Annotated in this window: 49 protein-coding genes (1 of these 49 running past the window's edge); 33 read left to right on the top strand and 16 right to left on the bottom strand. The window is 70.9% G+C overall.

Annotated elements, in window-relative coordinates:
• Together AC08OO_RS03435 and AC08OO_RS03430 are read left to right on the top strand one after the other, a co-directional pair.
• Nucleotides 1-168: the end of a M50 family metallopeptidase gene (locus tag AC08OO_RS03435; protein ID WP_476608951.1), read on the top strand. The gene continues 525 nt to the left of window position 1, outside the view; the window shows 168 of its 693 coding nt (coding positions 526-693); its start codon lies beyond the left edge, outside the window; it ends in the stop codon at nucleotides 166-168.
• A 66-nt stretch (nucleotides 169-234) separates the two neighbouring features.
• Nucleotides 235-1,239: an SOS response-associated peptidase gene (locus AC08OO_RS03430; RefSeq protein ID WP_476608952.1), complete on the top strand. Its 1,005-nt coding sequence runs from the start codon at nucleotides 235-237 to the stop codon at nucleotides 1,237-1,239.
• Between the two features lie 69 nt (nucleotides 1,240-1,308).
• Here AC08OO_RS03430 and AC08OO_RS03425 read toward each other — a convergent pair whose 3' ends face one another.
• From AC08OO_RS03425 to AC08OO_RS03415, 3 genes are all read right to left on the bottom strand, one after another.
• Nucleotides 1,309-1,872: an HdeD family acid-resistance protein gene (locus tag AC08OO_RS03425; protein WP_011435699.1), complete on the bottom strand. Its 564-nt coding sequence runs from the start codon at nucleotides 1,870-1,872 to the stop codon at nucleotides 1,309-1,311.
• A gap of 125 nt (nucleotides 1,873-1,997) precedes the next feature.
• Nucleotides 1,998-2,192, bottom strand: coding sequence for a ferredoxin (locus AC08OO_RS03420; protein WP_011435700.1), 195 nt, complete (start codon nucleotides 2,190-2,192; stop codon nucleotides 1,998-2,000).
• Nucleotides 2,193-2,548: 356 nt separating this feature from the next.
• Entirely contained in the window at nucleotides 2,549-2,911 is a 363-nt protein-coding gene (locus tag AC08OO_RS03415; protein ID WP_476608953.1) for a hypothetical protein, read from the bottom strand.
• A 6-nt stretch (nucleotides 2,912-2,917) separates the two neighbouring features.
• On the opposite strand from AC08OO_RS03415, the gene AC08OO_RS03410 reads away from it, so the two are divergent.
• Genes AC08OO_RS03410 through AC08OO_RS03395 form a run of 4 tightly spaced genes read left to right on the top strand, consistent with a single transcriptional unit; the run spans nucleotide 2,918 to nucleotide 7,622 of the window.
• A complete protein-coding gene (locus AC08OO_RS03410) occupies nucleotides 2,918-3,628 on the top strand; it encodes a ComEA family DNA-binding protein (protein ID WP_476618224.1) in 711 nt (236 codons plus the stop codon).
• Nucleotides 3,629-3,650: 22 nt separating this feature from the next.
• Nucleotides 3,651-6,266, top strand: a complete 2,616-nt coding sequence (locus tag AC08OO_RS03405; protein ID WP_476618227.1) for a ComEC/Rec2 family competence protein — start codon at nucleotides 3,651-3,653, stop codon at nucleotides 6,264-6,266.
• 1 nt (nucleotide 6,267) lies between these two features.
• Nucleotides 6,268-7,272 (top strand): DNA polymerase III subunit delta, encoded by a 1,005-nt coding sequence (gene holA / locus AC08OO_RS03400; protein ID WP_476606135.1) that lies wholly within the window; start codon nucleotides 6,268-6,270, stop codon nucleotides 7,270-7,272.
• Nucleotides 7,269-7,622 carry a hypothetical protein gene (locus AC08OO_RS03395; protein WP_476608957.1) on the top strand — a complete coding sequence of 118 codons (354 nt, stop codon included), beginning with the start codon at nucleotides 7,269-7,271 and terminating at the stop codon, nucleotides 7,620-7,622. The genes holA and AC08OO_RS03395 overlap by 4 nt, the downstream gene beginning before the upstream one ends.
• Before the next feature lie 79 nt (nucleotides 7,623-7,701).
• On the opposite strand, the gene rpsT is transcribed toward AC08OO_RS03395, so the two are convergent.
• Complete coding sequence (gene rpsT / locus AC08OO_RS03390) at nucleotides 7,702-7,971, bottom strand: 30S ribosomal protein S20 (protein ID WP_476606133.1); 270 nt, start codon at nucleotides 7,969-7,971, stop codon at nucleotides 7,702-7,704.
• Nucleotides 7,972-8,343: 372 nt separating this feature from the next.
• Here rpsT and lepA point away from each other — a divergent pair, with 372 nt between their 5' ends.
• Nucleotides 8,344-10,188, top strand: a complete 1,845-nt coding sequence (lepA, locus tag AC08OO_RS03385; RefSeq protein WP_476608958.1) for a translation elongation factor 4 — start codon at nucleotides 8,344-8,346, stop codon at nucleotides 10,186-10,188.
• 60 nt (nucleotides 10,189-10,248) lie between these two features.
• Here lepA and AC08OO_RS03380 read toward each other — a convergent pair whose 3' ends face one another.
• On the bottom strand, nucleotides 10,249-10,413 hold the full coding sequence (locus tag AC08OO_RS03380; RefSeq protein WP_476606131.1) for a hypothetical protein: 165 nt from the start codon (nucleotides 10,411-10,413) through the stop codon (nucleotides 10,249-10,251).
• A 225-nt stretch (nucleotides 10,414-10,638) separates the two neighbouring features.
• Between AC08OO_RS03380 and hemW the strand changes: the two genes are divergently transcribed.
• From hemW to AC08OO_RS03300, 16 genes are all read left to right on the top strand, one after another.
• On the top strand, nucleotides 10,639-11,874 hold the full coding sequence (gene hemW / locus AC08OO_RS03375; RefSeq protein ID WP_476608959.1) for a radical SAM family heme chaperone HemW: 1,236 nt from the start codon (nucleotides 10,639-10,641) through the stop codon (nucleotides 11,872-11,874).
• Nucleotides 11,875-12,230: 356 nt separating this feature from the next.
• On the top strand, nucleotides 12,231-13,250 hold the full coding sequence (gene hrcA / locus AC08OO_RS03370) for a heat-inducible transcriptional repressor HrcA (protein ID WP_476608960.1): 1,020 nt from the start codon (nucleotides 12,231-12,233) through the stop codon (nucleotides 13,248-13,250).
• Nucleotides 13,250-14,389 carry a molecular chaperone DnaJ gene (gene dnaJ, locus AC08OO_RS03365; RefSeq protein ID WP_476608961.1) on the top strand — a complete coding sequence of 380 codons (1,140 nt, stop codon included), beginning with the start codon at nucleotides 13,250-13,252 and terminating at the stop codon, nucleotides 14,387-14,389. The genes hrcA and dnaJ overlap by 1 nt, the downstream gene beginning before the upstream one ends.
• A gap of 75 nt (nucleotides 14,390-14,464) precedes the next feature.
• Nucleotides 14,465-15,205: a 16S rRNA (uracil(1498)-N(3))-methyltransferase gene (locus AC08OO_RS03360; protein ID WP_476608984.1), complete on the top strand. Its 741-nt coding sequence runs from the start codon at nucleotides 14,465-14,467 to the stop codon at nucleotides 15,203-15,205.
• A 155-nt stretch (nucleotides 15,206-15,360) separates the two neighbouring features.
• The gene (locus AC08OO_RS03355; RefSeq protein ID WP_476608962.1) at nucleotides 15,361-16,398 is read left to right on the top strand and encodes a PhoH family protein; all 1,038 of its coding nucleotides are present in this window, start codon (nucleotides 15,361-15,363) and stop codon (nucleotides 16,396-16,398) included.
• A 28-nt stretch (nucleotides 16,399-16,426) separates the two neighbouring features.
• Nucleotides 16,427-17,041 carry an rRNA maturation RNase YbeY gene (ybeY, locus tag AC08OO_RS03350; protein WP_476618223.1) on the top strand — a complete coding sequence of 205 codons (615 nt, stop codon included), beginning with the start codon at nucleotides 16,427-16,429 and terminating at the stop codon, nucleotides 17,039-17,041.
• A 21-nt stretch (nucleotides 17,042-17,062) separates the two neighbouring features.
• Nucleotides 17,063-18,427, top strand: a complete 1,365-nt coding sequence (locus AC08OO_RS03345) for a hemolysin family protein (protein WP_476606126.1) — start codon at nucleotides 17,063-17,065, stop codon at nucleotides 18,425-18,427.
• Nucleotides 18,424-18,849, top strand: coding sequence for a hypothetical protein (locus tag AC08OO_RS03340; protein WP_011435714.1), 426 nt, complete (start codon nucleotides 18,424-18,426; stop codon nucleotides 18,847-18,849). Before AC08OO_RS03345 ends, AC08OO_RS03340 begins: the two co-directional genes overlap by 4 nt.
• Before the next feature lies 1 nt (nucleotide 18,850).
• Nucleotides 18,851-19,774 (top strand): GTPase Era, encoded by a 924-nt coding sequence (era, locus tag AC08OO_RS03335; RefSeq protein WP_476608964.1) that lies wholly within the window; start codon nucleotides 18,851-18,853, stop codon nucleotides 19,772-19,774.
• Between the two features lie 225 nt (nucleotides 19,775-19,999).
• Nucleotides 20,000-20,731: a DNA repair protein RecO gene (recO, locus tag AC08OO_RS03330; protein WP_476606124.1), complete on the top strand. Its 732-nt coding sequence runs from the start codon at nucleotides 20,000-20,002 to the stop codon at nucleotides 20,729-20,731.
• Nucleotides 20,732-21,020: 289 nt separating this feature from the next.
• Nucleotides 21,021-21,818: an isoprenyl transferase gene (locus AC08OO_RS03325; RefSeq protein ID WP_043590755.1), complete on the top strand. Its 798-nt coding sequence runs from the start codon at nucleotides 21,021-21,023 to the stop codon at nucleotides 21,816-21,818.
• Between the two features lie 95 nt (nucleotides 21,819-21,913).
• Nucleotides 21,914-22,357, top strand: coding sequence for an antibiotic biosynthesis monooxygenase (locus tag AC08OO_RS03320; RefSeq protein WP_476608965.1), 444 nt, complete (start codon nucleotides 21,914-21,916; stop codon nucleotides 22,355-22,357).
• Between the two features lie 273 nt (nucleotides 22,358-22,630).
• Nucleotides 22,631-25,684, top strand: coding sequence for a glycine--tRNA ligase (locus AC08OO_RS03315; RefSeq protein WP_476608966.1), 3,054 nt, complete (start codon nucleotides 22,631-22,633; stop codon nucleotides 25,682-25,684).
• 76 nt (nucleotides 25,685-25,760) lie between these two features.
• A complete protein-coding gene (gene ppdK / locus AC08OO_RS03310; protein ID WP_476608967.1) occupies nucleotides 25,761-28,472 on the top strand; it encodes a pyruvate, phosphate dikinase in 2,712 nt (903 codons plus the stop codon).
• A 124-nt stretch (nucleotides 28,473-28,596) separates the two neighbouring features.
• Nucleotides 28,597-29,283: a YdcF family protein gene (locus AC08OO_RS03305; protein ID WP_476608986.1), complete on the top strand. Its 687-nt coding sequence runs from the start codon at nucleotides 28,597-28,599 to the stop codon at nucleotides 29,281-29,283.
• 237 nt (nucleotides 29,284-29,520) lie between these two features.
• Nucleotides 29,521-31,395 carry a transketolase gene (locus AC08OO_RS03300; protein WP_476608968.1) on the top strand — a complete coding sequence of 625 codons (1,875 nt, stop codon included), beginning with the start codon at nucleotides 29,521-29,523 and terminating at the stop codon, nucleotides 31,393-31,395.
• Between the two features lie 103 nt (nucleotides 31,396-31,498).
• Here the strand turns inward: AC08OO_RS03300 and AC08OO_RS03295 are convergent, their stop codons facing one another.
• A complete protein-coding gene (locus AC08OO_RS03295; protein WP_011435723.1) occupies nucleotides 31,499-32,038 on the bottom strand; it encodes a PH domain-containing protein in 540 nt (179 codons plus the stop codon).
• A 40-nt stretch (nucleotides 32,039-32,078) separates the two neighbouring features.
• Nucleotides 32,079-32,234: a hypothetical protein gene (locus AC08OO_RS03290; RefSeq protein ID WP_011435724.1), complete on the bottom strand. Its 156-nt coding sequence runs from the start codon at nucleotides 32,232-32,234 to the stop codon at nucleotides 32,079-32,081.
• Between the two features lie 95 nt (nucleotides 32,235-32,329).
• Between AC08OO_RS03290 and AC08OO_RS03285 the strand changes: the two genes are divergently transcribed.
• From AC08OO_RS03285 to AC08OO_RS03275, 3 genes are all read left to right on the top strand, one after another.
• Nucleotides 32,330-33,592, top strand: a complete 1,263-nt coding sequence (locus AC08OO_RS03285) for a deoxyguanosinetriphosphate triphosphohydrolase (RefSeq protein ID WP_476608969.1) — start codon at nucleotides 32,330-32,332, stop codon at nucleotides 33,590-33,592.
• Between the two features lie 452 nt (nucleotides 33,593-34,044).
• Nucleotides 34,045-35,934: a DNA primase gene (gene dnaG, locus AC08OO_RS03280; RefSeq protein WP_476608970.1), complete on the top strand. Its 1,890-nt coding sequence runs from the start codon at nucleotides 34,045-34,047 to the stop codon at nucleotides 35,932-35,934.
• Between the two features lie 40 nt (nucleotides 35,935-35,974).
• Nucleotides 35,975-37,153 carry an RNA polymerase sigma factor gene (locus tag AC08OO_RS03275; RefSeq protein WP_476606117.1) on the top strand — a complete coding sequence of 393 codons (1,179 nt, stop codon included), beginning with the start codon at nucleotides 35,975-35,977 and terminating at the stop codon, nucleotides 37,151-37,153.
• 92 nt (nucleotides 37,154-37,245) lie between these two features.
• On the opposite strand, the gene AC08OO_RS03270 is transcribed toward AC08OO_RS03275, so the two are convergent.
• Complete coding sequence (locus AC08OO_RS03270; RefSeq protein WP_476608971.1) at nucleotides 37,246-38,454, bottom strand: glycosyltransferase family 4 protein; 1,209 nt, start codon at nucleotides 38,452-38,454, stop codon at nucleotides 37,246-37,248.
• A gap of 120 nt (nucleotides 38,455-38,574) precedes the next feature.
• Here AC08OO_RS03270 and AC08OO_RS03265 point away from each other — a divergent pair, with 120 nt between their 5' ends.
• A complete protein-coding gene (locus AC08OO_RS03265) occupies nucleotides 38,575-39,324 on the top strand; it encodes a class I SAM-dependent methyltransferase (protein ID WP_476608972.1) in 750 nt (249 codons plus the stop codon).
• Here the strand turns inward: AC08OO_RS03265 and AC08OO_RS03260 are convergent.
• Entirely contained in the window at nucleotides 39,303-40,181 is an 879-nt protein-coding gene (locus AC08OO_RS03260; RefSeq protein WP_476606114.1) for a glycosyltransferase family 2 protein, read from the bottom strand. The two genes, AC08OO_RS03265 and AC08OO_RS03260, sit on opposite strands and share 22 nt — an antisense overlap.
• A 334-nt stretch (nucleotides 40,182-40,515) precedes the next feature.
• Here AC08OO_RS03260 and AC08OO_RS03255 point away from each other — a divergent pair, with 334 nt between their 5' ends.
• The gene (locus AC08OO_RS03255) at nucleotides 40,516-40,671 is read left to right on the top strand and encodes a sortase domain-containing protein (protein WP_476608973.1); all 156 of its coding nucleotides are present in this window, start codon (nucleotides 40,516-40,518) and stop codon (nucleotides 40,669-40,671) included.
• Between the two features lie 606 nt (nucleotides 40,672-41,277).
• Complete coding sequence (locus tag AC08OO_RS03250; protein WP_476608974.1) at nucleotides 41,278-43,092, top strand: putative bifunctional diguanylate cyclase/phosphodiesterase; 1,815 nt, start codon at nucleotides 41,278-41,280, stop codon at nucleotides 43,090-43,092.
• A 140-nt stretch (nucleotides 43,093-43,232) separates the two neighbouring features.
• On the opposite strand, the gene AC08OO_RS03245 is transcribed toward AC08OO_RS03250, so the two are convergent.
• The 4 genes from AC08OO_RS03245 to AC08OO_RS03230 all read right to left on the bottom strand — a co-directional run bounded on the left by AC08OO_RS03245 (nucleotide 43,233) and on the right by AC08OO_RS03230 (nucleotide 49,197).
• Nucleotides 43,233-44,855: a Gfo/Idh/MocA family oxidoreductase gene (locus AC08OO_RS03245; RefSeq protein ID WP_476608975.1), complete on the bottom strand. Its 1,623-nt coding sequence runs from the start codon at nucleotides 44,853-44,855 to the stop codon at nucleotides 43,233-43,235.
• Entirely contained in the window at nucleotides 44,852-45,634 is a 783-nt protein-coding gene (locus AC08OO_RS03240) for an arsenate reductase/protein-tyrosine-phosphatase family protein (RefSeq protein ID WP_476608976.1), read from the bottom strand. The genes AC08OO_RS03245 and AC08OO_RS03240 overlap by 4 nt, the downstream gene beginning before the upstream one ends.
• A 45-nt stretch (nucleotides 45,635-45,679) precedes the next feature.
• Nucleotides 45,680-46,555 carry a TylF/MycF family methyltransferase gene (locus AC08OO_RS03235; RefSeq protein WP_476608987.1) on the bottom strand — a complete coding sequence of 292 codons (876 nt, stop codon included), beginning with the start codon at nucleotides 46,553-46,555 and terminating at the stop codon, nucleotides 45,680-45,682.
• Between the two features lie 1,409 nt (nucleotides 46,556-47,964).
• Nucleotides 47,965-49,197 carry a glycosyltransferase family 4 protein gene (locus AC08OO_RS03230; protein ID WP_476608977.1) on the bottom strand — a complete coding sequence of 411 codons (1,233 nt, stop codon included), beginning with the start codon at nucleotides 49,195-49,197 and terminating at the stop codon, nucleotides 47,965-47,967.
• Nucleotides 49,198-49,617: 420 nt separating this feature from the next.
• On the opposite strand from AC08OO_RS03230, the gene AC08OO_RS03225 reads away from it, so the two are divergent.
• From AC08OO_RS03225 to AC08OO_RS03210, 4 genes are all read left to right on the top strand, one after another.
• Nucleotides 49,618-50,700, top strand: a complete 1,083-nt coding sequence (locus tag AC08OO_RS03225; RefSeq protein ID WP_476608978.1) for a UDP-glucuronic acid decarboxylase family protein — start codon at nucleotides 49,618-49,620, stop codon at nucleotides 50,698-50,700.
• Nucleotides 50,701-50,744: 44 nt separating this feature from the next.
• Complete coding sequence (locus tag AC08OO_RS03220; RefSeq protein WP_476608979.1) at nucleotides 50,745-51,599, top strand: class I SAM-dependent methyltransferase; 855 nt, start codon at nucleotides 50,745-50,747, stop codon at nucleotides 51,597-51,599.
• Between the two features lie 140 nt (nucleotides 51,600-51,739).
• A complete protein-coding gene (locus AC08OO_RS03215) occupies nucleotides 51,740-53,290 on the top strand; it encodes a hypothetical protein (RefSeq protein WP_476608980.1) in 1,551 nt (516 codons plus the stop codon).
• The gene (locus AC08OO_RS03210) at nucleotides 53,277-54,047 is read left to right on the top strand and encodes an FkbM family methyltransferase (protein ID WP_476608981.1); all 771 of its coding nucleotides are present in this window, start codon (nucleotides 53,277-53,279) and stop codon (nucleotides 54,045-54,047) included. Before AC08OO_RS03215 ends, AC08OO_RS03210 begins: the two co-directional genes overlap by 14 nt.
• On the opposite strand, the gene AC08OO_RS03205 is transcribed toward AC08OO_RS03210, so the two are convergent.
• From AC08OO_RS03205 to AC08OO_RS03195, 3 genes are all read right to left on the bottom strand, one after another.
• Nucleotides 54,031-55,035 carry a glycosyltransferase family 2 protein gene (locus tag AC08OO_RS03205; protein ID WP_476608982.1) on the bottom strand — a complete coding sequence of 335 codons (1,005 nt, stop codon included), beginning with the start codon at nucleotides 55,033-55,035 and terminating at the stop codon, nucleotides 54,031-54,033. The two genes, AC08OO_RS03210 and AC08OO_RS03205, sit on opposite strands and share 17 nt — an antisense overlap.
• Entirely contained in the window at nucleotides 55,032-55,889 is an 858-nt protein-coding gene (locus AC08OO_RS03200) for an FkbM family methyltransferase (RefSeq protein WP_476607860.1), read from the bottom strand. Before AC08OO_RS03200 ends, AC08OO_RS03205 begins: the two co-directional genes overlap by 4 nt.
• Before the next feature lie 77 nt (nucleotides 55,890-55,966).
• Nucleotides 55,967-57,671, bottom strand: a 1,705-nt coding sequence (locus AC08OO_RS03195) for a heparinase II/III domain-containing protein (protein ID WP_476618222.1), incomplete at its 5' end; no start/stop codon positions are given.

The following is a 57,671-nucleotide window of genomic DNA, read 5'->3' as shown; positions in this document are numbered from 1 at the left end:
CGCCCGGTGATCGAGGTGCAGCGGGGGCGCCGTCGGCGCCGGGCCGGGGATTCCGACCCGGATCAGCTCGCGCGGTTGACCGGACTGCCCCCGACGCTCTGGGTCGGGTTCTTCGGCCTAGTCAACCTCGGCGCATTGGCCGGTGGCCTCGCCACGCTGTTCGGGTGACCTGCGCGTTCGGGTGACCTCCGCGCGGAACCTGGAACTGTCGGACCCGGGTGCCACACTGGCGCCATGTGCGGTCGGTACACCCAGAAGCTGAAGACCGACGACCTCGCCGCGGCGATGTCCGCTCGCGACGAGACTGCCGGCGGGGTGACGGAGAACTACAATGTGGCGCCCACCTCGGCTATGCCGATCGTCATCGCCGAGCCGCGTGAGCTCCCGGACGGCGCTCTTCGGGGTGAGGCGCGCCTCCCTTCGGCCGGCCGGCACCCGGCCGGGAAGCCGCCGGCTGCCGCCCGGACCGAGCGGGTCCTTCGCCTCGCGACCTGGGGGTTGGTGCCGTCCTGGGCCAAGGAGCGGACGATCGGGGCAAAGATGATCAATGCGCGGTCGGAGACGGCGGCGACCAAGCCGGCGTTCCGATCGGCCTTCGCCGCACGGCGCTGCCTCGTCCCGGCGACCGGTTTCTACGAGTGGTTTCATCCGGGTGGTGGCTCGCGGCGGGGGCAACCCTTCTACATCCGTCCCGCGGGCCATCCCGCGACCGGCGGGATCTTCGCGTTCGCGGGTCTCTACGAGGTCTGGCGCCGGGGTGAGGCCCCGCTGGTGACCTTCACGATCCTCACGACCGGGGCCGCCGCGGGGCTGGAGTTCCTGCACGACCGCTCGCCGGTGATCCTGCCCGAGGCCGCCTGGGATCGCTGGATGGATCCCTCGGTCCGCGATCCCGCCGCGTTCGCCTCGCTGCTGCGGCCGGCTCCGGCCGGGGTGGTCGCGGCGCATCCGGTCGCGGCCGAGGTGGGCAGTGTCCGGAACAAGGGTCGTCATCTCATCGATCCCGTCGAGATCGATCCGGTGGTCGCCGCGGCCGTCGCGCAGGCGGGCGGGCGGACGGCTCTCGCAGTGGACCCGGAGCGGTCCGGTGGTTCCGTCGGCGGTGGTACCGGTCCGTCCGCGCGGGCGGGCGGCACCGTCGATCTGTCGTCGTTCGGCATCGACCCGGTCCATGACCCGGTCGATACCCCCGTCAATGCCCCGGGCAAAGGCACCGCCGCGGGGCCGGGAGACGGGTGACTCGGCGGGCGCGCTCGGCAATCGCGGGTTAATCCGCCGGAAATCCGGAGAACGGATGGTCGCCGGAGGTCAGGAGTGACCGTGCGGGCGAAGCGCGAGCCCGAGCGCGATCTCGGTGACACCGGTGACGATCAGTTGGATCCCGAAGATCACCGCTAGTACCATGATCGTCGTTCCCGGCCAGGTCAGCGCCAGCACGCCGAGGACGACACTGAGCGCGGCCAGGGCGAGCGGACCGGCGATGCCGCGGCCGGTCCCGCGCGAGGATCTGCTCGCCCAGGTCACCAGGGCCCGGACGACCCCGGTGATGATCAGTATCGCGCCGACGAGCAGCGCGACGACTCGGAGGGTGACTCCCGGCCACAGCAGCACGATGACGCCGCCGAGCGCAAGCATGATCCCGAACAGGGCGGTCCCCGCAGTGTTCTCCGACCGGACCGCGGCGATCGTCTCGCTGATACCGGAGAGCACGAGTGCCACCCCGGCGAGGACCGCCAGCGTGCGGGCTGTCGCGAAGGGGTTCGTGATCAGCAGAAGTCCCAGCACGGTGACCGCCGCACCGAGCAGGAGCAACGCCGGCCACAGCGCGCTGGGGGCTTGCTGACGTCGGTGCTGCCGGTAGATCGTGGCCATCGAGGCACCTCCCCGGGTCGGGGCTCCGCCCGGATACGCGCGGGCCGCTCTCGCCAGAAGGTCTCTACCCGGTTCCGGTGAGTCGCTACCGCGACTCACTCTCCCGGCCGACCGCCACGCCGTGATCAGCTGTCGGAGATGCTGATCGCCTCGGTCGGGCAGGAGTCAACAGCCTCTTGGATGTCATCCCACCTGGCGTCGTCGGGTTCCTCGTCGAGGAGGTAGAGGAAGCCGTCGTCGCGGATCTCGAACACGTTCGGGACGAGACGGACACAGGTTCCGCTGCTCGCGCAGCGGTCGTAGTCGACAGTCACGCGCATCGGCGCACCTCCCAGTGGTGCTCCCACAATCAGTGTCGAGCGGACCTTACCGCCGAGCCCGTGGCTGCGACAGAACCGGGACCCCGGCAGGCCACTGGGCGGGGGCTGTGGACGACGGGCGGCTGTCCACAGGACGGCGGCGAGCGGAGCGGGAGCCGCCGTGATCGATCTACGGTCCAGCCATGGTCGAATCCACCCCTGGTCCCGGGTACCCGCTGTCGGCCCCGTCGCCGCGCTTTCCCGTCCACGCATTTCCGCCTGAAACGTCCGTTTCGTCGCGATGGCCATCGCTGGACCTGCTGCCGTCGGACGACGCCACCGTGCCACTGCGTCCGCCGGACCCCCCAGTAGACGGCTCAGCTGGTGGATCCCGCCGCGTTCGTGACGCCACGTTCACCGAGGACGAGCAGGAGATCGGTGGCGACGAGTCCGACCTGTTCGGGATTCGCGAGGGCGTGTTCCTTGATGAGGACCGGGCTGCCGGCGGATGGGCCGCGGACGAGCTCGCGGCGGACGGGGCCGATCTTGGCCGGCCGGTCGTCGGCCGAACGGATCGGCGCCGTCCGGTCCACCCCCGTGCGGGGCGCGAGATGGACGATGGCGAGGACGAGGGCGGCCGGGGACCTGATCGCGGGCCATCGGCCGGCCGGACGGCGCCGGGAGTTCCACGGGGCGATCTGGTCGGCGTCATCCGCAGGCGGCTTCCGGCTGCGCTGCATGGCATCGTGGTGGCGCCGGCAGCCCGGGCCGCCCTCGTTCTCGCGTTGGTCGCCCTCGCAGCCGCGCTCATGACCGCCTGGTTCTCCTGGCAGCACCGCCCGGTGCCGCTTGCATCCTCCGAGGTCGGTACCTCCCGGACGGGGGAGTCGGCGGCGGCTGGCAATGCCTGGTCGGACCACTCGGACCACGGGGCCACCTCCGCCACGGATACGAGCGTGACTTCGGCACCGACGGCCAGGGCCGCCCGCACCGGGGCGAGCGGCGAGGTGGTGGTCGACGTCGCCGGCCGGGTGGCCCGGCCGGGGGTCGTCCGGCTCCCGGCGGGCGCGCGCGTGGTGGATGCGATCGAACGCGCTGGGGGAGTGCTCCCGGGCACCGACACGACCGGCCTCGCCCTGGCCCGGTTGCTGGTCGACGGAGAACAGGTCCTCGTCGACGGCAAGCCCGGCCCGGCGCCGCCCGGAACGGCAGCCGGGCAACCCGCGGGTACTGGTCTCGGATCCGCCGGTTCCACTGCGGCGACCGGTCCGATCGACCTGAATGCCGCGACCGCCGAGCAGCTTGACGGTCTGCCCGGGGTGGGGCCCGTGCTGGCTCGCCGCATCGTCGAGTGGCGCACGGCGCACGGGCCCTTCCGGTCGCCCGAGCAGCTGGCGGAGGTGACCGGAGTCGGCGACAAGCGGCTGGCCGATCTGCTGCCATTGCTGAAGGTTTGACGTTCCAGTGGTCGACGTCGGGATGGAGACCGGACTCGCGCTGCCGGAACGGCCGTCCGGGGCTTCCCGTCCCATGGACGCCCGGCTGGTGGGCCCGGCGGTCATGGCCTGGGCTGGCGCGGCGGGTGCCGGCACCTGGCCGCCGTCCGTTCCGTTGCTGGGTGCCGCCGGTGCGGTGCTCGTCGCGACTCCGATGTTCCTGCTGGTCCAGGTCCGTCCGCGGGGTGGTCGGCCGACTCGCCCGGGACCGGGCGGCGCTCGGGCCGAGGCGGCTACGGGCGCGTCTCGTCCGTCGCAGCCCCAGCCGCGCAGCGCGCCGCTCACCCGGGGCGTTGGGCGGTGCTCCGGCGGCACTGTCGTCGTGCTCACGGCCCTCGTCTTCCTGGCCGCCGGGTTTCTCGCGGGTGGACTGGCGGCTCGTCCGCGTGACAGCGGCCCGCTCGCCGATCTGGTCCGGCATGGCCGTCCGGTCACCGCCGAGGTCGTCGTCACCGACGATCCCCGCGCCACCTCCTCGTCCACCGCGGTCCGGACGGGAACCGGGCCCGGAGCCGGAGAGGGAAGAGGAGAGGGGGGCGGCGGCGCCGATCGCGTGACCTTCGTGATCTCCGTCCGGGCGGAACGCCTTACCGCGTCACCGGCGGATCTGCGGGTCCGGGCCCCGATGGTCCTGCTCGCGCGGGGCGGCGGCTGGGGTGCTCTGCTGCCCAGCCAGCACCTGGTCGTCTCCGGCAGGCTCGCCGAACCCCGGGTCGGTGACACCGTGGCCGCCGTCCTGTTCGCCGACGGCCCACCGCGGACCCGCGGCGGACCCGCAATGATCCAACGAATCGCCGGGGGGCTGCGGGTCGGGCTGCGTCGAGCCGCTGGGGGACTGCCCGAACCGCGTCGCGGGCTGCTGCCCGGCCTCGTGGTCGGCGACGTCTCCGGGCTCGACGATGCGGTGCGTGCGGACTTCCGCGCCGCCGGAATGTCCCATCTGACGGCCGTGTCCGGTAGCAACGTCGCCATCGTGACGGCCTCGGCGCTCTACCTCATGGGATGGACCGGGCGTGGGTCACGGTCGCGCGCCGCGGTGGGAGCCCTCGCTCTCGTCGGGTTCGTCGTGCTCGCCCGGCCCTCGGCCAGCGTGCTGCGTGCCGGGGCGATGGGTCTGGTCGGCCTGCTCGGGCTCGCCGTTGGCCGTCCCAGGGCGGTGCTGCCCTCCCTGGCGGCGAGCGTGATCGTCCTGATCCTGGCGGATCCCGCGCTCGCCCTCTCGGTCGGCTTCGCGCTGTCCGTCCTCGCCACGGCCGGAATGATCGTTCTCGCGCCGGGCTGGCGGGACGCGCTCGCTCGCCGGCTGCCGGCACGGATCGCCGAGGTGCTCTCCGTCGCGGCCGCCGCCCAGCTGGCGTGCACCCCGGTGTTGGCCTGGACCGGCGGGGGGCTGAGCCTCGTGGCGGTGCCCGCGAACGTCCTGGCCGTGCCCGCCGTCGCACCGGCGACCGTGTTGGGGGTACTGACGCTGGTCGTGGCGGCGGTGTCGCCGTCAGCAGCCGGGCTGCTCGCGCACCTCGCCGATCTGCCGTGCTGGTGGCTGGTGACGGTCGCCGGCCGGTGCGCCGACCTTCCTGCCGCGACGCTGCCGTGGCCCACGGGGGTGATGGGAGCGGGCGTGGCCGCCGGTGTCGCCTGGCTCGTGGTGGCGACGCTGCGGCGGCGGGTGCCGCGGCGACTGGTCGCTGCGGCCCTGGTCGGCCTGCTCCTGGCGCGATGCGCCGTCGCCGGGCGGCTGGCGCCGTGGCCGCCGCCCGGCTGGCGCCTGGTCGCCTGCGACATCGGTCAGGGCGACGCCCTCGTGCTGTCGGCGGGACCGGGCACCGCGGTGCTGGTCGACGCCGGCCCCGATCCGGCCCTGCTGACCCGCTGCCTCTCCGACCTCGGCGTGCGACGGATACCGGTGGTCATTCTCAGCCACTTCCACGCCGATCACGTCGAGGGGCTGCCGGCCGTGCTCGGCCGGCTTCCGGTGGGGGAGGTACTCGGCAGTCCGCTGGGGGAACCCGTTCTCCAGCGGCATCGGGTCCAACAGTGGACCCGGCGGGCCGGTGTGCCGCTGCGAACGGCCGTCATCGGCTCCCGGGCACAGGTGGGGGCGGTCTCTTGGACGGTCCTGGCTCCGCGCACCGTGTTGCACGGCACCGAGAGCGATCCCAACAACGCGAGCCTGGTGCTCTCCGCACGGGTGGGGGAGGTGACCATCCTGCTCACCGGGGATGTGGAGCCGCCGGCCCAGCGGGTGTTGACCGGCAGCCCGGAGGATCGGACGGCGCTACGAGCCGACGTGCTCAAGGTGCCCCATCACGGCGCCGCGGATCAGGACGCCACCTTCCTCGCTGCGACCGGGGCCCGATTCGCCCTGATCAGCGTCGGCACCGGGAACAGCTATGGTCATCCCGCGCCGTCCACCCTGCGGACGCTGCGCCGGTCCGGCATGGCCGTCGCCCGGACCGACCGCGACGGCGCGGTGGCGGTGGTCGCCACGGCGGCACCCGCCGGGTCCGCCGAGTCCGGGTCGCTGGCGGGAGCCGCCTCCGGGCCGGGGGCGCGAGTCCGCGTCTCGGTGGTGCTCCGCCGGCCCGGGGGCGGATCGTGACATGCTCACCTGCGTGTCCTCCTCTGCGCTGCCGCCGCTCGTGCTCGTCACCGGCGACGAGGATCTACTCGTCGGTCGAGCGGTGCGCGGGGTTCTCGACGCGGCTCGGGCCCGTGATCCCGATGTCGAGATCGTCGACCGGGCTGCCGGTGAGCTCAGCGAGGCCGATCTGATCGACCTCGGCGCCACCTCGATGTTCGGAGGTGGCCGGGTGATGGTCGTCCGCGGCGCGCAGGACCTCGCCGAGGATCTGCGTGACGCGTTGTTGGAGTACATCGCTTGTCCGCTCGACGACGTCGTGCTCGTCGTCGTCCACAGCGGCGTGGTGAAGAACCGCAAACTCGCGGACGTGCTGAAGACCGCGGGGGCGCGGGTCGTGCCGGCAGCGAAGATCACCAAGCCGCGGGAGCGTCACGATTTCGTCGTCGCCGAGGTGCGGCGTCTCGGCGGCCGGGTCAGCGACGGCGCGGTGCGCGCCCTGCTCGACGCGGTCGGTGGTGATCTGCGTGAGCTCGCCGCCGTTTGCGATCAACTCGTGGCCGACACCGACGGGCTGATCGACGAAGCCGCGGTGGCCCGTTTCCACCGGGGCCGGGCCGAGGCCAGCGGGTTCGCCGTCGCGGACGCGATCATCGGCGGCGACCTGCCGCAGGCGTTGACGCTGCTGCGTCAGTCCCTGGAGGGGGGTACCGCGGCCGTACTGGTCTCCAGTGCCGTTGCCGGTGGTCTGCGTGACCTCGCCCGGGTGGCGTCCGCGGGTCCCGGCTCGAAGTGGGATCTCGCCCGAGCCCTGGGTATGCCGGACTGGAAGGTCGAGAAGGCGCAGCGCTCCGCCCGAGCATGGTCGGACCGGGGTCTCGGCCAGGCCCTGCGGGCGGCCGCCGAGGCCGACGCCGGCGTCAAGGGCGCTGCGGTTGACGCCGGTTACGCCTTGGAGAAACTGTTGCGCGAGGTCGCCGTGGCCAGGTTGGTCGGGCGGGCCCGGGTGGCCGGGAGCCATGGATGACCGACGGTCCGGGGACGGCTGACGGTCCGGGAGCCGGTGCCGGCATCGTCGTGGCTACTCAGCCGGCCGCCGACCCCGAGGCCCCGCCGCCGGGTGGCTGGTTCGGCCTGCGGGTGCTACCGGCGGGCTGGATGCGGGGGCTGCTCATGATCGTGACTGGGCTGGTCACGGTGGTGATCGCACTCGGTGATCTCGCGAGCGCCTGGGTGGTCGGTGTCCTCCCGCTGACCGTCGGCGCGATGGTTGCCTATCACGAAGTGCTTGAGCGACTGATCCGGCCGGACGAGGTCTCGGCGGAACCGGCCCCACAGCAGCCCGGAGCCCGTTCCACGCCGTGCGGCGGGCTCTGACCGGGCGAGAGGCCCGACCAGCGGGTGGGCACGCGGAAAGGCCGGAGCGCCTGCGGCGCCCCGGCTGGAGGAAGACGACTCAGCTGGCGGCCAGGTTGGCGTGCGCGCGAGCCAGTGCCGACTTCTTATTGGCGGCCTGGTTGGCGTGAATGACACCCTTGCTGACGGCCTTGTCCAGCTTGCGGGACGCGATCCGCAGCGTCTCGCCGGCGCGCTCGACGTCACCGGCATCCACGGCGTCGCGGAAGCGACGCACGTGCGTCTTGAGTTCCGACTTCACAGCCTTGTTGCGCAGCCGCCGCTTCTCGTTGGTGAGGTTGCGCTTGATCTGCGACTTGATGTTGGCCACGCGGGAGAACCTCTGATTTGTCGAGTCGGGGTGGTGCGGACACGTCATAGTACGGGTACCGGCCGTGCCCGGTGATCCGGCATATCTCGCTGGCTCCTGGGAGCAGCAGGTACCGCGGAGAACCGACTGCCTCCGGCGACCGGCGCCGCACGGAATGGCGACCAGATCATGACCGGACAGGTCATGATCGACCAGATCATGACCGGACGACGACGCGGCCCGTCACAGTGGCACTCAGATTATCAAACCCCCGCGCGGCGGCGCACCGGCGCAACGTTGCGCGCGGCTCCTGGCACGATGAAGGTGGTCGACCCAGATATCGGCACGGGCGGCTCCACCGTGATCACCGCGAGCGAAACGAGAACCCTCCGCGTGTCCACAGCCCCGCACCTGGCGCCCGGCGCCGACCCGACGATGATCCGCAACTTCTGCATCATCGCCCACATCGACCACGGCAAGTCGACTCTTGCCGATCGGATGCTTGGTGTGACCGGTGTCGTGGAGGCGCGCAACATGCGCGCGCAGTACCTCGACCGCATGGACATCGAGCGTGAGCGCGGGATCACCATCAAGGCCCAGAACGTGCGCCTGCCGTGGCGGGCCGACGATGGTCGGGACTACATTCTGCATCTCATCGACACGCCGGGCCACGTCGACTTCAGTTACGAGGTGAGCCGTTCGCTCGCGGCCTGCGAGGGCGCGGTGCTGCTGGTCGACGCGGCCCAGGGCATCGAAGCGCAGACCCTGGCGAACCTGTACCTGGCGATCGAGAACGACCTGACCATCGTTCCCGTACTCAACAAGATCGATCTTCCGGCGGCCCAGCCGGAGAAGTACGCCGAGGAGATCGCGACGATCATCGGCTGCGAGCCGGGCGAGGTGCTTCGCGTGTCCGGCAAGACCGGCCAGGGGGTGCCGGAGCTGCTCAACGAGATCGTGCGCCGGGTGCCCGCCCCGGTCGGCGATCCGGACGGTCCGGCTCGTGCGATGATCTTCGACAGCGTCTACGACATCTATCGCGGCGTCATCACCTATGTGCGGGTGGTCGATGGCACGCTGACCACCCGCGACCGGTGTCTGATGATGTCGACCGGCGCGAGCCACGAGACCCTCGAAGTAGGTGTCATCTCGCCGGACCCCCATCCGACCGGGTCGCTGTCGGTCGGCGAGGTCGGCTACGTCATCCCCGGGGTCAAGGACGTCCGGCAGGCCCGGGTCGGCGACACCATCACCACTACCCGGCGGCCGGCGACGGAGATGCTCGGTGGCTATCGGGATCCGTTGCCGATGGTGTACTCCGGGTTGTATCCGATCGACGGCAGCGAGTATCCAGCGTTGCGCGAGGCTCTCGACAAGCTTCAGCTCAACGACGCCGCCCTGACCTACGAACCGGAAACCTCCGCGGCACTGGGGTTCGGATTCCGGTGCGGCTTCCTGGGCCTGCTGCATCTGGAGATCGTCCGGGAGCGGCTGGAGCGCGAGTTCAACCTCACCCTCATCTCCACGGCCCCGAACGTCGTCTACCGGGTGGTCATGGAGGACCGTTCCGAGATCATAGTGACCAACCCCAGTGACTGGCCGGGCGGGAAGATCGCCGAGGTGTACGAGCCCGTCGTCGAGGCGATGCTGCTGCTGCCGACCGACTTCGTCGGGGCGGTGATGGAACTGTGCCAGGGCCGGCGCGGCGTCCTGAAGGGGATGGACTATCTGTCGACCGACCGGGTGGAACTCAAGTACACGCTGCCTCTCGGTGAGATCATCTTCGACTTCTTCGACGCCCTGAAGTCCAGGACCCGGGGCTATGCCAGCCTCGACTACGAGCCGGCCGGGGAGCAGTTGGCCGATCTGGTGAAGGTCGACATCCTGTTGCAGGGGGAGACCGTCGATGCCTTCTCGGCGATCGTGCACCGTGAGAAGGCCTACGCCTACGGCGTGTCCATGACGACCAAGCTGCGCGAGCTGATTCCGCGCCAGCAGTTCGAGGTGCCGATCCAGGCGGCGATCGGCAGCCGGATCATCGCGCGGGAGAACATCCGCGCCATCCGCAAGGACGTGCTCGCCAAGTGCTACGGCGGCGACATCACCCGCAAGCGCAAGCTGCTCGAGAAGCAGAAGGAGGGCAAGAAGCGGATGAAGACGATCGGTCGGGTCGAGGTGCCGCAGGAGGCCTTCATCGCGGCGCTGTCCACGGACACCGGCAAACCGGCGGTGAAGTGAGTCCGGTGCGGGGCCGACGCGGGACCGTGGTGCCATCCGCCTGTTCAGTGAGTCGGCCGTTCAGCGGGTCGACAGGGGGCTGGCCGGGAGGCGGATCGGTTCGGTGGCCGGTTCGGAGAACGACAGGTCCGTGACAGGGGCGGCGGCGCTGGAACGGTACACGGTGGTTCGGGGCGGGAGCAGTTCGAAGATCTCGTCGAGAACGGCCCTGGCGTCGTCGTCCATGACCGGATCTTTTCGCACCGACGTCGATCGGTCCATGGTGAACCACCCATATTTTCTCTTCTGTGCCCAATGATGACAAAATGTCATTACATCCGGCCAGCATCGCCGAAGTGGGTATTCCGGCCTTATCCCCAGGTGGTCCTCGTGTGGCCACCCCTGGCCCGCCCGCGTGGTTGGCAAACGTAGCGTTGCCGCGAGAGCACACGTTGGGGGCACACTGGGGGCATGCCACAAAAGCCTCCCGACGGCTCGCTCCCGCCGGACGACGGTGCCCTCCCGGCGGCCGCGCTGGCCGAGGTGACCCGGCGGCCGTTCGGGGTCTACGTGCATGTGCCCTATTGCGCGGCGCGCTGCGGCTACTGCGACTTCAACACCTACACGGCGGCCGACCTAGGCGGCGCCCTGGTGTCGTCGGTGGGCCTCACGACGTTCGTCGACATCGCGACCGGCGAGGTCCGGCTCGCGCGTACCGTGCTTGGTGAGCAGGAGCTGGTGGTCTCCACGGTCTTCGTCGGTGGCGGCACGCCGACCCTGTTGACCGCCGACGATCTCGGGCGGCTGTTGCGGATCCTGGACGATGGGTTCGGGCTGGCGCCCGACGCGGAGATCACCACCGAGGCGAATCCGGAGTCGGTGGATCCGGCGCAACTGGAGCAGCTGCGCGCCGCCGGTTACACCCGGATCTCCTTCGGGATGCAGAGTAGCCGTCCGCACGTCCTCGCCGCCCTGGACCGGCGGCACACCCCCGGCCGCGTGCCCGAGGTGATGCGCTGGGCCCGCAAGGCGGGCTTTGACCAGGTCAGCCTGGACCTCATCTACGGGGCTCCGGGCGAGTCGGAGGCGGACTGGGCGGCGAGCCTGGACGCGGCGATCCAGCTCGGCCCGGACCACGTCAGTGCCTACGCGCTGACGGTTGAGGAGGGCACGAAACTGTCCCGCCGGGTCCGCCGGGGCGAGCTGCTCGAACCCGACGACGACCTGCTTGCCGACCGCTACCTGCAGGCCGATGACGCTCTGTGCGCGGCCGGCCTGACCGGCTACGAGGTCAGCAACTGGTCGCGGGGGGCCGATACCCGGTGTCGGCACAATCTGGGGTACTGGCGCGGAGATCACTGGTGGGGGATCGGTCCGGGCGCGCACAGCCACGTCGGCGGGGTGCGATGGTGGAACGTGCGTCATCCGGCGGAGTACGCGGCCCGGCTGGGGGCCGGGCGCAGTCCCGCGGCCGCCCGGGAGGAGCTCGACGCGCAGGCCCGCCGGGTCGAGCGGGTCATGCTGGGCGTCCGGTTGGCCGAGGGACTGGCCGTCGGTGATCTGGACGGGCCCGGCCGGGAGGCCGCCGCCGGGCTCGCGAAGTCCGGCCTGGTGGAACCCGGTGCCCTGGAGTTCGGCCGGGTGCGTCTCACCCGTCGCGGTCGTCTGCTCACCGACACGGTCGTGCGAGCCCTGCTGCCCGGCTGACGCCGCTGCCCGGCTGACGCCGCTGCCCGGCTGACGCCGCTGCCCGGCTGACGCCGCTGCCCGGCTGACGCCGCTGCCCGGCTGACGCCGCTGCCCGGCTGACGCCGCTGCCCGACCGGCGGCCGTCCGGTGGCCCGATCGGGCGGGACCGGAACCTGGGTACCGGCATGCTCGTTTCGTTACGAGGACGTCGCCGGGCCCTCACCGGTCATTCGCGGGGTGGCTCATGTTCTGTGCTTCGACCTGAGCGGGCGGCTACACTTGGCACTCACTGCGGCCGAGTGCCAAGCTGGGTGTCCGCCGCTGCACACACCGTGGCCCGGCCACGTCCCGCCTGGTGAAGGGGGTGCGACCGCGTGCTGGAGGATCGGCGGCTCGAAGTCCTTCGGGCGATTGTTGAGGACTTTGTGCTGAGCAACGAGCCGGTGGGTTCCAAGGCGCTGGCGGAGCGGCATAATCTCGGTGTATCATCAGCTACTGTCCGTAATGACATGTCCGCCCTGGAGGAAGAGGGGTATATCACACAGCCCCATACCAGCGCAGGACGGATACCGACGGACAAGGGCTACCGGTTGTTCGTGGACCGGTTGTCGGGGGTGAAGCCGCTGTCCCGGGCCGAACGTCGGGCGATCCAGAGCTTCCTGGAGGGTGCCGTCGACCTGGACGACGTGGTGCGCCGCTCCGTGCGGCTGCTCGCCCAGCTCACCCGGCAGGTGGCCGTCGTGCAGTACCCCTCCTTGTCGAGCAGTAGCATCCGGCACATCGAGGTTGTCACGCTCGGCCCGTACCGCCTGCTGATGGTCCTCATCACCGACACCGGCCGGGTCGAGCAGCGTATCGTCGACAGCCTCGTACCCGTTGACGACGAGGTCGCCGGCGAGCTGCGTTCCGTGCTCAACTGCGCGCTGGCCGGCCGGCGCTTGGTCGACGCCCCCGACATCGTCGCGGCCCTGCCCGACAGCACCCGCTCCGAGCTGCGCCCCTACCTGACCACGGTGGCCGGTGCCGTGCTGGAGTCGCTGGTCGAGCGGCAGGAGGAGCGCATCGCGATGGCTGGGACGGCGAATCTCACGCGGTCCCCGGTCGACTTCGCCGACTCGTTGCGGTCGATACTTGAGGCATTGGAAGAACAGGTCGTGCTGATGAAACTCATCGGCTCGGCGCGGGAGACCGGTACTGTAACGGTACGGATCGGTCGCGAAACGGATGTGGACGCCCTCCGGTCCACCGCGGTGGTGGCCACGGGATACGGTCGTGGTCCCTTCGCGCTGGGTGGGATGGGGGTGCTCGGCCCGATGCGCATGGACTATCCGGGGACGATGGCGGCCGTCCGGGCCGTCGCCAAATACGTGGGTGAACTCTTGGGTGCCGACTGATGGCAGTGGATTATTACGCCGTTCTGGGCGTACGCCGGGAAGCGTCGAACGACGAGATCAAGCGGGCCTACCGCAAACTGGCCCGTGAGCTGCATCCGGATGTCAATCCAGATCCGGATGCACAGCAGCGCTTCCGGGGCGTCACGGCCGCGTACGAGGTGCTCTCTGACCCGGAGAAGCGCCAGATCGTCGACCTGGGCGGCGATCCGCTCGCGCCCGGTGGCAGTGGCGGTGGCGGTTCGCCGTTCGGCGCCGGTTTCGGCGGCCTCGGTGACATCATGGACGCCTTCTTCGGCGGCGGGTCGAGCCGTGGGCCCCGGTCCCGGGTCCGGCGCGGCAACGACGCGCTGCTGCGCATCGAGCTCGACCTGTCCGAGACCGCGTTCGGCGCCACGCGCGAGATCACCGTGGACACGGCGGCGGTGTGCTCGACGTGTACCGGTGCCGGTGCGGCTCCCGGCGCGCACCCGTCGACCTGCGGCACCTGCGGCGGGCGGGGCGAGGTCCAGCAGGTCACCCGTTCCTTCCTCGGCCAGATGGTGACCTCCCGGCCCTGCCCGCGGTGTTCGGGTACCGGCACCGTGATCGAGCATCCCTGCCGGGACTGCGGCGGCGACGGCCGGGTGCGCAAGCGCCGGACGCTCACCGTGAAGATCCCCTCCGGGGTCGAGGACGGCATGCGCATCCGGCTGTCGGGCGAGGGCGAGGTCGGGCCCGGCGGTGGGCCGCCCGGTGACCTTTACGTCGAGGTCTCCGAGAAGCAGCACCCGGTTTTCACCCGGGAGGGCGACGATCTGCACTGTGAGCTGCCGCTGCCGATGACCTCGGCGGCGCTCGGCACTTCCGCCACGCTGGAGACCCTCGACGGCACCGAGACCATCGCCGTGAAGCCCGGCACCCAGCCCGGTGAGGTCATCAAGCTCGCCGGCCGCGGGGTTCCGCATCTGCGGGCCGCCGGGCGCGGTCATCTGCACATCCACATCAACGTCGAGACTCCGACGAAGCTGGACGGCGAGCAGGAGCGGCTGCTACGAGAGCTGGCGAAGCTGCGCGACGAGGAGACACCGGCCGTCGTGGGCGGATCCGTCGGCGGCGCGGCGGGGCTATTCCGGCGGCGGGGCACGCGCCGCGGCCGTTAGCCCGGTCATCGGCCGTGACCGCTGCGGAGAGGATGTATCCTGACCAGCGCCCTGTTCCGGCTGTCGCCGCTGCCGATCGCGGACTCGTTCACCCTCGCCGGTCCGGAGGGTCGCCATGCGGCCATGGTGCGCCGGCTGCGGCCGGGGGAGCCGGTCGACGTGACCGACGGTCTCGGCCGTGCGGTGGAGTGCGAGGTCGTTGCCGCCCGGCGGGATGAGATCGACTGCGCGGTCCGGCGCCGGGTCGCCGCCGCGGCCCCGAGCCCCCGGCTGGTTGTCGTGCAGGCCCTTGCCAAGGGGGATCGGGGCGAGCGGGCGGTGGAGATGCTGACCGAGGTCGGTGTCGACGAGATCGTCCCGTGGTCGGCGGCCCGGTCCGTGGCCCGCTGGGAGGGTGTCCGTGGCGTGCGGGCCCGGGAACGCTGGGTCAGAGCCGCGGAGGAGGCGTCGAAGCAGTCCCACCGACTGCACTGGCCGGTGGTGGGCGAGTTGGCCGGCCTGAAGGAGGTTGTCGAGCGGGTGCGGGCGGCGGCGCTTGCCGTCCTCCTGCACGAGGATGCGACCATACCGTTGGTTGGCCTGGCTCGCTCGGTTGAGCTGCCGGAGCGAGTGGCTCCGGCCGCCTTGGCGGCGGAGCTGGTGCTCGTCGTGGGCCCCGAGGGAGGGGTGTCCGAGTTGGAACTGGCCACGCTGGGCGAGGCCGGAGCGATCGTGTCGCGGCTCGGTTCGACGGTGCTGCGCACATCCACCGCCGGCGTCGTGGCCGCGGCGGTCGTGTTCGCGGACCTCGGTCGTTGGGACGGCCTGGCGCGATGATGGATAGACTGGTCAGGTAGCGTCCGTGGTCCGCCTCGCTGGGTGGTCCCTCCGGCTGGAGGGGTTCTGTCCGGTGTCGGCCCTCCGCGCCGCGCCGCGCCGCCCACCGCGATCATCAATCCTGAGAGGTGCCCCGGCCTCGCTGGCCGCTCTTTATGCCCGAATCCGTTATGCCACCCGTCGCGCCCGACACCAGGGTCCAGACGCGCATTGTCGTACCCGGTCCGCACAGCATGGTGAGTCTGCTCGGTCACCAGGATCAGCTGCTCCGTACCATCGAGAAGGCTTTCTCCTCGGATATCCACGTGCGTGGCAACGAGATCACCATTACCGGCGCTCCGGCTGAGAACGAGCTCGCCGCCAGGTTGTTCGCCGAGCTCATCGCGCTGCTCGACGCCGGGACGGAGCTCAGCCCGCAGCATGTCGACCATTCGCTGGCGATGCTGCGCAGCGGCGCCGAGGAGCGGCCGGCCGAGGTTCTCACCCTCAACATCCTCTCCAGCCGGGGCCGGACGATACGGCCGAAGACGTTGAACCAGAAGCGGTACGTCGACGCGATCGACCAGCACACCATCGTTTTCGGGATCGGGCCGGCCGGCACCGGCAAGACCTACCTCGCCATGGCGAAGGCCGTTCAGGCGTTGCAGGCCAAGAAGGTGAACCGGATCATTCTGACCCGCCCCGCGGTCGAGGCGGGGGAACGCCTCGGGTTCCTGCCGGGGACCCTGTACGAGAAGATCGATCCCTACCTGCGGCCGCTCTACGACGCGCTGCATGACATGATCGATCCGGACTCGATCCCGCGGCTGATGCAGGGCGGCACGATCGAGGTGGCCCCACTGGCCTACATGCGCGGCCGGACGCTGAACGACGCCTTCATCATCCTCGACGAGGCCCAGAACACCTCGCCGGAACAGATGAAGATGTTCCTCACCCGGCTCGGCTTCGGCGCGAAGATCGTCGTTACCGGGGACGTGACCCAGGTCGACCTCCCCAGCGGCACCCGCAGCGGGCTGCGGGTGGTCCGGGAGATCCTCGACGGCCTCGACGACGTCCATTTTGCATCCCTGACCAGCTCCGATGTGGTTCGGCACCGGCTCGTGAGCGAGATCGTCGACGCCTACGCCCGCTGGGACGCGGCCAGTGCGCCGCCACCCGCTCCGGCCCGGTCTGCTCGTCGGGACCGACGGTGACCGTCGCCGCGGTCGGAGAGGACCGCTGATGGCCGTATTCGTTGCCAACGAGTCGGGCGCGAGTGACGTCGACGAGGTGAGGCTGGCCGCGCTCGCCCGGTTCGTGCTCGACGCGATGAAGGTGAACCCGCTCGCCGAGCTCTCGGTGATGCTGGTGGAGCCGAAGGCGATGACCGATCTGCACGTCCGGTACATGGGCGAGGAGGGTCCGACCGACGTCCTGTCCTTCCCGCAGGACGACGCCTTTGACGCCTCGTGGTCGGAGTCGGTCGACGACGATCCGACCACCCTGCTCGGCGACGTCGTGCTGTGCCCGGACGTCGCGCGGCGGCAGGCGGAGCAGGCCGGTCACTCCTTCGATCGCGAGTTGTCCCTGCTGTGCACCCACGGCATCCTGCACCTGCTCGGCTACGACCACGCCGAGCCGGACGAGGAACGCGAGATGTGGAAGGTACAGAGCCAGCTGCTCGCGTCGTGGGACGGCGCGGACGGCGCCCGCGGTGCCGCGGACGGCGCCCGCGGTGCCGCGGACGGCGGCGAGGGCCGCCGTGGTGACCAGGGCCGTGGCGGTGACCAGGGCCGTGGCGGTGACCAGGGCCGTGGCGGTGGCGCCGGAGAGCCCCCTGCCGCGCCCGCACGCTGACCCGGCACAAGAGGGGTCCGCATGAGTTCCAGTGATCTTTTTCTCGTCTTCATCGCCGTGATGGGCTCGCTTGCCGCGGCGGGTCTCGGCGGCATCGACGCGGCCCTGACCCGGGTCTCCCGGGTGACGGTCGAGGGTTTCTCCCGCCAGGGCCGGGCCGGCGCCCGGAACCTGGCGACCGTCGTGGCCGATCCGGGCCGCTACCTCGCGCTGCTGCTGCTCCTGCGCATCGTCGCGGAGATGCTCGCTGCGGCCTGTATCACGGTGCTGTTCGTGCACGCCTACGGGGCCGGGTTCGCCGCGATCGGCCTCGGGACGCTGGCCTCGACCCTGGTCGCGTACATCCTCGTCGGGGTGATGTTCCGCACCCTGGGCCGCCAGCACGCCCCTGCGGTGGCGTTGGCCAGCGCCGGTCTCACGGTCCGGCTGGCGCGGATCTTCGGGCCGTTGCCCCGGCTGCTGATCGCGTTCGGCAACGCGGTCACCCCCGGCCCTGGTTTCCGGGATGGTCCCTTCGCATCCGAGGCCGAGCTGCGCGATCTCGTCGACCTCGCCGAGGAGAACGAGGTCATCGAGCGCGAGGAACGCGACATGATCGCGTCGGTGTTCGAGCTCGGGGACACCCTGGTGCGCGAGGTGATGGTGCCGCGTCCGGACATGGTCTTCATCGAGTCGACGAAGACCGTCCGGCAGGCTCTCGCGCTGGCCCTGCGCAGCGGCTTCTCGCGGATCCCCGTCATCGGGGAGAGCGTCGACGACGTGGTGGGGATCGCCTTCCTCAAGGACATGGTCCGCCGGGAACGGGAGGGGGGCGAGGATGGTGCGATCGCCGAGATCATGCGTTCACCCGCACTCGTGCCCGAGAGTAAGCCCGCGGACGACCTGCTCCGTGAGATGCAGGCGTCGCGTACCCACATGGCGATCGTCATCGACGAGTACGGTGGAACCGCCGGACTCGTCACCATCGAGGACATCCTCGAGGAGATCGTTGGTGAGATCACCGACGAGTACGACAACGAGGTTCCGCCGGTGGAGTGGATCGACGCCAACACCGCGCGGGTGACCGCCCGGCTCGACGTCGACGATCTGGCGAAGCTGTTTGACTTCGACGTGGACGACCTGCCCGGTGCGGATGACAGCCTCACCGTCGGTGGCCTGCTGGCCACGGCCCTGGGACGGGTGCCCATCCCGGGTGCGACGGTCACGGTCGGTGGGTTGCGGCTGTCGGCGGAACGGGCCGCCGGCCGACGTAACCAGATTGGCACCGTGGTCGTCCAGCGGTTGCCGCATCCGTCGAACGGCGACGACGGCTCGCAGCCTCCCCGATCCGACGACGGCGGCGAACCCGTGCGCAGCTCGTCGTCGGACAGAAAGGTGAATTCGTGACCGCCGACGCGACCCGGTCGGGAACCGTGCCTGCCGATGGCAACTCGGCCGACGGCGCCCCGGCTCTCGACCTCGCCGCAGAGGACGCGAAGCTCGTGGTGCTGGCCAGGGCGGCGCGGCTGCGTGCCTACGCCCCCTCGGGCGACCCTGCGGAGGGGGCGGCGCTGCGCGACACCGACGGTCGCACCTACGCGGCGGCGACTCTCGGCCTGGGCCGGGCCGAGCTAGCGATCTCGGCGCTGCGCGCGGCGGTGGCCGCCGCGGTGTCCAGTGGCGCCCGCCGGTTCGAAGCCGCCGCGGTGGTCACGCAGAAGGACGAGCTCGACCGCGCCGACCTGGCGACGTTGGCCGAGTTCGGCGCCGGGATCCCGGTGTTCCTCGCCGGCTCGGACGGCGTCGCCCGGACCAGGGTGACCACCTAGCGTGTCGACAACGACCTCGGTGCCGTTCCGGGCCGGCTTCGCCTGCCTCGTCGGACGACCCAACGCCGGCAAGTCGACGCTGACGAACGCGCTGGTAGGGACGAAGGTCGCCATCACCAGCGGGCGACCACAGACCACTCGGCACGCCATCCGCGGCATCGTCCACCGCGACGACGCCCAGCTCGTCCTGGTCGATACCCCGGGGCTGCACCGGCCGCGCACGCTGCTCGGGCAGCGGCTCAATGACGTGGTGCGGGCCACGCTGTCCGAGGTCGACGTCGTCGGTTTCTGCATGCCCGCGGACGAGCCGGCCGGCCGGGGGGACCGCTCCATCGCCGAGGAGCTGTCCCGGCTGCCCAAGCGCACCCCGGTGGTCGCCATCCTCACCAAGACAGACCGGGTCGCCGATCCCGATCGGATCGGCGCCCGTCTGCTCGAGATCGCCGGGCTCGGCGAGTTCAGTGACATCGTTCCAGTCAGCGCGGTGCGCTCCTACCAGGTCGACGTGCTTGCCGACGTGCTTGTCGCCCGGCTGCCCGCCGGGCCTGCGCTGTACCCCGGTGGGGAGCTGACCGACGAACCGGAACAGGTGATGGTCGCCGAACTCGTCCGTGAGGCGGCTTTGGAGGGGGTCCGCGACGAGTTGCCGCACTCGCTCGCCGTCGTGGTGGAGGAGATGGTCTCCCGGGAGGGCAGGCCGGCGCAGCGTCCTCTCCTCGACGTCCGGGTGAACGTCTTCGTCGAGCGGCCCAGCCAGAAGGCGATCGTCATCGGGACCGGCGGATCCCGCCTCAAGGAGGTCGGTTCCCGCGCCCGCACGCAGATCGAGGCGCTGCTCGGTACCCCGGTCTTCCTCGATCTACACGTCAAGGTCGCCAAGGACTGGCAGCGCGATCCGCGCCAGCTGCGTCGCCTGGGGTTCTGAGCCGGCTCGCCGCCGGCCCCACCGAGGCGCCGCCGGCACCGCATCCATGCCGCATCCATGCCGCATCCATGCCGCATCCATGCCGCAATGTACTGCCATACCTACCCCCCGGCTATGGACCGGGATGCCCTGCGGGTTCCTCAGGAGAACATCCGGCCGGTACCGGCCATCTGCCGGGCGACCTCGCTTCACCGCATGAAATCGGGACCGTGCAACCATGGGCGGGTGCCGGTGTATCGCGACGAAGGTGTCGTCCTACGCACGGCCCCCCTCGCCGAGGCCGACCGCATCATCACCGTGCTCACCCGTCGGACCGGTCGGGTGCGGGCCGTCGCCAAGGGTGTCCGCAAGACGTCCTCGCGGTTTGGGTCGCGGCTGGAGCCGGGCACGTACGTCGATCTGCTGCTGCATTCCGGCCGGGCGCTGGACACGGTCACCCAGGCGGACATCATCTCTCCCTACGGCGCCACGATCGCCGTTGACTACCCGAGGTACACTGCGGCCGCGGTGATGCTCGAGACCGCCGAGCGGTTGACCAGCGAGGAACGCCAGCCCGCCCTGCGGTTGTTCCTCCTGCTCGTGGGTGGTCTGCGTACGCTCGCCGGCGGCGAGCGCCCACCCGCGCTCGTCCTCGACGCGTTCCTCTTGCGGGCGCTCGCGGTGTCCGGGTATGGGATGGCCCTGGACCACTGCGCGCGTTGCGGTGGGCCCGGGCTGCACCTGTCGTTGTCCGTGCCGGGCGGCGGCGTAGTGTGCCCGCAATGTCGCCCGCACGGTGCGGCGTCGGTGTCCGCGGGTGCGGTGCGGCTGCTCGCGGATCTGTTGCGCGGTGACTGGGACGGTGCACTGGTCAGTGACGCCCGCGCCCGGCGGGAGGCCGGTGGCATCGCCGCCGCCTATCTCCAGTGGCATCTCGAACGCGGGCTTCGCGCACTGCCTCATCTGGAGAGGGCGTGACGCGGCCGGGCGCCGTGGTGGAGGTCTTGCGTGTGGGCCGGGACGGTCATCCCGGCGAGGCGGGCCGGGCGGCCTGGGTGCGACCGCCGGGGAACGGGACCATTGAGAGCGGGACGGCGGTGGGACGGGCCGTGGCGGAAGGACGAGGACGGACATGGTGAGGCGGAAAGCGGCGGTGGGTGCGTCCGGCGCGACCCGGCGCCGACGGGGGGACGATGTGGTGATGGCTGGGACCGGCAGGACGGATTGCGGCTTGAAGCCGCCCCGGACGGGTGCGGGGAGGTAGTCGGTGGCGCTGCGTAATGATGTGAAGACGCGGTTTCGCGATCCGCATCCCCATCCCTCCGGCGCGCGACCTCCGGTCCTGCCGTCGCGTCTCGTCCCGCGGCATGTGGGCATCGTCATGGACGGCAACGGACGGTGGGCGAAGATGCGCGGGCTGGCGCGAACAAAAGGACACGAGGCCGGCGAGGACGCCCTGTTCGACTGCGTCGAGGGCGCAATCGAGCTCGGGGTCCGATGGTTGTCGGTGTTCGCCTTCTCCACGGAGAACTGGAAACGGTCACCGGACGAGGTGGCGTTCCTGATGCGCTTCACCGATGGGGTGTTCGGCCGGCGCATCGAGGACATGCACGCGCTCGGTGTGCGGGTTCGCTGGGCGGGTCGTCGTCCCCGGCTGTGGGGGAACGTGATCAGGCGGCTGGAGTCGTCCGAGGAACGTACCCGTGACAACGACCGGCTCACCTTGGTGATGTGCGTGAACTACGGCGGCCGGGCCGAGATCGCCGATGCCGCGGCGGCGATCGCCCGGGACGTGCGGGAGGGCCGGCTGCGCGTCGATCGGATCGATGAGGCGACCATCGGCCGTTACCTGGACGAGCCCGACATGCCCGATCTGGACCTCGTCATTCGGACTTCCGGGGAGCAGAGGCTCAGCAACTTCCTGCTCTGGCAGGCCGCCTATGCCGAGTTCTCGTTCGTCGAGACGCTCTGGCCGGACTTCGACCGGCGCGATCTGTGGTCCGCCTGTGAGGACTTCGCCCGACGGGACCGGCGCTACGGCGGAACCGTCGCCCATCACGTCTGATGCCCGGGCCCGACGTTCCGACCGGACGCGACGTTCCGACCGGACCCGACGTTCCGACCGGACCCGACGTTCCGACCGGACCCGACGCTTCCCCCGTGCCCGACTGGGCGGTGCCGACGGCCGGTGCTCCGGTCGTCGCCCAGATCGCCTTCGCCGTGCCTGGGGACGCCGTGCCGGGCGGTGCGGGGTTCGCCGCGGCGGCACGTCCGGCGCTCGACGCGCTCGCCCGGGCCCCGGGATTCCGTGGTGGGCGGATCGCCCAGGCGCTCGACGAACCCGGCTCGTGGCTGATGACCACCGAGTGGGACGGGCCGGGCGCGTGGCGTCGCGCGTTGTCCGCCTTCGAGGTGCGGTACGCGCTGACGCCGCTGCTCGTCTTCGCGGTTGACGGGCCTGGCACCTTCGAGGTGCTGGTGTCGGTGGACGGGCCGGGCGGCTCGGCGCGGACCCATCGGTCCGACCGTACGCCGGACGCCGACACCGCGGCCCCCGGCGAGCCGCCGCGCTCCGTCGGTGCGCCGGGCGCCGGCCGGCCGTGACCAACCGCGGGATTGTCGGTGGTTACCGGTAGCCTCGACCCAGCATCATGGAATCTACGATCTATGGATTGTGGATCTATGGTTTGCAGATCTATTGATCGTGAATTTATGGATCATGGATTCGGAGTGTCGATGTCCTGTGGACAGTCCCCTCCCTGATCGCCTGACCGCTCTCTTCGGACACCGGTCGCCGGCGGACCGGTGTCCGGTCTCCGGAGCCGGGGTGTCCCGCCCCACTCGTGACCGCGACAGCGAAATGCCGAGGCTCGCTCGATGTTGACCATGCAGGACGCGCTGCTGGCGCTGACCCGTTACTGGACCGACCGCGGCTGCATGATCGTGCAGCCGTTCAACACCGAGGTCGGCGCCGGTACGCTCAACCCAGCCACGGTGCTGCGGGTGCTCGGACCGGAGCCGTGGCGGGTCGCGTACGTCGAACCTTCGGTCCGTCCCGACGACTCCCGCTACGGCCACAACCCGAACCGGCTGCAGACCCACACCCAGTTCCAGGTCATCCTCAAACCGGATCCGGGTAACCCCCAGGAGCTCTACCTGGGTAGCCTCGCGGCGCTCGGCATCGACACCGCCGCCCACGATGTCCGGTTCGTCGAGGACAACTGGGCCTCGCCCGCGTTCGGTGCCTGGGGTCTGGGCTGGGAGGTCTGGCTCGACGGCCTGGAGATCACCCAGTTCACCTACTTCCAGCAGGCCGGTGGCCAGACGCTCGACACCGTCAGCGTCGAGATCACCTATGGCGTGGAACGCATCCTCATGGCCCTGCAGGGCGTCCGCCACTTCAGCGAGATCGCTTACGCCCCCGGCATCTCCTACGGCGAGGTGTTCGGCCAGGCCGAGTACGAGATGTCCCGGTACTACCTCGACGACGCCGACATCGACACCGTGCGCCGGCTCTACGCCGACTACGCCGCCGAGGCCCGCCGGCTCATCGACGCCCGGCTGCCCGTCCCCGCGCACTCCTACGTGCTGAAGTGCTCGCACGCCTTCAACATCCTCGACTCCCGGGGCGCGGTCTCTACCACCGAGCGGGCCACCTCCTTCGCGCAGATGCGCGGACTGTCGCGGGAGGTCGCGACGCTGTGGCGGGACCGCCGCGAGGAGCTCGGCCATCCCCTCGGGGCGGCCTCCCCGCCACCGGCCGCGGTGCCCGCCGCGGTGACCACCCGGGCCGAGGCGCCGGCCACCCTGCTGTTCGAGATCGGGACGGAGGAGCTCCCGGCGGCCGAGGTGACCCGGACCATCGAGGCGGTGCGCGCCGGCCTCGTTGAGCGGCTGGCGGCCACCCGCCTCACGCACGGTGCGGTCCGGGTGCTGGGCACTCCCCGGCGCATCGTGGCGATCGTTGACGAGGTGGCGCCCCGGGAGCCGGACGTCGAGCGGGTCGTCCGCGGCCCGCGCGTCTCGGCCGCCTACGACGCCGCCGGCGCGCCGACGAAGGCCGCCGTCGGGTTCGCGCGTGGTCAGGGTGCGGATCCCGCCGGCCTCCAGGTCGTCACCCACCGCGGTGTCGAGCATGTCGCGCTCGTGCGCACCGAGGCCGGCCGGGACGCCGCCCGGGTGCTGGCCGGGGTGCTCGGTGAGCTGGTGGCGGGGCTGCGCGCGGAGCGCAACATGCGCTGGAACGATCCGACCTTGTCGTTCAGCCGGCCGGTGCGCTGGCTGCTCGCCCTGCTCGGCGAGACCGTGGTGCCGGTGACGGTGTCGACGCTCGCGGCCGGTCGGACCACCCGCGGCCACCGGCGGGCCGGCTCCCCGCCGCTCGACGTGCCGAGCGCGTCCGGCTACCCAGAACTGCTCGCTGCCCGGTCGATCCTGCTCGACCCGGTGGTTCGCCGCGAGCTCGTCGTCGGGGAGGCGGCCAAGCTCACCGCGGACTCCGGCGGTCACATCGACCTCGTCGCCGAGGCGGACGTGCTCACCGAGGTGGCGAACCTCGTCGAGTTCCCGTGCCCGATCCTCGGGTCCTTCGAGGAACGCTTTCTGGACCTGCCGGCGGAGATCCTCACCACCGTCATGCGCAAGCACCAGCGCTACCTGCCGGTGCGTGACGCCGCCGGGCGGCTGCTGCCGTCGTTCGTAGCCGTCGCCGATGGTAAGGTCGACCAAGCGCTGGTCCGCGCAGGCAACGAGGACGTCATCCGGGCCCGGTTCACCGACGCCGCCTTCTTCTACGACGCCGACATCACGGTGCCGCTCGAGACGTTCCGGGCGGAGCTCGCGAAGCTGACGTTCGAACAGCGGCTCGGCTCCGTCGCGGACCGGGCCGACCGCATCGCGGCGCTGGCGCGTGACCTCGCCGAGGAGATCGACCTCGGTGAGGACGACCGGGCCACCTTGGGCCGGGCGGCCGCGCTCGCCAAGTTCGATCTGGCCACCCAGATGGTCATCGAGCTGTCGAGCCTCGCCGGCACGATGGCGCGGGAGTATGCCCGCCGGGCCGGTGAGCCCGAGGCAGTCGCCGTCGCCCTCTTTGAGATGGAGCTGCCCCGCCGGGCCGGTGACCAGCTGCCCGGTACCGCCCCCGGTGGCCTGCTGGCCCTCGCCGACCGGCTCGATCTGCTTGTCGGGCTGTTCGCGCTCGACGCGGCCCCCACGGGGAGTTCGGATCCGTTCGGGTTGCGCCGGGCCGCGCTCGGGGTCGCCGCGATCCTGGGCAGCCGGCCCGAGCTCGCCGCCCTCACCGTCACCGGCGCGCTGGCCCGCGCCGCCCGACTCACCCCGGTGCCGGTGTCCGCCGAGGCGCTCGAGGCCGCCGAGACGTTTGTCCGTGGCCGCTACGTCCAGCAACTACTCGATGCCGGGGTGGACCACCGCCTGGTCGGCGCGGTCGGGCCGCTCACCGGCACGCCGGCCCGCGCGGCCGCCACCTTGGTGACACTGCGGCAGCTCGTCCAGGGGGAGTCCGCACCCGCCGCCGGCTTCGCCGCCCTGGCCGCCGCGTTGCAGCGGGTCCGCCGGATCGTGCCGGCCGGGACCCCGGCGGTGCTCGACGCGCAGCGCCTCACCGAACCCGCCGAGATCGACCTGCTGGAGGTCGTGACAGCGCTCGCCCAGCGGCTCGCGTCCTCCGGTGCCGATTCGGCTGTCACCGCGGAGACGGCGGCCGGAGCGATCTCCCTTGATGAGCTGGTCGCCGCAGCCGGAGACCTGCCGGCCGCCGTCGACGTGTTCTTCGACGCGGTGATGGTGATGGCCGACGACCCGGCGGTGCGGGCGGCGCGGCTCGGTCTGCTGGCCTGGATCCGGGACCTGACGGCCGGAGCTCTCGACTGGGAGGCTCTCGGCTCGCTGTCCGCTTCCGTTCGCTGATCATGGGCATTCTGGCTGCGCATACCGTTACCGCGGGTTAGCGTCTGGGTATCACTCCGGGGCGGAAGGGACGACCATGGCGCGCTACGTGTATGGCTTCCACCAGGGCAACAAGGACATGAAGGATCTTCTCGGTGGTAAGGGTGCGAACCTCGCCGAGATGACGAATCTCGGCCTGCCTGTCCCGCCCGGGTTCACTATCAGCACCCAGGCATGCCGGGAGTATCTTGTCGGTGGCGAACCGGTCGGGCTACGGGCGGAGATCGATCATCATCTTGCCGCCCTGGAGACCGCCCGGGGACGGCGGCTCGGCCAGGCCGACGATCCGCTGCTGGTGTCGGTGCGTTCCGGCGCGAAGTTCTCCATGCCCGGGATGATGGACACCATTCTGAACATCGGCCTGACCGATCAGGCCGTCTTGGGCCTGGCCGAGCAGTCAGGTTCGCCGCGGTTCGCCTGGGACTCCTACCGCCGGCTGCTGGCCATGTTCGGCCGGACCGTCCTCGGCGTCGGCGAGCCGTCGTTCGACGCGGCCCTCGAGGCGGCGAAGCGGGCCAAGGGCACCAGCAGCGACCTCGACCTCGACGAGAACGACCTGCGGGCGCTCGTCGCGACCTACCAGCGGATCGTGCTCGAGCGCACCGGCAGCCCCTTCCCCCAGGATCCCCGCGAGCAGCTGGATCTCGCGATCCGAGCGGTGTTCGACTCCTGGAACGGGCCGCGGGCCCGGCTGTACCGCCGTACCGAGCGCATTCCGGACGATCTCGGGACGGCAGTGAGCGTCGTCGCGATGGTGTTCGGCAACCTTGGAACGGACTCGGGCACCGGGGTGGCCTTCACCCGGGATCCGGGCAGCGGCGAACCCGGCGTGTACGGAGACTATTTGCCCAATGCCCAGGGCGAGGATGTGGTGGCCGGGATCCGTAACCCGGTTCCCCTCGCCGAGCTGGAGCGGATCGACCCGGCATCCTTCACCGAACTGCGCGAGATCATGACGCGCCTGGAGAAGCACTACCGGGACCTGTGCGACATCGAGTTCACGATCGAACATGGCAGGTTGTGGATCCTGCAGACCCGCGTCGGCAAACGCACTGCCGCGGCGGCTTTCCGGATCGCCGCCACGCTCGCCGAAGGCGGTGTCATCGACGACGACGAGGCGCTGTGCCGGGTGAGCGGCGACCAGCTCGCCACCCTGATGTTCCCGCGCTTCGACGACACGGCCCGGCCCGCCCCGATCGCGACGGGAGTGAACGCCGCGCCCGGGGCCGCGGTGGGGGAGGCCGTCTTCGACGCCGCCGAGGCGGTGCGGGTGGCGGCCGAGGGCCGACCGGTCATCCTCGTCCGCCGCGAGACGAATCCCGATGACCTCGCGGGCATGCTCGCGGCGCGCGGAATCCTGACCTCCCGAGGCGGCCGGACGTCGCATGCCGCCGTCGTTGCCAGAGGATTGGGCCGGACCTGCGTGTGCGGGGCCGAGGAGATCGAGGTCGATCCCGCCGGCCGCCGCCTCACCACCGGGCGGGGCGTGGTCGTGCGGGAGGGGGACATCCTCTCCATCGACGGGACCATCGGCGCGGTATACCCCGGTTCCGTACCACTCGTCCCATCACCAGTCGTCGAGTACTTCGAGGCCGGCCGTCCCGACGAGGCCGGCCGCCTCGACCATCCCCGGCCGGGCGGGGACCTGGTCGCCGCCGTGGACCGGCTGATGCGGCACGCCGACCGGTCCCGCCGGCTGCGGGTCCGCGCGAATGCCGACACCGGGCCGGACGCCGCGCGGGCCCGCCGGTTCGGCGCTGCGGGCATCGGGCTGTGCCGCACCGAGCACATGTTCCTCGGGGATCGTCGTACCCTGGTCGAGCAGATGATCCTCGCGGGAACGCCGGCCGAGCGGACCGAGGCGCTCAGCCGGCTGCTTCCCCCGCAACGGGAGGATTTCGTCGAGATCTTCACCGCGATGGACGGTCTGCCCGTCACGGTCCGGCTGCTCGATCCGCCGTTGCACGAGTTCCTCCCGGACCTCACCGAGCTGTCCGTGTCGATCGCCGCCGCGGACGCCGCCGGAAGGCCGGTCGACGACGCCGACCGGGCGAGGCTGGCGGTCCTGCGCAGCATGCACGAGACCAACCCGATGCTGGGTCGCCGCGGCGCCCGACTCGCTCTCACCGTCCCGGGGCTGGTGGAACTGCAGGCGCGGGCGATCGCCGAGGCGCTGGTGCGCTGCCGCAGCGTAGGCGGTGATCCCCGTCCCGAGATCATGGTTCCGTTCATCTCCACCGCGACGGAGCTGGATGCCATCCGGGACCGGGTGCGCGGGGTGCTGGCCGAGGTCGGCACCGAGAGCGGCCTGGAGATCGACCTGCCGATCGGCACGATGATCGAGGTTCCGCGGGCGGCGCTCACCGCGGACCAGATCGCCCGGCGCGCCGAGTTCTTCTCGTTCGGCACCAACGACCTCACCCAGCTGCTCTGGGGTTTCTCCCGGGATGACGTCGAGGCATCGTTGCTGCCGCGCTACCTTGACCTCGGCATCCTCGCCGGGTCGCCGTTCGCGTCGGTGGACCGCGACGGGGTGGGCGCCCTGATGAGGACGGCGGTCCGGGCTGGGCGGGGCGCTCGGCCCGATCTCGGCCTTGGCGTCTGTGGCGAGCACGGCGGTGATCCCGACTCCGTGCACTTCTTCGCCGAACTCGGGCTCGACTACGTCTCCTGTTCGCCGTTTCGGGTGCCGGTGGCCCGGCTGGAGGCCGGGCGTGCCGCGGTTCTTGGCCGGTCGACGGTCGGGTGAGTTTCCGCCTGGCTCGTTTCCTGCCCTTTCCGGGCCGGGATCCCGATCGGGGCTGGGCGGATGAAGGGGGCAGTTGCCCTGTGATGTCGGTCGTGTGCCCATAGGGACGCTACTGTTCGTTCGTGTGGGCCTGTCCCGTCCTCGTCTCATCGTCAACCCGTTTCGCGTGACCTGGTACCGCGTGCCATGGTGGCGTTGGATGATGCGGGCGGTGGCGGCTGTCCTCCTCGGCATCATGGTTCTCGCCGTGGTGACGTTTCTGCAGGTCTGGGGGGTGGGCAGGGAGGATCACCGGCCCCGGTCCGACGTCCTCGTGGTGCTCGGTGCTTCGCAGTACGACGGGCGTCCCTCGGCGGTCCTCGCCGCCCGTCTCGACCACGTGCTGGAGCTCTACCGGGAGGGAATCGCCCCTCAGGTGATCACAGTCGGTGGGAAGCAGCCGGGCGACCGTTACACCGAGGGCGAGGCCAGCGCGACCTATCTGCGGCAGCGGGGTATCCCCCCGGATCGGGTGCTCGTCCTACCCGAGGGTTCGAACACGCTCGGATCGCTGACCGCCGTAGCCGGGTTGATGAACTCGCGGCACTGGCACACCGCCGTGCTGGTCACCGATCCCTGGCACAGCCTGCGTTCTCGGACGATGGCCCGTGACCTCGGTGTTGACGCCGTCACCTCCCCGGCCGACCGGGGGCCGGCCGTCCACGGCTTCGGCACGCAGGTCCGGTACATCATCCGCGAGGGGATCGGTTACCGGTGGTACCAGCTCTTCCGCCAGGCATCACCACCTTCGGCGACCACCCGGGCCGTCTGACACCGGGTCGACGCTCGTCGGCAGCAGCGGATACGAACCCGTGACGCCTCTGACATACCAAGGCCCACTTCGGCTCTCTTTGCCGTCGGCCGCCGCTGATACGGTTCGGATCGCCGGGTGAGGGGGTAGTGCGACACGTGGTAGTGAGGCAAAGCGGCGGAGTCGGCTGCCCGCGGCGCGAGAGAACCCTCCGGAGATTACCTTCCGGGTGTGGAACGACACTGTAAGGAGACTGGTGTGGCAACTCCCGTATCCGAGAGCACGGTCGGGACGGCCGACCTGGAGACGGTTCGGGAACTCGCGCAGCAACTGCGGGTCGACTCGGTGCGCAGCAGCACCTCGGCGGGTTCCGGGCATCCCACCTCGTCGATGTCGGCCGCGGACGTGCTGGCGGTTCTCGTCGCGCGCCACCTTCGGTACGACTGGGACAACCCGGCGGACCCGGCGAACGATCATCTGATCTTTTCGAAGGGGCACGCATCCCCGCTGATCTACTCCATCTTCAAGGCGGTCGGGGTCGTCGGTGACGACGAGTTGATCAATGGCTACCGCCGTTTCGGTGAGCGGCTTCAGGGCCACCCGACGCCTGTCCTGCCGTGGGTCGACGTCGCGACCGGGTCGCTCGGGCAGGGCCTGCCCGACGGCGTGGGCGTCGCGCTCGCCGGTAAGTACCTGGACAAGGTGCCCTACCGGGTCTGGGTGATCTGCGGTGACAGCGAGATGGCGGAGGGCTCGGTCTGGGAGGCACTGGACAAGGCCTCCTACTACAACCTCTCCAACCTCATCGCGATCGTCGACGTCAACCGGCTCGGCCAGCGCGGCCCGACCGAGCTCGGCTGGGACCTCGACACCTACGCCAGGCGGGTGGAGTCCTTCGGCGCTCGCGCGGTCGTCGTTGACGGCCACGACATCGCCGCGATCGACGCGGTGCTCGCCGACGCCGAGGACGTCACCCGGCCGACCGTCATCCTCGCCCGCACCCGCAAGGGCGAGGGCTTCTCCGAGACCGCGGACGTCGAGGGCTGGCACGGCAAGCCGTTCCCCGCCGACATGGCCGACCGCGCCATCGCCGAGCTCGGCGGCCTGCGCGACCTGCGGGTTCGCGGTCCGGTGCCGCCCGCGGGCCTCCCCCGACCGGCGCCGGTCGAGCGGCCCGTCATCACACTGCCCACCTACGATCTCGGCGCCAAGGTGGCGACTCGGCGCGCCTACGGCCAGGCGCTCGCCGCGCTCGGAGCCCGCACCGACGTGGTGGCGCTCGACGCGGAGGTCAGCAACTCGACCTACTCCGAGGACTTCGCCAAGATCTACCCGGACCGCTTCTTCGAGATCTTCATCGCCGAGCAGCAGCTCGTCGCGGCGGCGGTCGGGCTGTCGGTGCGTGGCTACGTGCCTTTCGCCTCCACGTTCGCGGCGTTCTTCTCCCGGGCCTACGACTTCATCCGGATGGCGGCGATCTCCCAGGCCGACATCCGGCTGTCCGGCAGCCACGCGGGAGTCGAGATCGGCGCCGACGGGCCGTCGCAGATGGCGCTCGAGGACCTCGCCATGATGCGGGCGGTCGGCGGCTCGACGGTGCTCTACCCGAGCGACGCGACGTCCGCCGCGAAGCTCGTCGAGACGATGGCGAATCTGCCCGGGGTCAGCTACCTGCGCACCACCCGTGGCGCCTACCCCGTGCTCTATGGCCCGGACGAGCCGTTTGCCCCCGGTGGTTCCAAGGTGCTCCGCCGATCGAATGCCGACACCGTCACGCTCATCGGTGCCGGTGTCACCCTGCACGAGTCGCTGGCCGCGGCGGACACACTCGTGGCCGAGGGGACCGCGGCCCGCGTGATCGACCTGTATTCCGTGAAGCCGGTCGACGCGGCGACGCTCGCCGACGCCGCCCAGGCCACCGGCGGGCGCATCGTCGTCACCGAGGATCACTACCCAGAGGGTGGACTGGCCAGCGCGGTGCTGGAAGCGCTCAGCGACGGCGGCGTGCCGCTGTCGGTCCGTCATCTCGCGGTGCGGTCGCTGCCGGGTTCCGGGACGTCTCAGGAGCTCCTGGACGCGGCCGGCATCTCCGCGAGGCACATCGTCGAGGCCGCCCGCGACCTGCTGCGCTGACCCGTCCAGGGCCGGCGGCCGAGAAGGCACGGGGCTGGGACATCCGGTGGGACCGGGGGATCTCCCCCGGTCCCACCGGATGTCCCTCAGTCCGGGCCGTCCCTCAGTCGTCTCCGGCTGGGGCGGGTGCTCCACCGAAGGTCATGTCGACCAGGGTGAGGTAGAGCCGGTCTGGACGCGGCAGGAACTGGATCTTGGAAAGTGCCTGGTCCTGGCCGGCGGACTCCACGACGAACTCGCCGTACCCGAGCAACCGGCCAAGCGGATCCCGGTTGTACGTGAGATCTGTGATCTTGGAAAGTGGCATCGTCTGGACCTTGCGGAAAAAGATCCCGGACACCTTCAGGAGCCGTTTGTCGGTGATCATAAGGTGCTCGAACTGCCAGTCGGCGACCCTCCACAGCATCCTCAAGATCATGAAGAGGGCGAAGTACCACAGCAGCGTGGTGATGATGCCGGCGTCGACGTCCTGTGAGGCGAACAGGATGTTCGCCACGAGCGCGAGCAGCACGGCCCCGACAGTCTGCAGGAAGATGGGCAGCAGGACCGCCCAGTGCAACCGCACCATCATCACCAGGCGCTCCTGGGATGCGAGGTACTTGGTGTCGCGCTGAGCCAGGTCCGGAAGCTGGAGTCTCACCACGCCGGCAGTGTCCCAGACATCAAGAGTGGCCGGGTAGCCATTACAGAGCGGTATCGGTTACGAACTGGGACACCCCGTTACCGACGGACTGCAGCCAGTCGAAGGCGCGGCCGACGATACTGGCCGCGCTGTTGGGCGCGGTCACCACGAAGAAGATGAGGAACGCGATCGCCCCATACCTAATGATCTTGTCCACGGCAGGCCTCCGGGCCGATTCGGGGAAGGGTGCGCACAAAGTATCGCCGCTGAGCTCGATGGAGGTCGCGGAATCGCGCCGATACTCTCAAACTCGTGGTCAGTGAGTGGTATGACACCTCGGACACGGCCCGTCGGGTCGTGGAACGCCCGAAGGCCACACCGGCTCAGCGCCGTCCCTTCGCCCGGGACCGAGCCCGGGTGCTGCACTCCAGCGCGCTGCGCAGGCTGGCGGGAAAAACCCAGGTCGTGGGCCCGCTCGACGACGACTTCCCGCGTACCCGGCTGACCCACTCCCTGGAGACCGCCCAGGTGGGCCGGGAGCTCGCCGAGGAACTGGGCGCGGACCCCGACCTGGTCGAGGCGGCGTGCCTCGCGCATGATCTGGGTCATCCCCCTTTCGGGCATAACGGCGAGCTGGCGCTTGACGAGGCCGCAGCCGCCTGCGGTGGCTTCGAGGGCAACGCCCAGAGCCTGCGCGAGCTGACCAGGCTCGAAGTCAAGATCGTCGACTGTGACGGTCGCAGCGCGGGCCTGAACCTTACCCGGGCGACCCTGGACGCGGCGACGAAGTACCCGTGGCCGCGCAGCCCTGGGCCCCGGGCGGACAGCGCGAAGTTCGGCGCCTACGCCGACGACCTGTCCGTGCTCCGCTGGGTCCGGGAGGGCGCACCGGCCGCCCGGCGCTGTGTCGAGACGCAGATCATGGACTGGGCGGACGACGTGGCCTATTCGGTGCACGACCTTGAGGACGGGGTCGTTGCCGGACACATCGATCTGGCCGCCCTCGACGATTCCGGCCGCCGGGCGGAGCTCGCCGCCGCGACCGCCGTCCGCTACCCGGGGCCGTCCGCCGAGGCAGTGGCGGCAGCCCTGGGCACCCTGCGGTCCCAGCCCTGGTGGGTCCGCTCCGAGATCACCTCGGCCCGGGGCCAGGCCGCCCTGCGGGCGATGACCAGCGAGCTCATCGCCCGGTTCGCGCACAGCGCGGTCCGTGCCACCCGGGCGTGCCATCCCGACGGTCCGCTGTGGCGCTATGGCGCGGATCTGGTGGTGGATCCGGACACCGTGGCCGAGTGCGCGGCGCTCAAGGGGGTCACCGCCTGGTATGTGCTGGAGCGGCCGGGTGCCCGCGCCCGGCAGTCCCGGCAGCGGGAGGTGGTCGCGGAGCTCGTGGCGATGCTCTCCCGGGGCGCGCCGGACGTGCTCGAGCCGTCGTTGCGCGCGGCCTACCGCATGGCCGCTGACGATGCGGCACGGCTACGGGTCGTCATCGACCAGGTGGCGCGTCTGACCGACGCCAGCGCCGAGCGGCGGTATGCGCTGCTGTGTGGACGACCGGCGCCGCGGGTCCTGTGAGCCACGAGCCCGGTGTGCGGGGGACGCCGGTGTGCGGGGGACCCGGTGCGTGGTGGGTCCGGTGGGTTTCCACCGCTGGCCCGATGTCCCGACGGTGTTTCGGGTGTTCCCCCGTTCGGGGGGACACTCGCTCCCTCGGTTGGGGGAGCGAGCCGGCGCGCGCTCCGCGGCCCGACATCGCAGCTCGGCATGCACGTCACGGCCCCTGTCCCCAACATTCACGTGGCATGATCGGTACTGTCGTGCTTACGACACGTACCATCGCAGCGGTAGGACCGATGTGAGGGGCGCCGCGTCACTCGTCGACAGGCCGGGTAGGCCGGCGGGTGGTGGTCCTGGCATCGATCCGGCGGGAATGGACGTGGCAAACATATTGACGGGCGCTCTGCCCCGGGCGAGCTACCTCTCGTTCGGGTACCCGCAGAGTCTCGACGCGGACTTGGGAGGGACGGGTGGGGGGACGAATCCGTGACGCCGACGTCGCCCTGGTCCGGGAGCGCTCGCCGATTGCGGACGTCGTGGCCGAGCACGTACAACTGCGTCCGGCGGGGCGTAACGAGCTCGTCGGGCTGTGCCCGTTCCATGACGAGAAGTCACCCTCCTTCTACGTCAATGCGGCAACCGGCCTGTTCCACTGTTTCGGATGCCAGCAGGGTGGCGACGTCTACTCCTTCGTGCGGGAGATCGACGGGCTGACCTTCCGGGAGGCGGCGGAGCGCCTGGCGCGCCGGGCCGGGGTGGCGCTGACCTACGAGGGCGGTGGGACCACCGACCGTACGGTGTCCAGCCAGCGGCAGCGGCTGCTGGAGGCGCACCGGGTGGCCGCCGAGTTCTACGCCGAGCAGCTAGAGTCGCAGGCCTCCGCGCGCGCAGGCTGGGACTTCCTCGCTGCGCGGGGATTCGATCCCACCGCGGCGGCGCGCTTCGAGGTCGGCTACGCCCCGACCGGCTGGGACACCCTCACCCGGCATCTGCTCGCCCGGCGCTTCACCGGGGAGGAGCTGGTGCTCGGGGGGCTGGCCAAACAGGGCGCCCGCGGGGGCCTGATCGACCGTTTCCATCATCGGCTGATGTGGCCGATCAGGGATCTCGCCGGTGAGGTGGTCGGCTTCGGTGGGCGGCGCCTCGCCGAGGACGGCGCCCCGAACGCCGGGCCGAAGTACCTCAACACGCCGGACACGCCGTTGTTCAAGAAGGCGAACCTGCTCTACGGCGCCGACCTCGCCCGTCGTGACATCGCCCGCCGCTACCAGGTCGTGGTGGTCGAAGGCTATACCGACGTCATGGCCTGCCATCTCGCCGGGGTCACCACGGCCGTGGCGACCTGTGGCACCGCCTTCGGCTCCGAGCACGTCGCGGTGGTCCGCCGGCTGCTCATGGACTCCGACGAGCGTCGCGGTGAAGTGATTTTCACGTTCGACGGCGACGCGGCCGGGCAGAAGGCGGCGCTACGCGCCTTCGAGCACGAGGAGCGCTTCGCCACCCAGACCTTCGTGGCGGTGGAGCCCTCCGGCCGCGACCCCTGCGAGCTGTGGATGAGCGGCGGCGACGGCGCCGTGCGGGATCTGGTGGCCAGCCGGGTGCCGCTGGTCGAGTTCGCGATCCGCGGGGTGCTCGACCGCTACGACCTCAACACCACCGAGGGCCGGCTCGCCGCCTTGGACGCCGCCGCGCCGCTGGTCAACCGGCTCAAGGACGCCGCGTTGCGGCACCGGTACGCGGTGAACCTGGACCGCTGGCTGGGTTTCCTCGACGAGCGGTTCGTGGTGGGCCGGGTGGCCGAGCACCGGTCGAGGCAGGGGAGCGAGCGGGCTGGTGCCCGTTCCGCGCCGATGCGTCGGCGCGGGGCGGGGGCCGATGACGCGGCGGTCATCGTGGAGCGTGAGGCGCTCAAGCTGGCCGTTCAGTATCCCGGGCTGGCGGGCTCGATGTTCGACACGCTGGCTCCGGAGATGTTCACTGTTCCCGCGCACCGTGCCGTCCGTGACCTCATCGCCGAGGCCGGTGGGGTGTGCGCGGGGCTGGCGCGGTCCGGTGAGGTCACCACCTGGGTGACCGAGCTGACCGCGGCGGCTTCGGAGGAGGAGCTGCGACGCTTCGTCACTGCCCTTGCAGTGGAGAGGGTGCTGTGCGACCACGATGTGGATGATCGTTATGTCGACGAACAGATGTCGCGGGTACAGGAGTTGCATGTGACCCGTCGGATCACGGACCTGAAGTCGCGTGTGCAGCGGCTCAACGGGGTGACCGACGCCGAGGCCCTTCGTCGTGCATTCGGCGAGCTGATCGCTTTGGAGCAGCACAAGCATCAACTCCGGGAGCGGGGCGTAGGTGCCGCGTAACCTGGGTCGATCCCGAGAAGGAAGTGACGAGATTCCGCCCATGAGTCCTACCGTCCTACCCCGCGAAGCCCAGGTGGACGAGGTCAAGGACCTCATCACCCGGGGCAAGGAGATCGGGTTCCTCACCACCGAGGATGTCACGGTCGCCATCCAGGCCGCGGAGCTGCCCCCGGAGCAGGCCGAGACGGTGCTGCAGGTGCTGAACGACGAGGGCATCGAGGTACTCGAGGCGGGAGGTGAGAGCCCCGACGAGGAGGATCTGCTGGCCCGCCGTCGCCGCGAGGAGGAGGAGCTCGCCCTCAAGGCGCCGACCTCCGACCCGGTGCGCATGTACCTCAAGGAGATCGGCAAGGTCCCCCTGCTCACCGCCGAGGAGGAGGTTGATCTCGCCAAGCGGATCGAGGCGGGGCTGTTCGCATCCGAGAAGCTGGCGGTGGCCACCAAGAAAACTTCCCCGCAGATGCGGCGGGACCTCGAGGCCATCGAACGCGACGGGCAGATCGCCAAGCGCAAGCTGGTCGAGGCGAACCTGCGTCTCGTCGTCTCGATCGCCAAGCGGTACGTCGGGCGCGGCATGCTGTTCCTGGACCTCATCCAGGAGGGCAACCTCGGCCTGATCCGGGCGGTCGAGAAGTTCGACTACACCAAGGGCTACAAGTTCTCGACCTACGCCACCTGGTGGATCCGGCAGGCGATCACGCGGGCCATCGCCGACCAGGCACGCACCATCCGCATCCCGGTGCACATGGTCGAGACCATCAACAAGCTGATCCGCATCCAGCGGCAGCTCCTGCAGGACCTCGGCCGGGAGCCGAGTCCGGAGGAGATCGCCAAGGAGATGGATCTCACCCCGGACAAGGTGCGTGAGATCCTCAAGGTCTCACAGGAGCCGGTGTCGCTGGAGACCCCCATCGGTGAGGAGGAGGACTCCCACCTCGGCGACTTCATCGAGGACTGCGACGCCGTCGTCCCGGTCGACGCGGCCAGCTTCATCCTGCTTCAGGAGCAGCTCGACTCGGTCCTGCACACCCTGTCCGACCGGGAGAAGAAGGTCATCCAGCTGCGCTTCGGGCTCACTGACGGGCACCCGCGTACGTTGGAGGAGGTCGGGCGCGAGTTCGGGGTCACCCGGGAGCGCATCCGCCAGATCGAGTCGAAGACGCTGTCCAAGCTTCGGCATCCCTCCCGGTCGCAGAAGCTGCGCGACTACCTGGAGTAGGAGCGACCGGCAACCATTTCCGGCTGTTGGCTGCCGATGGCGTTATGGTTGTCTCTGGTCGGTATTTGATATTCGTAATCCGGATCCGGGAGTCACGCCGATCCGGTGGGAGCATCGGCCCGTGGCGCCCCCCGCCGAGTTCCGGTGCCCGTGGGCTGGACCGGGATGTCCCGGCCCTCGCTGGTCGGTAGCCGTCCGGTCAGGGCGGTGAAAACCGTGCGGAGGTAGTCGTCGGGCCGAGTGGCGGCCTCGGCCCACTCCGCGGCGCGCCGGCCGACGCGGGCCAGTCGCGCTCGGTCGGCGAGCATGCCGTGCAGGACGTCCGCCAGCGCCTGCGCCGACTCGTCCATCGGCGTCTGCCCGGTCACGCCGTCCTGGTAGGCGTCGTGGCTACCGCCTGAGGCGGGTCCGACCACCGCGCACCCGGCGAGCTGCGCCTCGAGCAGCACGATGCCGTAGCCCTCGCCGCTGATCCGTGGCCCGCGCGAGCGGGTGCGGGTGCACAGCGCGAACAGGTCGGCGGTGGCGTAGAGGCGTGCCAACGCGTCGTCGGTCGGGGACTCGTGCAGCTCGGTGTCGGGGTGCGCGGACACCAGCTCATGCAGGGCCCCGGGTGCCGGGCCCTGCCCGGCGAACACCAGCCGGACCGGGCCGAGGGTGGCCCGGACGGACTCCACGGCCTCCAGCAGGACCCCCGCACCCTTGCCCACCCAGTCACTGAGCCGGAACACGCTCAGCATGGTCGGTACGGGGGACAACGGCCGGCGGCGGTTCGCCTCGGCCAGCAGGGTCGCCCGCCACGTCGGTGAGATGCCCGGCCGGAGGATGGGCGCCAGACCCAGCGTCGACAGCGCGCCGGCGCTGTAGGAACTGATCGTGACCGGGCGCAGGAGCGGGTCGGCGCGCAGGATCGCGCGGTCGGTGCGGCGCATGCCCCAGATGTCGGTGCCGTAGAGCAGCACCGGGCCGAGACGGGCCCGGGACAGTCGGACGGCCGCCGCCGCGACAGGGATGAGGTTGGCGTGCCCGGCGACCACGCTGTCGGCCTGGCCGAAGCGGCGCGCCGCGGCGAGCGCGCGCGATGTGAAGCGCGCCCTGATCGCCGGGGTCAGCTCGACGCCTGGCTCCAGCATGTCGACCCGCAGGAGATCGGCCCCACCGGCCCGCAGTGTCTCTTCGATCGTCGAGAGATAACGCTCGATCCCGCCACCGAGGCCGCGGGAACTGCTCAGCAGCAGAACCCGGGCGGGTCGATCGGTGAGGGAGGCGGTCGGGGCGGTGGATCGACGCGAGATCTGCACGGAGAGCGATTTTAATGTCTCTCCAGGTGCTAGTCCTGTGTTGCGAAGCGTGTCATAGTAACGTTTCGAGTTCTCTTGACTGCCTGTAGCTTCTCCGATGATGGCGACAAGGGGTCGTGTATGGAAGCCGATCTGCGGTACCGCAACGGTGGTAACCCGTCTCTCCTCGATCTGATCGACATACCGGCGGGTAAGGCGCTGGATTGTGGGTGCGGAGCCGGGGACAACGCGCGGCTGCTGCGGGCCCGGGGCTGGCGGGTGACGGGGGTGACGATTGATCCGTCCGAGCGGGCCGCCGCCACGGCCGAGTGCGACCACGTCGAACTCGCCGATCTGAACGCCGGGCTGCCCTTCGTCCCCGACGGAAGTCACCAGCTCGTGCTGCTTTCCCACATCCTCGAGCACCTGGCGGATCCGGTGCCGTTGCTCGTAGAGGCCCGGCGGGCGCTGGCACCCGGCGGCCGGGTCCTGGTGGCGCTGCCGAACGTGCTGCACTACCGGCAGCGCGCACTGTTCCTGCGGGGTCGGTTTGAGTACACCGAGACCGGTCTCATGGACGCTACCCACCTGCGGTTCTACACCGTCGACTCGGCCCGGCGGCTGTTGGAGGACAACGGACTGCGCATCGTCGCCACCGCCACCACCGGTGGTCTGCCGTGGTGGCGCACCCGTGAGCTGCTCCCCGGGGACCTGGTGCGGCGGTGGGATCGCCGCGTGCTGGACCGGTGGCCGAACATGTTCGCCTGGCAGGCGCTGTTCCTCGCGGCGCCACAGGTGACGTGCCGGATCGGCGCGTCCGGCGTTGCCGTGGTGCGGCAACGGTCCGCGCCGTCTGGTGACCAGCCCGACTACGGCCAGCTTGTCCAGTGAGCGGCGCGCGGCTCGTCGTCACGTGCCTCTCCCGGCGGGGGGAGCATCGAGAGACCGTCCAGCAGGCCGTGGAGGACGAGGGCCGAGGTCCGGGTGCCGTGCCCGAGGAGCATGTCCAGCGCGACGGCGCGGGGTAGCACGACGACCGCCGTCGCCAGAGCGATCAAGGCGGCCCGGGTCCGCCATCCGCGGACCCGGGCGAACCAGAGCCGGTTGCGCACCCCGTAGTAGGCGTCGCCATGCCGGGGGACGGTCGTGCTCCCGACGCGCTGTGCACGGTGCGGACTGACCACGACGCTCCATCCGGCGTCCCGGACGCGGTAACAGAAGTCGACATCCTCGAACCCGAGGTAGTAACGGCCGTCCAGGGGGATCCGCCGCAGGCAGTCCGCCTTGACGAACATGATCGTGCCTGCGACCCAGTCGGCAGCCAGGGGGCGGTCGCCGGGGGGACGCCGGGCCTTCGGCGCCGCCAGGACCGGGCTTAGCCGCGCCGGGCCCGAGCGCCGACCGTCGTTGTCGACCAGGGTGGGCGCGACCACGCCGATGTTCGTCCCGGCCAGCAGATCCAGGCAGGCGCGCAGCGCCAGGTCCGGGATCCTGACGTGGTTGCCGATCAGGAGATAGGCCTGCGCGGCGGGGTAGCCGTGGCTGGCGAGCCGGAAGCCTCCGCCGAGACCGAGGTCGCGGGGCGGCAGGATCCAGGCGACCGAGGCCGGCAGGTGGTCGGGTCGGTCCGACCGGTCGTTCGCGACCACCGCCACCTGGGCGATGACGGGGCTGCCATCGAGCCGTCTCGCAAGCTCCACGGTCGGCCGGTGCGGACCCCAGTGGACAATCACCGCCACGGTCTTCATCGGACCCCCTGCGTCGCTCGGGTAGAGCATCCGGTCCGGCGGGCGACGAGCCTCCACGGCTCGGAATGAGTATCGAGGGTAACAGAAGTGCCTCTGCATGTAACGGTGAGTGAGGCGTGGGGTGCTGGTGTGACCCGCCGGCGTGGTCCCCGCGCCCATCCGGCCTGCCGGTCCGGTGGACTCCCGGCGGCACGCGCCGGCGAGGGGCCGGCGATACTGCGTGCTCCATGATTCGGTGTGTCCCACGATTCGGTCCAAACCATTCGCCGGCCATTGTGGAAGGTGTCCCCGCCACCGTCCTGCGCCGGGTCCCGGACATATTCCGGGGACCGCCATGCCCGGTGAGCTGGGGAATGTCATGGTTGCCGGACATCGGACCGCATATAGAAAACTGTTTAGTCGTCTCGATGAGCTGAAGGTTGGGATCCCTTCCCCGTCGAGGTGCGAGACCGTTACCACGCGTATCGCGTCACCGAATCTGAGGTGGTAGCGCCGACTCGGTTCGACGCCACCTGTCCGATGCCCGGGGAACCCGCTGAGGTGCCGGGCAGGGAGCTGATTACTGTACGATCTCCGCCCCTGGTGGGGATATCCCGGAATGGACACGGTGTGGTCCCGGGCGGCAACGGTTTGGATTTCGCCGGTGCCCTTCACGGTGATTAGTGTTCCCCGGCGGTTGGCCAACGACGGTGTCGGCGGCCACGGACCGGGCCGATGCCGGTGGAAAGTCGGGCATCGGATACCCTGCGAACTGGCGCACGTTACGCTCGGATAGCGCGGGGATAAACCAGACGCGTGATGCCGGCGGCGGTGACGTCGTGGGCGGCCAACCTCGACCGGCTGCGGCGGCTCGCCCAGGGGCGCAGCTCACTCAAGGACATTGCGGGATCGGCTTCGGGGGAATTCGATGAATGGGCGGGATCGGATACGGCGTGGCTCGACGATCCGGCACGGCGGTGCGGGCCGCCCGTCGGGTAGCCGCCGGTGGTTGCGCCACGAGGTCGAGGCGGGGACGGCTGCCCCCGGGAGCACGCGGACCGGCGATGTCGGTCCGCGTGCTCGTCCAGGTCATGGATGCGCTGCGGGTGGAGCGACGATGGTCCGGTCAGTTTTGTTCCGGTCGGTGTTGCCCCGGTCGATGCTGGTCCGGCCGGTCCCGGGGGTCGCCGCCCTGATGGGGGGTGCGCTGGGTCTGCTTCTGGGACTGCTCTGTCTCATCGGCGGATGGGGCGGGCCCGCGCCGTCGCCGGTCGCGTTGTCGTGCGTGGTGCTCGCGGCCGCGGCGTTGTCGATCGCGGTGGCGATCCTCGCCGCGGCGGTCTGGCCGGGTCCGAACGGTCCGGCCGACGCGAACGGTCTGGCCGGTTCAGCCGGCCCGGACATCCAGCCGTGGGATCCCCGGGGAGGCGTGGGCCGTGCGTGGCCGCGGCGCGGCGTGGTGGATGAGCTGACCGGGCTGCCGGGCCGACGGTACTTCCTCGACGTCGCCAGCCGTTGTCTCACGGGTGGTGAGCACCGGGCGCGTGGCGCGACGTCCGTGTCGGTGCTGCTCATCGATCTCGATCGGATGCGTGATGTCAACGGGGCGCTCGGGCATGAGCATGGGGACCGCCTGCTTGCCACGGTGGGTTGCCGGCTGCGCGGAGCGCTGTCCGGATCGGATCTGCTCGCCCGGGTGGACGGCAACGCGTTCGCCGTGCTGTTGCGCGGCGCCGACGTGGCCCGGGCCGAACAGGTCGCTCGGCGGTTGCGGGAGGTGCTGGAACTGCCCGTTCCACTCGCGGGAACTCCGGTGCGGCCCGAGGCGAGCGTGGGGATAGCCCATGCCCCCGAGCACGGCCGTGGCGCGCTGGAGCTCTTTCGTCACGCGGAGGAGGCGATGTACCTGGCGAAGGGGGGCCGCCACGGGCAGACCGTCTACGCCCGCGACCATCCACCGATCAACCGTGCCCGCCTGCTGCTGCGGGCCGAGGTGCGCCATGCGCTGGACTCCGGCCAGATTGAACTGAGTTACCAGCCCAAGGCGGATCTGCGCAGCGGTCGGATCAGCGGTGTGGAGGCCCTCGTCCGCTGGCGCCATCCGGTCGACGGCGTGCGGCAGCCCGACGCCTTCCTGGCGGAGATCGAACGTGCCGGGTTGATGCCGAAGCTCACCGTGCAGGTCCTCGACCAGGCCCTGGCCGACTGCGCGCGCTGGCACGGCCGGGGTGCCCCGCTCGCGGTGTCGGTGAACGTCCCCGCGTCGGTCATCGTCGACCGCGCCTTCGTCGGCGTGGTGCGGGCCGCGCTCGCCCGGCACCGGCTCCCGCCCTCGGCGCTTGTCATCGAGGTCACCGAGGACTCCCTCATCGTGGCGCGGGAGCTGGCGCAGGGAACCCTGGCGGGGCTGCGCCGGTTCGGTGTGCGGGTCAGCCTGGACGACTACGGCACCGGGTTCTGTTCGCTGTCGTACCTGCGCGAACTCCCGGCCGACGAGGTGAAGCTGGACCGGACCTTCCTGCGTGACCTCGACCGCGATCCGGCCGCGGCCGAGATCGTGCGGTCCACGGTCTCCCTGGCACATGCGCTGCGGTTACGGATTGTCGCGGAGGGGGTCGAAACGCAGCGTTCCTGGACCTCTCTCGCCGCCTGGCAGTGTGACGAGGTCCAGGGGTACTTTGTGTCACGTCCGATGGCGGGGGAACGAGTCGTCGGTTGGTTGCGGGAATGGGGCAGCAGGCTTGCCGTCCATCCCGGGACCGCGCCGCGCGCCGTGGCGGGACCGGTCGACACCTGCGCGGCACAGTCCCCGATCTCCCCAATCGTGGCACCGGCGGTCGAGGCCGTCGCGCCCACGCGGCCGTCAGCGGCGGGACCGGCAACCCGGCGGGCGGTCGGGTGCCGGGTGCCGGCCGACCTTGCGGCGTCCTGATGGCGGGCGATGGCGTGGCGGTCGCACCGGGCCCGTGAGGGCGGTCCGATTCGGGGGTCCGGGCGCCGTCGGCGCCAGGACCCCGCTGTCCCCGCTGTCCCCGCTGTCCCCGATGTCCGTGATGTCCGTGATTCCGGTGATCAGGGTTCGGGCCCATCCCGGCAGGCTGCGGCGTCCAGCCGTAGCGTGAGCGCGGCGACGGCGGCGATCTGCCGTGCGTCCTCGCCCGGGGCGCCGGCCACGATGCCCGCGCAGATGTCGCGGTACATGGCCGGGTAGCTGTCGAGCCGGTTGACTCGCCGCCGCCGCAGGATGTGGGACCCGGCCTCCGCGGTGTACTGCGAACCGTCGACGATGGTGGCCGTCACGCCGTTCGCGCGCAGCTGGGACTGTTCCCGCAGACCGTGCCGGCTGCCCCCGGCACTGGTCAGCACGAGCGAGAGGACCGCGTCGTTCTCCAGCTCGACGTACACCGTGAAGGTGTCCGTGCGGGAGCGGGCCACCGTGCTCCGGCGGACCGGCGCGAAGTCGTTGAGCCAGAGGAAGTGGTCGATCCAGTGGCAGCCGTTACTGACCAGCCGGGTGCGTGAGGACGGCCAGCGGTACCAGTGCCGGCGGGGAAGCGGTTCCTCGTACACCACGGCACTGTAGATCAGCGGCTCGTTGCCGTCGGCCAGGCGCAGGTCGGAGCGCAGCCAGGCGTTCATCGGGCTGTGGCGTCGCTGGAAGCAGGCGAACAGGCGCCCGCCGGCGTGAAGGAGTTTCACCAGCCGGTCGAGATCCTCCTCCGTGGTGACAACGGGCTTCTCGACGACGGCGACCGAGCCGAGCCGCAGCGCATCCCGGGCCAGCGGCGCGTGCGTGTGGTGGTAGCCCGCGATGAGGACGACGTCGGCCCGCTCCCCGTCCCGGAGCAGCGCCGCGGTGTCCCAGGAACATCGGTCCGGTCGCCGGGTGCCCAGCTGGACGGGGTCGATCTCATGCACACCGACGAGGTCGAGGTGATCACGGACGTGCGGGACGATCTGCGTCTTGGCATAGTGTCCCAACCCGAACAGGACAGCGGTGGGTCGTCCGGACGCGGATGGCGGGCCATAGCGCCGGGTGCTCTCCGTGATCGGGCTGACCCCGGCGAGTGGACGATCCCCGGGGCGGGCCCCGGTCCACTCGGTTGCGAGCCAGGCGGCGAGACGGTCGACGGCGCCGGGGCCCACCGGTGCTCCCGACATCGGGGACCAGCCGATGAGCGTGTCGTCCACGGCCGGGAACGCGGTCGCCGGCCGGGCCCGGTAGACGACCGCGGATCGCGGTGGTGGCGGATCGGGGCTGACGAAGCCGAGTGGGTCGGCGGGAGCGCCGGTGGGGCCGCCCGGCCCCACCGGGCGGACGAGGTCCTGATGCAGGACGACGCGTTCCATGCACGCCGGGTGGCAGGGGGCGACGAAGGCGACGGTCGTTCCCGTCGGCGAAGCCGCCCCGCCGACGGGTGGGACCGCCTCGATCAGGGTGCCCAGGCCCACGCCGAAGTAACGCTGGTTGCGGTCGCGTTCCCGCAGCCGGCTGGCCGTTTTGCGGGCGACCGCGCGGATGCCGAACTCGCGGGTGTAGGCGGCGAGGGCCCGGCCGCTGCCCGCCCTGACGAAGAACTGACCGTCCACGGGGAACAGCGTCACCCAGATGTCCGGGCGGATCCGGCAGTGGCCGGGCAGGGGGGTCTCGTCGAGGAAGCCGGCCAGCCACCGGTTCCCGATCAGGATGTTCATCCCGGTGCCGGGGTCCGGTCGACCGGGACATCCGCGAGGCCTGCGGGGTCTGCGGGGTCCGTAGGCGTGGCCGCCAGTCGTTCGTGACACGCCTCCGCCAGCAGGGCCATCGGCCGTGACAGCGTCTCTTCGATCATTCGCGCGCAGTTCTCGAACGCGTCCCGACCGCCGTCGAGGGGGTCGGCCAGGTCGTCGAGGGCAGCCGGTAGCACGTGGCCGGCGGCCCGGATCCGCCGGGCCGTGGCGGCGAGATACTCCCCGGCCACCCGTGTCCCGCCCGGGGGGATGTCGGCGGGGCGGACTTCGGAGGTCAACCGTCCGAACTCGCGCAGGGTGAAGGTACGGCGCATGGCCCGTGGCACAAGGCCCACCACCGTCGAGCGGTGTGCGCGGGTCGCGCACAGCACCAGATCGCTGGCCTGGACCAGGTCCGGTGTCAGCAACCTTGCCCGGAAGCCGGACGGGTCGAGCCCCCGCGATGTCAGGATTGCCGCGGCCTGGGGGTACATCGCCTCACCTGCCCGGGCGCATACTCCCGCGCTGCTCACCAGAAGGTCCCCGGCGGGGCTGGGTGGATGCCGTCCCTCGGATGAGGGCTCGTTACCCCCGGTCCCACCGGATGCCCGCGCGCCGGCCGCGCCGAGGCTGATCTGGTCCAGCGCGGCGCTGAACCGGGCGGCGGCGAGATGCTCGGCCAGGGGCGAGCGGCAGACGTTTCCGGTACACACCATCAGTACTGCCCACGGTCGTCGCCGCACTGCCATCCCTTCCTCCGCCATCCCTTTCCTCCTCTCTCCGCCGGGGTCGGCGGGGCGCGGACCAGCTCAGCGCGACCGCGAGGGCTCGCTCCGGCGCCAGTAGACGCAGGTCCAGTCGACTTCGATGATCGGCTCGGTCACCCCGTGGGCGGCCCGGTAGTCCTCGACCGCCGCCCGGCAGCCGGGAACGGTTCCATAGTCGTCGACGATGCAGAAGCCGCCGTCGGAGAGCTTCGGGTAGAGCGCCGTCAGCGCGTCGGTGGTGCTCTCGTACATGTCGCCGTCGAGGCGCAGGACCGCGAGGCGCTCGATGGGCGCGGTGGGCAGGGTGTCCCGGAACCAGCCGCGCAGGAAACGGACCTGATCGTCGAGCAGGCCGTAGCGGCGGAAGTTGTCCCGCACCTGCTCGAGGGACACCGACAGCTCCGCGTACTCGTGGTGGCGGTCGCCGGTGTCGGCGGCGTAGCGCCCCGGATTGGGCGCGGGCAGGCCGGCGAACGAGTCGGCGACCCAGACCGTGCGGTCGGGGACGCCGTAGGCGGCGAGCACCCCGCGCATGAGGATGCACGCGCCGCCCCGCCACACCCCGGTCTCGATGAGGTCGCCTGGGACGCCGTCGACGATGACTCGTTCGGCGCACTCCTGGAGGTTGCGCATCCGGCGGTCGCCGGTCATCGTGAGCGCCAGCCGTGGCCAGTCCCGGCCGTCGGTCCGGGCGCCCGGTGCGCTCCTCCTGACGATTTCCATTCCCTGGCTGCGGAAGGCTCGTACCAGCATCCTCTTCGCGCCGGTGCGCGGCTCCCACGCACCGCCGTCCCGACCATCCCAGAGAGAGCAGGTCAGCGTCGTGCGAAGCAGATCGAGATACCGCACCGAGGTATCGGAAAGGTCGTGACGGGCGACGGTCGGGTCGTGCGGGGCGACGGTCGGCGTCGTGGTCATCGTGGCTCCTTGTGAGAGGGGTGAGCGCGGAAAGGGGATGGGGCCGTGGGCCGTCGGGCTCCGTTCGCTGTTGGGTGAGATGCCGTCCAGGGGGACGCTGTCGGGTGAGGCGCCTGCCGCGCGGGCGAGCAGGCGGGTACTGGCCAGGTGCAGCGACACGGCCGAGGCGGTGTAGGTGATCCCCGACACCGCGGCCACGATCGGCAGGCGGCCGTCGTGCAGCGCCGCCGCGAGGCCGAGCACGGTCGACAGCGCGACCGGGACCTGGATGGCAAGCACCGTGCGGGCGGCACGGAACCCGAGCAGCACATGGGTGAGCAGGTAGTCGACGGACTGCGGGATGGTCGCCAGCACGAGGACCTGGGCGGCCGGGGCAGCGGGGGTGAACCGCGTGCCGTAGACGATGCGGATGGCCGTCGGTGTGACGAGGGCGATCGCGCCCGCCACCGCGGCGGCGAGGGCGACGGTGGCGATGACCGCGCGGCGCACCATCCGGGCCCGCTGCCGGGGATCGACCAGGGTGCGGAGCCGGCTGAACATCACCATGCCGGTCGCCTGGCAGACGGTCGTGCCGGCGCCGGCGACGGCGACGGCGACGGCGTAGAAGGCCACCTGCTCGGCGGCCAGGAAGGTGGCGACGAGCAGCATGTCCAGCTTGTAGATGAGTTGGGCCCCGACGACGGTGCCGTAGGCCCCCAGGGCGGACCGCATGAAACGGCGCCGGGGCAGCAGGCGTCCCGGCCGCGCGAGGGCGGGAAGGCCGCCGAGCACCGCCACGTGGTACCCGAGTGGGGGTAGCAGGGCCGTCACGCCGAGGGTCAGCATCCACAGGCCTGGATCGCGGACTCCCCTGCCGGCGAGCGCGGCGAACGCGGCCAGCGTCGCCGCCGCCGGTAGCAGCCGGACGAGCTGGAACTCGCCGGTCATCCGACCGCGGCGCTGCGCGAGCCCGGCGGCGTTGGAGGCGGCCACGGCCGCGGCGGTGAAGCAGGTCGCGCCCAGCACGGCGACGGCGTCCCAGGCGGGTCCCCGCCCGGCTCCCGTGCCGCCCGAACGGCCCGGGCCCACAGTGATCAGCATCGGCACCACGGTGAACAGCACCGCGGCGAGCAGCGCCGACGCGACGGTCTGGGTGAGCAGCGGGCCGAGCAGCGCGCGGTCCTCACCGTCATCGGTGACCAGCGTTTGGGCGACACCCAGGGCGAACACCATCGCGAGCATGCCCGCCCAGGTCTGCAGCGCGACGAACTCGCCGCGGGCCACCGGCCCCAGAGTGCGGGCGGCCAGGACTCCGGTCGCGGTCCCGACGACCAGCGTGCCCGCGTTGCCGGCGAGCACGGCGACGGTGGAGCGGGGAAGCCGGCTCGTGAGCGGGCCGGTCATGACGGCCCGGCGGCTGACGGCTCTGGTCATCCGCGCCGAGCGGTGCCGCGCACATGGGCAACGGCGCGCAGGAAGCCGTCCACGGACGCGGCGAGCTCGATGTCGCCGATCACCTTCTCCGACTCCTGGGCCATCCTGGCCAGGACGTCGGGGCGCGCGCGCAGCTCCCCGAGGATCCGTGCGAGCGCATCCACATCGCCGACCGGGTGAACCCGGCCGTTGCGGCCGGGACGGACGTCGTCGGTCGGGCCGGTGGAGCCCACCCGGTCGCTGACCACCACCGGCAGGCCGCAGAGCACCGCCTCCTTGACCGCCAGCGGATGCGGATCCCGCTCGGCGGGGTGTAGGTAGAGGTCGCTGGCCGCGTACAGGCGGGGGAGCCGTTCCTGGTCGGCGAATCCGACCATCCGCAACGCGCCGCCGAGCTCGGCGGCCACCGCATCGAGAGCGGCGCGCAGCACTCCGTCCCCAGCCATGATCACGATGATTTCCCGGTCGACCGGACCCCGGGGCGCGCGGGTGAGGATGCGCAGCGCGTCCGCGATGTCGAAGGGGCGCTTCCGAGAGATCATCTTTCCGGCGAACAAGGCGACAAGGGCGTCCGGGGCGATGCCCAGCTCGGCGCGGATCGCCGTTCGATGCTTGTCCCGATGCGCCAGTACGGCCCGCAGCGCCGTCTCATCGGTGGGATACGGCGTGCGGAACATGCGGGTGGCGGGGACTCCATAGTGGGCCAGGTACGCCTCGTTGTTGTCGCCGATCGTGAGGAATGCATTCACTGAACGCATCAGGTGGGGCAGCGTGAGCCGTTTGACGGCGCGGACGGCTGGGGTTCGCTGGCCGAGGAGCTCGCTGTCGCTGATCATGAGGGCGGGTACGCCTCGTCGCCGGCACCAGGCGAGCGCCGCGAGGGAATGGGCGTACCGGTATCCGTAGACGAGCACGCATGCGGGGCGCAGTCGGTCCAGGGCCGCCCAGGTCCGGGTAACCATCTGCCGGGTGACGTCGGGCTGCCGCCAGCCAGGGCGCAGCGGCAGGTCCGCGATGAACTCGTGGTGATAACCGGTTACGACGTCCGATTTCCACTGCACGTCGAGGCCGAAATCCGCGTCGAAGTAGCGTTCCAGGCCCGATCGGGACAGGAAGAGCACCCGAAGATCCACCTCGTGTTCGGTCAACGCCCGGTACAGCGGCGCGAAATGCTGGATCGCGTGTGATACGACGACTGCCACCGTCGTCGACCTGGGGACGGAGGTCATGAGCCGGCTGTTCCTCCTCGCAATGACCGCTGATCGGACCGGGTGGGCCGTGCGCCAGTACGAATCGATCCGACCCTGTCACTCAAAGTATTAACAGAGCAACTGTCTGTAGATGCGTGTCGTGGGTCGTGGGCCGCGGATCGCGGGTGCCGGGTGGTGGGTGCCGGCTGGCGGGGCCCGGGTGCCGGTGGGGCCTGAGTGGCGGTGGGGCCTGAGTGGCGGTGGGGCCTGAGTGGCGGTGGGTGGCGGTTGCGGCGTCATCGGGTGGAGACACGCGGGTTCCCCGCCGCGGTCGCCCCCCTTCTATCACTGTCAGTGATAGAAGGGGGGCTGTCCGAGGGGTGCGCAGTGTCGTTGTCGACCGATAGCGGTACGTGACGCCCATGGCCCGGCTTTCCTTACTCACAGGTGGTGGTTGGAGTGACCAGGCGGGTCGTCGTCGCCGGTGGGGCCGGCTTCCTCGGAAGCCATCTCTGTGACCGCCTGCTGGCTCGGGGTGCCGAGGTGATCTGCGTCGACAACTTCCTCACCGGCCGGCCGGACAACATCGACCATCTTCGGGGGTATGGCGGGTTCCGCCTGCTGCGGCGGGACGTGACCGAGCCGATCGACGTCACTGGCCCGGTCGACGCCGTGCTGAACTTCGCATCCCCCGCGTCCCCGGTGGACTATCGGGCCCTGCCCCTGGAGACCCTGTCGGTCGGTGCGTCGGGTACCGCGAACCTGCTGGATCTGGCATATCGCAAGAACGCCCGGTTCCTTCTGGCCTCCACCTCGGAGGTCTATGGCGACCCCCGGGTCCACCCCCAGCCGGAGGAGTACTGGGGCCACGTCAATCCGATCGGTCCGAGGAGCATGTACGACGAGGCCAAGCGCTTCGCCGAGGCGTTGACCACCGCCCACCGCGCCACCCACGGCACGTCCACCGGGATTATCCGGATCTTCAACACCTATGGGCCGAGGATGCGCGCCGACGACGGGCGTGCCATCCCGACCTTCATTGCGCAGGCCCTGCGTGGCCAAGCCGTCACCGTTGCGGGCGAGGGTCGCCAGACCCGGTCGCTGTGCTACGTCGACGATCTGGTGGAGGGGGTCGTGCGCATGCTGGACAGCGACCTTCCCGGTCCGGTGAATCTCGGCAGTCCCCAGGAGATGACGATCATTGATGCGGCGCGGCTCGTCGTGGAGGTATGCGGGGCTGACGTCCCGATCACCTTCGTTCCGCGACCGCAGGACGACCCCACCGTGCGCTGCCCCGACATCACGCTGGCGCGGGAGGCGCTTGGATGGCGGCCCCTGGTGGACGTACGGGACGGGCTTGCCCGCACCGTGGCCTGGTTCCACGGACGTGTCGAGCGGCGGCGGTCCCCGTGGCTGGTGCCCCGTCAGGAGCCGCCGGCAGGCTCGGACGTGCTTGGCGGTGACCGCGACGGGTTCACCGTGCGGACTGGTGAACCGGGGCTGGCGGTCAAGGTGGGCGAGGACGACGCGACGGATTCGTGACCTCAGTCCATTGCTCTTTGTAAGACGTCGACTACTTTAAGTATGTGACTCAGGATGGCTCTGGAAACCTCGCGGCGATCTCCGGGCATCGTGCCGGTCCGCTGCGCTGGCAGCTGGCGGGACGTCTGGCCGCGGGCCTTCCCAGCCTGCGCGGTCGTGGCTGGCCGACCCGATGGATGCAGGACCCTGCGAACGCCTACAGCGGTCCCCGCTATCGGCCACCAGCGCTCGCGCCGGTGTTCGACGCGGTTCTGCGCCCCGGTGACTGTTGCTATGACGTCGCTGCTGGCCTCGGGATCTACACCCTGTGGGCGGCCGGGGTAGTGGGGGCTGCCGGCGAGGTGCATGCCTTCGAGGAAGCACCGCGCACCGGGGCGACGCTCGCGGCACTGGTCGAGCGCAACCGGCTCTCGAGTGTCCACCTGTCCACTGCCGCGGTGGGTGCCAGTGCCGCGGTGGGCGTCGCGCCCATCCCGGGCGCGACGCCCATCACCCTCGATGCCCACGCCGCGCGGCACCGACCACCCGCCCTGGTCAGGATCGGTGGTGAGGCCGAGAGCCTCGACGTGCTGCGCGGCGCCGGTGAGCTCCTACGGGCGCATCGGCCGGCCCTCCTGCTGGCGATGCCGCCCCGCCCCGCCCGTCGCGGCGGAGACCGTTCCGGCGAGAACAGCCACCGCGGCGAAGGGGATCGGCGGGCTGCCGGGGAGAATCCCGGTGAGCTGGTCTCGCTGCTGGCCGCCGCCGGCTACCGGATCCTCAATCTGAGCCGGCGCGGGCTGACCGGGCAGGGCGTCTTCTCGCCGAACGTGCTCGCGCTCCACGACGGCTGGGAGCGTTTCGAACAGGTCGCCGTCACCCTGCGGCGTACGCCGCTGCCCCGCGACCGGACGGCGTGAGGTTCGGGCATGCCTGATCTTCTCTGCTGGCGAACTCTCTGCTGGCGGACGTCCCGGGCCGCCTGCCCGCTCGCGGGATGTCCGCGGCGCCACTCAGGCACGCCTGCCGGCGACGCCTCGCCGATCCCCTCGGGTGCGCCGTGGTGATCGCCCCGGCCGTGCCGGGTGGGAGGGTTGCCCACCCCGTCCGCCGTCCGCCGCTGCTGTGGCTGATGATCGTGATGGTCGGCGTGGTGCCGTGGTTCGTCGAGGCGCTCCGGCTGCCGTCCGAGCCCGACCGGGTGGTCCTGCGCTCGGTGGCGTTCACGTTCGAATGCCTCGCCGCGCTGCTCCTGGTCGGTGCGCGAGCGGGGCGTGGTTACGGGCTGGGGTTGTTCCGTCTCGGCCCCTGGTACCTGCTGTGGACCGGGATGTCGTTCGGGCTGGTGTCACTGGTCTGGCACACCCCCCAGCTGGACACCCCGCAGATCCATCTCGACGGCGTGCTGCGGGCACTCGCCCTGGCGAGCCTCGCCCTGCCGCTGTGGACCTGCGGATACCTGCTCGGCCCGGGCCGGCTGGTGACGCGCGCGGCCACCCGGTTTGCCACCGCGGCGGCGCCCGGGACCGGTACCCGGCTGCGCGACCGGAGCGTGCTGTGGATCCTGTGCGGGATCTCGGTGGCGGCCCGGGTCCTGCAGATTCTCCTGGGCCAGTATGCCTACCTGGGCGACGCGTCCCAGAAGGTCTCCGAGGCGAGTGCCTACGCCCAGCCGCTCACCCTGCTCGGCGGCCTCGGGATGTCCGCCCTGCTCATCGCCGCCGTCGATCTGGCCCGGGGCAGGGAAGACGGGGGCGGGGGGCGTCGGCGGACCTTCGTCGCCCTGCTGTCCGTCGAGATCCTCTTCGCTGTCGCCAGCGGGATGAAGGGGGTGTTCGCGACCAGCGTGTGGGGAGTGCTGATCGCGTTCTCCGTCGCCCGCGGCCGGCTTCCGATGCGGTGGATCGTCGCGGCCGCCGCCATCTTCGTCCTCGTGCTGATTCCCTACAACGCCTCCTACCGGGCCCAGGTACGCGGCCAGAGCCACACCATGGACGCTCGGTCGGCGGTGTCCATGGCGCCGACCGTGCTGGGCCGGACGCTGTCCGGGGACGCCCCCGCGGGGGAAGGCCCCGGGGAGTCACCGTTGGAGTACCTGACCTCGCGGATGCGAGGCATCGACAGTCTGGCCATCGTCGTCCAGCTGTCTCCCGACATCGTTCCCTACCGGGACATCAACGAGCTGTTCCTGGCTCCCGTCCTGACCGCCGTGCCCCGGGCGGTCTGGCCCGACAAACCGATCAGGGCCACCGGCTACGAGTTCAAACAGCAGTACCTCTCGGGGAACGCCCGGATCTACTCCGCGGCCGCTGTCTCCCCCCAGGCCGACCTCTATCTGCACGGGGGCTTGCTTCCCCTGCTGGTCGGCATGGCACTACTGGGCGCCGGTTTCCGACTGATCGACGAGGCGTGGGACCCGATGAAGGATCTACGCTACATCGTGATCTTCGTTCCGCTCTTCCTCCAACTGGTCAACTCCGAGAGCAGCGTGGGGGACCTCCTCGCGGCGTTGCCCATCCAGCTGGCCGTGCTGTTCCTGACGGCACGCTTCGCCTACGGTGGCGCCCGGCCCGCAACGAAGGGAAAAAATCTTGCTTATGGACGCCAGTGATGTTCTTTACCGAACCAAGATCTCGATCGCCGGTGCCCTGACGTCCCCGGCGGTGGGAACGGTCATCGCGGCGGCCACCCGCAACCGGGTCCCCAACCACGGGCTGCGTTTCGACGTGGCTGACCGCGACTTCACCCCGCAGGCGCGGGCGGCGCTGTTCTGGCGGCTGTACGAAGGGGCCGAGATCCGGATGATCCGCCGTCATCTCACGACCTCGGGCACCGTCGTGGAACTCGGTGCGAGCCTGGGCATCACCAGCGCGCATATCGCCTCGCGGCTGGCACCCGGCTCGCGGCTGGTGTGCGTGGAGGCCAATCCCCACCTCATCGAGGGCCTCACGCGACGCCTGGCCGCGTACGCCGGGCACATCACCCTGGACGTGGAGAACAGGGCGATCACGCAGGCCGTGGGTCCGGTGGCGTTCGCCCTCGTCGGGAACAACCTCGGTTCCCGGTTGTGGGACGACGCGTCACGGCGGAGCGTCACCATTCCGGCGGCCACGCTTCGGGACCTGCTGGTACGCAAGATGATCGCGGAGTTCGACCTCGTCAGCGACATCGAGGGTGCGGAGGCGTCGTTCCTGCTGGGGGATCCGGGCGCGCTGGACCGGTGCCGTCGAGCGGTGTTCGAGATGCACGACACGACCTTCGAGGGACGGCCCGTCACCGCGGCGGACCTGCTCGACGCCGCGCGTGGACTGGGCTTCCAGGTGGTCGACCGCCACGGAGTGGTGGTCACGCTCAGCCGGGACGGGTGAGCTCCCCCGTGCCGGCCGCCTTCTCCCGCCGGTCGGCTCCCCCCGCGGGGTCCGACGGACCGATCGGCCGGTCCTGGGCCGGGCGAGGACGCGGGACGGAGCGGGCCTCGCGTGTCCATGTACTCCACCGGGACGCCCGGGGTTCCCCGGGCAGGGTCTGGTCGATGTCGGGGATGCGGGCGAGACCGTCCACGACGCCGCGCAGGCCGCAGTGGACGCGGACGATTCCGCGCCGGCGCACCAGCTCGGACACGGCGACCCGGGGCAGCACTGCCAGGAGCAACCAGGCGGTCACCAGTGCCACCTGCCGCGGGCGGCCGTGGATGCGGGCGAACCACAGCCGGTTGCGCACCGTGTAGTAGGTGTAGCCGTTGCCGGGTACCGTCCCCCCACCGGTGTGCCAGGCCTGGGCCGGACTGACGAGGACACGCCACCCGGCCGCCCGAGCGCGGTGGCAGAGATCCACGTCCTCGTAGTACAGGAAGTACCGAACGGCCATCGGCACCTGCCGATGACACTCGGCCTTGACAAAGGTGATCGCGCCGGTGACCCACGGCACGTCATCGGCGTGGTCCGTGGGGGTCCGGCGGGCGCGCGGCACGGTGAAGACGCGGGTGAGCCCGGCGAAGCCCGGATGCAGACCGTCGGCGTTGACCAGAGTGGGTCCGACGATGCCCACGCCCGGGCGGGACAGTAGTTCCAGACAGGCATCGACGGTGGCCGGCACGAGCTGGACGTCATTGTTGAGCAGGAGATAGCAGTCGGTGGCCGGACAGGCGTCACACGCGTGCCGGAAGCCGCCGCCGAAACCGAGGTTGCCGGGGGGGACGAGCCAGGCCGTCTCCTCCCCGAGGCCGTCGGGTCGTCCTCGCAGGTCGTTCGCCACCACGACGACCTCGCTGATCTGAGGCATCGCCGCCAGCTGCGCGGCCAGATCCATCGTCGGCCCGGTCGGCCCCCAGTGGACGATGACCGCCGTGGTCCTCATGCGCGCACCAGGGACTCGGGAACTTGCCCGGACGTGGGTCGCGGGGTGGAGGGCGGGACGTCTGGCACGGCCAACGTGGACCAGGGTGCCGCCATCAGGGGCCGCCGGGCCGGCGGCGGAACCTCCGCGTCGACGATGCGGTACCCGTGCCCGCGCAGCAGGTCGCCGACGGCCTCGGCATTGCGTCCGGTGACCTCGCAGATAACGGTCGGGCGGATGTCGCCCAGAAGCCTGCGCCCACCGCTGAGGACCGCGTGCTCGGCCCCCTCCACGTCGATTTTCACGACGTCCGGTGCCGGGAAATGGGTGAGCAGGCCGTCCAGAGTGAAGGTCGGCACGAGCTGTGCCGCGCGGGTGCCGCCGGTCTGGCTGCTGCCGAATCCGTCCAGATGGCTGGTCGCGCGGTTGCGACTCGCGATGTGGAACGTGCTGATCCCCGGGGCCGCGCCGACCGCGGCGGGCAGGATCTTCACCGTGGCGCGGCCATCGGTGGCCGATGATCCGCCGTGGCGTGGTGACCGTGTCTGCGACCGGCGCAACATCCCGACCAGCCAGGTGTCGGGCTCGACCGCGACGACTGTGCCGGACGACGTCGCGGCGGACGCGGCGGCGAAGGCGAACAGTCCCACGTTCGCGCCGATGTCCCAGACCACGTGGCCGGGGCGCACGACCTCGCCGACCAGGTCGGTCAGGACCGGATCGACGGCGGCGAGACTGGGGCGCAGATACTTCAGACCCGCCTCGGAAGAGACGTAGATGCGCGTCGCCTGGAAGGGAGGCGGCAGGCGGCGGGCCACCACCAGATGGTGGGTGAGCCGTTCCGCGAGAGGGCGTAGGACGGACAGGGTCGGCACGGTGTTCTCCTGTCGGGCAGTTTGTCCGGTTTCGTGGTAATGCGGTGCGACCGGGGCGGGTCAGGTCCGGGTGTGCGTCAGAGGCGGGCGGGCGACGATTCCGTGTCGCCGGAGCGCAGGTTGCCGGAGCGCGTGCCGCCGGAGCGGACCTCGTGGACGACCGTGGTGCGTACCGCGACAGGCAGCTCGGCATCGATCACGTACGCGGCGGTGTACGCCGGCACCGTACGGCTCCATCCGACCGCCCGGTGGGTGGAGCGCACCACCCACCGCCCCGGTCCGCCGGCCCGCAGGACCAGCCGCCCCTGGGAGGTGGTCACCGTGAGCGCATCCGTGGCCCCGCTCCGGGTGGCCGCGTTCCGGCTGGTCCCGATCGAGGTGGTCCCGATCGAGGTGGTACTGGTTCGCCTGGTATCGGCCGCCGCAGCGGTGACGGACACCCCGGGGGCGAAGTGGAACAGCACCTCGACGTGGTGGCGGCCCTCCCCGGTGATCCGATCGTCGACGGACAACCCACTCGGGTCGAGTCGCCACGTCCGCCAGTGCACGGGTCGCCCGGGAAGGTGGCGGTAGCCGTCATGGCCGGCGGCCAACGTCGCCACGTTTTCGTGGTGGCACATCGTGACAAGAGTGGGACGGGCCCGGCGGCCCGCCCGGAACGCGCCCCAGACCTCGGTCGAGTCGGCGTGATCGACGATGACGGTCGAGTGGGCGGCGGTACCGCGTTCGGCGTCCCGATCCGGTCCGGGGGCGTAGGTCGAGGTCCCGGTATCCACCAGGAGCGGCCGGCCGTCGTGCCAGAGCAGAAACGCGAGGGTGTCGGCGTGGGCGTGGGCCGGAAGGTCCTCGGGACAGGGCAGGCCCACGTCGGCGAGCAGATGCCACGGTCCAGCCGTCAGCACGGCGAGACCGCTGTCGACCAGCAGAAGGCCGTCGGCCCGGTCAGATGCGGGCGTCCGCGGACGGGGCACGGTCCCCACAGTCGACTGCGACGTCGAGGTGGGCATCTCGGCCAGGCGCGGTGCCGGGATCGGAACGGGACCCGGACCCTGGACGGCGATCGGCGTCGGTCTTACCGGAGCCGGGAGAAGCAGCCGCAGGGCCTCGGCGGGCACCGCGAACCCGTCGTTGAGCGTGGGAACCACGCCGTCCGGTCCGAGTACGGCCGTCAGCCAGGCCCGCATCCTGCCGGCCGTGTCGAGCAGGGCGCCGGGCACCACGTGGCCCGCCGCGGTGAGCAGCCCGGCGACGTCGTCGAGGTCGGCCAGCACCTGACAGTGATAGGTGGGGGAGCGCTCGTAGTGTCCACCGTCGCTGAGGACCTGCCGATCGAGCTCGCGCAGCAGCGCGTCGACCCATCGTCGGCGGCCGCGGGCGTCGTCATCGGCGACCGCCAGCCCGATCAGCGCCTTGTAGTTCTTCAGCAGGTGGTTCCCGCCGACGTCGGTCTCTAGATGAGTGCGCAGGAAGGACCGGCAGACGCCGAGGTCGGCGAGGACCGCCATCTCGGCGGGCGTTCCCCGCGCGAGCCGGGGCCACAAGGCACACAGCGTCCAGGCCCGGAGCGACACGACGTAGGGCGACCAGGCAACCGGATCGCCCAGGGCCACGGAGGTCCGCCAGGCCAGATACAGCCGGGCGAACATCGCCGGCCCCTGGACAGCCTCGGTGGTGAATGCCCATGCCCAGTCCCAGTAGTGCAGATGGTAGCGCCACAGCAGCGGAGCGTCGGCCTGCCTCCAGTCCCATCGGGCGGGGGCCGCGGCGGCGCCGGCCCCCGCG

The organism is Frankia sp. CeCAU1, from assembly GCF_977971845.1.
This window is presented reverse-complemented; position numbering and strand designations above follow the sequence as displayed.

Bases quoted from the DNA above. Each gene is read 5' to 3' on its own strand.
- AC08OO_RS03255 (WP_476608973.1), top strand. From the start codon at position 40,516: ATGCCCGGTGAGCTGGGGAATGTCATGGTTGCCGGACATCGGACCGCA.
- AC08OO_RS03355 (WP_476608962.1), top strand. From the start codon at position 15,361: ATGCCCGAATCCGTTATGCCACCCGTCGCGCCCGACACCAGGGTCCAG.
- ybeY (WP_476618223.1), top strand. From the start codon at position 16,427: ATGGCCGTATTCGTTGCCAACGAGTCGGGCGCGAGTGACGTCGACGAG.
- AC08OO_RS03345 (WP_476606126.1), top strand. From the start codon at position 17,063: ATGAGTTCCAGTGATCTTTTTCTCGTCTTCATCGCCGTGATGGGCTCG.
- AC08OO_RS03395 (WP_476608957.1), top strand. From the start codon at position 7,269: ATGACCGACGGTCCGGGGACGGCTGACGGTCCGGGAGCCGGTGCCGGC.
- AC08OO_RS03205 (WP_476608982.1), bottom strand. From the start codon at position 55,035: ATGAGGACCACGGCGGTCATCGTCCACTGGGGGCCGACCGGGCCGACG.
- AC08OO_RS03405 (WP_476618227.1), top strand. From the start codon at position 3,651: ATGGAGACCGGACTCGCGCTGCCGGAACGGCCGTCCGGGGCTTCCCGT.
- AC08OO_RS03250 (WP_476608974.1), top strand. From the start codon at position 41,278: ATGGTCCGGTCAGTTTTGTTCCGGTCGGTGTTGCCCCGGTCGATGCTG.
- holA (WP_476606135.1), top strand. From the start codon at position 6,268: ATGCTCACCTGCGTGTCCTCCTCTGCGCTGCCGCCGCTCGTGCTCGTC.
- AC08OO_RS03380 (WP_476606131.1), bottom strand. From the start codon at position 10,413: ATGGACGACGACGCCAGGGCCGTTCTCGACGAGATCTTCGAACTGCTC.
- AC08OO_RS03430 (WP_476608952.1), top strand. From the start codon at position 235: ATGTGCGGTCGGTACACCCAGAAGCTGAAGACCGACGACCTCGCCGCG.
- hemW (WP_476608959.1), top strand. From the start codon at position 10,639: ATGCCACAAAAGCCTCCCGACGGCTCGCTCCCGCCGGACGACGGTGCC.
- AC08OO_RS03245 (WP_476608975.1), bottom strand. From the start codon at position 44,855: ATGAACATCCTGATCGGGAACCGGTGGCTGGCCGGCTTCCTCGACGAG.
- AC08OO_RS03260 (WP_476606114.1), bottom strand. From the start codon at position 40,181: ATGAAGACCGTGGCGGTGATTGTCCACTGGGGTCCGCACCGGCCGACC.
- AC08OO_RS03240 (WP_476608976.1), bottom strand. From the start codon at position 45,634: ATGGCGGAGGAAGGGATGGCAGTGCGGCGACGACCGTGGGCAGTACTG.
- AC08OO_RS03210 (WP_476608981.1), top strand. From the start codon at position 53,277: ATGGACGCCAGTGATGTTCTTTACCGAACCAAGATCTCGATCGCCGGT.
- AC08OO_RS03420 (WP_011435700.1), bottom strand. From the start codon at position 2,192: ATGCGCGTGACTGTCGACTACGACCGCTGCGCGAGCAGCGGAACCTGT.
- AC08OO_RS03230 (WP_476608977.1), bottom strand. From the start codon at position 49,197: ATGACCTCCGTCCCCAGGTCGACGACGGTGGCAGTCGTCGTATCACAC.
- AC08OO_RS03315 (WP_476608966.1), top strand. From the start codon at position 22,631: ATGTTGACCATGCAGGACGCGCTGCTGGCGCTGACCCGTTACTGGACC.
- AC08OO_RS03265 (WP_476608972.1), top strand. From the start codon at position 38,575: ATGGAAGCCGATCTGCGGTACCGCAACGGTGGTAACCCGTCTCTCCTC.
- AC08OO_RS03415 (WP_476608953.1), bottom strand. From the start codon at position 2,911: ATGCAGCGCAGCCGGAAGCCGCCTGCGGATGACGCCGACCAGATCGCC.
- AC08OO_RS03235 (WP_476608987.1), bottom strand. From the start codon at position 46,555: ATGACCACGACGCCGACCGTCGCCCCGCACGACCCGACCGTCGCCCGT.
- ppdK (WP_476608967.1), top strand. From the start codon at position 25,761: ATGGCGCGCTACGTGTATGGCTTCCACCAGGGCAACAAGGACATGAAG.
- AC08OO_RS03425 (WP_011435699.1), bottom strand. From the start codon at position 1,872: ATGGCCACGATCTACCGGCAGCACCGACGTCAGCAAGCCCCCAGCGCG.
- AC08OO_RS03275 (WP_476606117.1), top strand. From the start codon at position 35,975: ATGAGTCCTACCGTCCTACCCCGCGAAGCCCAGGTGGACGAGGTCAAG.
- dnaJ (WP_476608961.1), top strand. From the start codon at position 13,250: ATGGCAGTGGATTATTACGCCGTTCTGGGCGTACGCCGGGAAGCGTCG.